Source organism: Prevotella falsenii DSM 22864 = JCM 15124, assembly GCF_000613945.1.
Lineage (GTDB): Bacteria > Bacteroidota > Bacteroidia > Bacteroidales > Bacteroidaceae > Prevotella > Prevotella falsenii.
Genome location: NZ_BAJY01000013.1, coordinates 1 through 57,671, shown reverse-complemented (window position 1 = coordinate 57,671; position 57,671 = coordinate 1). Strand labels below are relative to the sequence as shown.

Annotated in this window: 42 protein-coding genes, 3 tRNA genes and 8 pseudogenes (1 of these 53 running past the window's edge); 18 read left to right on the top strand and 35 right to left on the bottom strand. The window is 44.5% G+C overall.

The window, feature by feature from the left end; genetic code table 11:
• Nucleotides 1-376 (top strand): annotated as a pseudogene (locus JCM15124_RS17160) (translocation/assembly module TamB domain-containing protein) (it extends 4,081 nt beyond the left edge of the window).
• 520 nt (nt 377-896) lie between these two features.
• Here the strand turns inward: JCM15124_RS17160 and JCM15124_RS06575 are convergent.
• The 7 genes from JCM15124_RS06575 to JCM15124_RS06545 all read right to left on the bottom strand — a co-directional run bounded on the left by JCM15124_RS06575 (nt 897) and on the right by JCM15124_RS06545 (nt 4,457).
• Nucleotides 897-970, bottom strand: a tRNA-Asp gene (locus JCM15124_RS06575).
• A 28-nt stretch (nt 971-998) separates the two neighbouring features.
• Nucleotides 999-1,072 (bottom strand) — tRNA-Asp (locus tag JCM15124_RS06570).
• 85 nt (nt 1,073-1,157) lie between these two features.
• Nucleotides 1,158-1,667: a GNAT family N-acetyltransferase gene (locus JCM15124_RS06565; RefSeq protein WP_024998786.1), complete on the bottom strand. Its 510-nt coding sequence runs from the start codon at nt 1,665-1,667 to the stop codon at nt 1,158-1,160.
• The gene (locus tag JCM15124_RS06560; protein WP_024998785.1) at nt 1,667-2,863 is read right to left on the bottom strand and encodes a glycosyltransferase family 2 protein; all 1,197 of its coding nucleotides are present in this window, start codon (nt 2,861-2,863) and stop codon (nt 1,667-1,669) included. Before JCM15124_RS06560 ends, JCM15124_RS06565 begins: the two co-directional genes overlap by 1 nt.
• The gene (locus JCM15124_RS06555; RefSeq protein WP_024998784.1) at nt 2,860-3,321 is read right to left on the bottom strand and encodes a hypothetical protein; all 462 of its coding nucleotides are present in this window, start codon (nt 3,319-3,321) and stop codon (nt 2,860-2,862) included. Before JCM15124_RS06555 ends, JCM15124_RS06560 begins: the two co-directional genes overlap by 4 nt.
• A gap of 7 nt (nt 3,322-3,328) precedes the next feature.
• Nucleotides 3,329-3,937 carry a recombination mediator RecR gene (gene recR, locus JCM15124_RS06550; protein WP_024998783.1) on the bottom strand — a complete coding sequence of 203 codons (609 nt, stop codon included), beginning with the start codon at nt 3,935-3,937 and terminating at the stop codon, nt 3,329-3,331.
• 25 nt (nt 3,938-3,962) lie between these two features.
• Entirely contained in the window at nt 3,963-4,457 is a 495-nt protein-coding gene (locus tag JCM15124_RS06545; protein WP_024998782.1) for a hypothetical protein, read from the bottom strand.
• Nucleotides 4,458-4,605: 148 nt separating this feature from the next.
• Between JCM15124_RS06545 and JCM15124_RS06540 the strand changes: the two genes are divergently transcribed.
• Nucleotides 4,606-6,306, top strand: coding sequence for a glycoside hydrolase family 10-like protein (locus JCM15124_RS06540; RefSeq protein ID WP_024998781.1), 1,701 nt, complete (start codon nt 4,606-4,608; stop codon nt 6,304-6,306).
• Between the two features lie 99 nt (nt 6,307-6,405).
• On the opposite strand, the gene JCM15124_RS06535 is transcribed toward JCM15124_RS06540, so the two are convergent.
• Together JCM15124_RS06535 and rlmD are read right to left on the bottom strand one after the other, a co-directional pair.
• A complete protein-coding gene (locus JCM15124_RS06535; protein WP_024998780.1) occupies nt 6,406-6,903 on the bottom strand; it encodes an Lrp/AsnC family transcriptional regulator in 498 nt (165 codons plus the stop codon).
• 478 nt (nt 6,904-7,381) lie between these two features.
• Nucleotides 7,382-8,812, bottom strand: a complete 1,431-nt coding sequence (rlmD, locus tag JCM15124_RS06530; protein ID WP_024998779.1) for a 23S rRNA (uracil(1939)-C(5))-methyltransferase RlmD — start codon at nt 8,810-8,812, stop codon at nt 7,382-7,384.
• Between the two features lie 330 nt (nt 8,813-9,142).
• Between rlmD and JCM15124_RS13565 the strand changes: the two are divergent.
• A pseudogene (locus tag JCM15124_RS13565) lies at nt 9,143-10,257 on the top strand (porin).
• 427 nt (nt 10,258-10,684) lie between these two features.
• On the opposite strand, the gene JCM15124_RS06520 reads toward JCM15124_RS13565, so the two are convergent.
• Entirely contained in the window at nt 10,685-11,767 is a 1,083-nt protein-coding gene (locus tag JCM15124_RS06520; protein ID WP_024998778.1) for a hypothetical protein, read from the bottom strand.
• A gap of 283 nt (nt 11,768-12,050) precedes the next feature.
• Between JCM15124_RS06520 and JCM15124_RS06515 the strand changes: the two genes are divergently transcribed.
• The 5 genes and pseudogenes from JCM15124_RS06515 (at nt 12,051) to JCM15124_RS06495 (ending at nt 20,157) form a co-directional block, all read left to right on the top strand.
• On the top strand, nt 12,051-13,235 hold the full coding sequence (locus JCM15124_RS06515) for an ATP-binding protein (RefSeq protein ID WP_024998777.1): 1,185 nt from the start codon (nt 12,051-12,053) through the stop codon (nt 13,233-13,235).
• Between the two features lie 127 nt (nt 13,236-13,362).
• Nucleotides 13,363-16,928, top strand: a pseudogene (gene nifJ / locus JCM15124_RS13560) (pyruvate:ferredoxin (flavodoxin) oxidoreductase).
• A 711-nt stretch (nt 16,929-17,639) separates the two neighbouring features.
• On the top strand, nt 17,640-18,107 hold the full coding sequence (locus JCM15124_RS06505; protein WP_024998776.1) for a hypothetical protein: 468 nt from the start codon (nt 17,640-17,642) through the stop codon (nt 18,105-18,107).
• A 19-nt stretch (nt 18,108-18,126) separates the two neighbouring features.
• Entirely contained in the window at nt 18,127-19,002 is an 876-nt protein-coding gene (locus JCM15124_RS06500; protein ID WP_198019127.1) for a DUF4465 domain-containing protein, read from the top strand.
• A complete protein-coding gene (locus tag JCM15124_RS06495; protein WP_024998774.1) occupies nt 19,003-20,157 on the top strand; it encodes a hypothetical protein in 1,155 nt (384 codons plus the stop codon).
• A 544-nt stretch (nt 20,158-20,701) separates the two neighbouring features.
• Here the strand turns inward: JCM15124_RS06495 and JCM15124_RS06490 are convergent.
• On the bottom strand, nt 20,702-22,231 hold the full coding sequence (locus tag JCM15124_RS06490; RefSeq protein ID WP_024998773.1) for a hypothetical protein: 1,530 nt from the start codon (nt 22,229-22,231) through the stop codon (nt 20,702-20,704).
• Between the two features lie 33 nt (nt 22,232-22,264).
• Complete coding sequence (locus JCM15124_RS06485) at nt 22,265-22,483, bottom strand: hypothetical protein (protein ID WP_024998772.1); 219 nt, start codon at nt 22,481-22,483, stop codon at nt 22,265-22,267.
• Nucleotides 22,484-23,165: 682 nt separating this feature from the next.
• Between JCM15124_RS06485 and JCM15124_RS16940 the strand changes: the two genes are divergently transcribed.
• The 4 genes from JCM15124_RS16940 to JCM15124_RS06460 all read left to right on the top strand — a co-directional run bounded on the left by JCM15124_RS16940 (nt 23,166) and on the right by JCM15124_RS06460 (nt 27,789).
• Nucleotides 23,166-23,291 (top strand): hypothetical protein, encoded by a 126-nt coding sequence (locus JCM15124_RS16940; RefSeq protein ID WP_262499270.1) that lies wholly within the window; start codon nt 23,166-23,168, stop codon nt 23,289-23,291.
• Nucleotides 23,292-23,538: 247 nt separating this feature from the next.
• Nucleotides 23,539-26,328: a leucine-rich repeat domain-containing protein gene (locus JCM15124_RS13555; protein WP_232220105.1), complete on the top strand. Its 2,790-nt coding sequence runs from the start codon at nt 23,539-23,541 to the stop codon at nt 26,326-26,328.
• Nucleotides 26,313-26,636 carry a hypothetical protein gene (locus JCM15124_RS16520; RefSeq protein ID WP_232220104.1) on the top strand — a complete coding sequence of 108 codons (324 nt, stop codon included), beginning with the start codon at nt 26,313-26,315 and terminating at the stop codon, nt 26,634-26,636. Before JCM15124_RS13555 ends, JCM15124_RS16520 begins: the two co-directional genes overlap by 16 nt.
• 463 nt (nt 26,637-27,099) lie before the next feature.
• The gene (locus JCM15124_RS06460; RefSeq protein ID WP_024998771.1) at nt 27,100-27,789 is read left to right on the top strand and encodes a four helix bundle suffix domain-containing protein; all 690 of its coding nucleotides are present in this window, start codon (nt 27,100-27,102) and stop codon (nt 27,787-27,789) included.
• An 85-nt stretch (nt 27,790-27,874) separates the two neighbouring features.
• Here JCM15124_RS06460 and JCM15124_RS06455 read toward each other — a convergent pair whose 3' ends face one another.
• Entirely contained in the window at nt 27,875-28,834 is a 960-nt protein-coding gene (locus JCM15124_RS06455) for a bifunctional methionine sulfoxide reductase B/A protein (protein ID WP_232220110.1), read from the bottom strand.
• 428 nt (nt 28,835-29,262) lie between these two features.
• On the opposite strand from JCM15124_RS06455, the gene JCM15124_RS06450 reads away from it, so the two are divergent.
• On the top strand, nt 29,263-29,748 hold the full coding sequence (locus tag JCM15124_RS06450; protein WP_024998769.1) for a ferritin: 486 nt from the start codon (nt 29,263-29,265) through the stop codon (nt 29,746-29,748).
• A gap of 676 nt (nt 29,749-30,424) precedes the next feature.
• A complete protein-coding gene (locus JCM15124_RS06435) occupies nt 30,425-31,528 on the top strand; it encodes an Mrp/NBP35 family ATP-binding protein (RefSeq protein ID WP_024998767.1) in 1,104 nt (367 codons plus the stop codon).
• 147 nt (nt 31,529-31,675) lie between these two features.
• On the opposite strand, the gene JCM15124_RS06430 is transcribed toward JCM15124_RS06435, so the two are convergent.
• The 4 genes from JCM15124_RS06430 to JCM15124_RS06410 all read right to left on the bottom strand — a co-directional run bounded on the left by JCM15124_RS06430 (nt 31,676) and on the right by JCM15124_RS06410 (nt 34,573).
• Complete coding sequence (locus JCM15124_RS06430; RefSeq protein WP_024998766.1) at nt 31,676-32,161, bottom strand: hypothetical protein; 486 nt, start codon at nt 32,159-32,161, stop codon at nt 31,676-31,678.
• Nucleotides 32,142-32,366, bottom strand: a complete 225-nt coding sequence (locus tag JCM15124_RS06425; protein WP_024998765.1) for a type II toxin-antitoxin system antitoxin — start codon at nt 32,364-32,366, stop codon at nt 32,142-32,144. The genes JCM15124_RS06430 and JCM15124_RS06425 overlap by 20 nt, the downstream gene beginning before the upstream one ends.
• Before the next feature lie 173 nt (nt 32,367-32,539).
• A complete protein-coding gene (locus JCM15124_RS06420; RefSeq protein ID WP_024998764.1) occupies nt 32,540-33,505 on the bottom strand; it encodes an SPFH domain-containing protein in 966 nt (321 codons plus the stop codon).
• A gap of 552 nt (nt 33,506-34,057) precedes the next feature.
• Complete coding sequence (locus JCM15124_RS06410; RefSeq protein WP_024998763.1) at nt 34,058-34,573, bottom strand: HutD/Ves family protein; 516 nt, start codon at nt 34,571-34,573, stop codon at nt 34,058-34,060.
• A 207-nt stretch (nt 34,574-34,780) separates the two neighbouring features.
• On the opposite strand from JCM15124_RS06410, the gene JCM15124_RS06405 reads away from it, so the two are divergent.
• Entirely contained in the window at nt 34,781-35,146 is a 366-nt protein-coding gene (locus tag JCM15124_RS06405; protein ID WP_024998762.1) for a hypothetical protein, read from the top strand.
• A gap of 492 nt (nt 35,147-35,638) precedes the next feature.
• Here the strand turns inward: JCM15124_RS06405 and JCM15124_RS06400 are convergent.
• From JCM15124_RS06400 to dnaN, 7 genes and pseudogenes are all read right to left on the bottom strand, one after another.
• A tRNA-Arg gene (locus JCM15124_RS06400) sits at nt 35,639-35,713 on the bottom strand.
• 106 nt (nt 35,714-35,819) lie between these two features.
• A pseudogene (locus JCM15124_RS13550) lies at nt 35,820-37,486 on the bottom strand (tetratricopeptide repeat protein).
• A gap of 14 nt (nt 37,487-37,500) precedes the next feature.
• A pseudogene (gene recN, locus JCM15124_RS13545) lies at nt 37,501-39,170 on the bottom strand (DNA repair protein RecN).
• A gap of 11 nt (nt 39,171-39,181) precedes the next feature.
• On the bottom strand, nt 39,182-40,108 hold the full coding sequence (porD, locus tag JCM15124_RS06385) for a type IX secretion system protein PorD (protein ID WP_051527369.1): 927 nt from the start codon (nt 40,106-40,108) through the stop codon (nt 39,182-39,184).
• Nucleotides 40,044-41,245, bottom strand: a pseudogene (gene coaBC, locus JCM15124_RS13540) (bifunctional phosphopantothenoylcysteine decarboxylase/phosphopantothenate--cysteine ligase CoaBC). Before coaBC ends, porD begins: the two are co-directional and overlap by 65 nt.
• A 2-nt stretch (nt 41,246-41,247) precedes the next feature.
• Nucleotides 41,248-42,102: a 3'-5' exonuclease gene (locus JCM15124_RS06375; RefSeq protein ID WP_024998760.1), complete on the bottom strand. Its 855-nt coding sequence runs from the start codon at nt 42,100-42,102 to the stop codon at nt 41,248-41,250.
• A 74-nt stretch (nt 42,103-42,176) separates the two neighbouring features.
• Nucleotides 42,177-43,301 (bottom strand): DNA polymerase III subunit beta, encoded by a 1,125-nt coding sequence (gene dnaN / locus JCM15124_RS06370; protein WP_024998759.1) that lies wholly within the window; start codon nt 43,299-43,301, stop codon nt 42,177-42,179.
• Nucleotides 43,302-43,586: 285 nt separating this feature from the next.
• On the opposite strand from dnaN, the gene JCM15124_RS06365 reads away from it, so the two are divergent.
• Complete coding sequence (locus tag JCM15124_RS06365; protein ID WP_024998758.1) at nt 43,587-43,976, top strand: DUF3127 domain-containing protein; 390 nt, start codon at nt 43,587-43,589, stop codon at nt 43,974-43,976.
• A gap of 180 nt (nt 43,977-44,156) precedes the next feature.
• Here the strand turns inward: JCM15124_RS06365 and JCM15124_RS06360 are convergent, their stop codons facing one another.
• Together JCM15124_RS06360 and dcm are read right to left on the bottom strand one after the other, a co-directional pair.
• Nucleotides 44,157-45,182: an HNH endonuclease gene (locus JCM15124_RS06360; RefSeq protein WP_051527368.1), complete on the bottom strand. Its 1,026-nt coding sequence runs from the start codon at nt 45,180-45,182 to the stop codon at nt 44,157-44,159.
• Nucleotides 45,179-46,296, bottom strand: a pseudogene (gene dcm / locus JCM15124_RS13535) (DNA (cytosine-5-)-methyltransferase). Before dcm ends, JCM15124_RS06360 begins: the two are co-directional and overlap by 4 nt.
• Before the next feature lie 517 nt (nt 46,297-46,813).
• Here dcm and JCM15124_RS13530 point away from each other — a divergent pair.
• A pseudogene (locus JCM15124_RS13530) lies at nt 46,814-47,541 on the top strand (SDR family NAD(P)-dependent oxidoreductase).
• A 566-nt stretch (nt 47,542-48,107) separates the two neighbouring features.
• On the opposite strand, the gene JCM15124_RS16515 reads toward JCM15124_RS13530, so the two are convergent.
• The 5 genes from JCM15124_RS16515 to JCM15124_RS06330 all read right to left on the bottom strand — a co-directional run bounded on the left by JCM15124_RS16515 (nt 48,108) and on the right by JCM15124_RS06330 (nt 53,552).
• Nucleotides 48,108-48,257, bottom strand: coding sequence for a hypothetical protein (locus tag JCM15124_RS16515; protein ID WP_232220103.1), 150 nt, complete (start codon nt 48,255-48,257; stop codon nt 48,108-48,110).
• Nucleotides 48,257-50,023 (bottom strand): antiviral reverse transcriptase Drt3b, encoded by a 1,767-nt coding sequence (gene drt3b, locus JCM15124_RS13525; RefSeq protein WP_232220102.1) that lies wholly within the window; start codon nt 50,021-50,023, stop codon nt 48,257-48,259. The genes JCM15124_RS16515 and drt3b overlap by 1 nt, the downstream gene beginning before the upstream one ends.
• Nucleotides 50,020-51,240: an antiviral reverse transcriptase Drt3a gene (drt3a, locus tag JCM15124_RS06335; protein ID WP_024998756.1), complete on the bottom strand. Its 1,221-nt coding sequence runs from the start codon at nt 51,238-51,240 to the stop codon at nt 50,020-50,022. Before drt3a ends, drt3b begins: the two co-directional genes overlap by 4 nt.
• A gap of 654 nt (nt 51,241-51,894) precedes the next feature.
• Nucleotides 51,895-52,074, bottom strand: a complete 180-nt coding sequence (locus JCM15124_RS15880) for a hypothetical protein (RefSeq protein WP_156930683.1) — start codon at nt 52,072-52,074, stop codon at nt 51,895-51,897.
• Between the two features lie 275 nt (nt 52,075-52,349).
• A complete protein-coding gene (locus tag JCM15124_RS06330; protein WP_198019126.1) occupies nt 52,350-53,552 on the bottom strand; it encodes a T9SS type A sorting domain-containing protein in 1,203 nt (400 codons plus the stop codon).
• A gap of 78 nt (nt 53,553-53,630) precedes the next feature.
• Here JCM15124_RS06330 and JCM15124_RS15875 point away from each other — a divergent pair, with 78 nt between their 5' ends.
• On the top strand, nt 53,631-53,822 hold the full coding sequence (locus tag JCM15124_RS15875; RefSeq protein ID WP_156930681.1) for a hypothetical protein: 192 nt from the start codon (nt 53,631-53,633) through the stop codon (nt 53,820-53,822).
• A 103-nt stretch (nt 53,823-53,925) separates the two neighbouring features.
• Here JCM15124_RS15875 and JCM15124_RS06320 read toward each other — a convergent pair whose 3' ends face one another.
• From JCM15124_RS06320 to JCM15124_RS06305, 4 genes are all read right to left on the bottom strand, one after another.
• Complete coding sequence (locus tag JCM15124_RS06320; protein WP_024998754.1) at nt 53,926-54,261, bottom strand: DUF2149 domain-containing protein; 336 nt, start codon at nt 54,259-54,261, stop codon at nt 53,926-53,928.
• Nucleotides 54,242-54,859 carry a MotA/TolQ/ExbB proton channel family protein gene (locus JCM15124_RS06315; protein ID WP_024998753.1) on the bottom strand — a complete coding sequence of 206 codons (618 nt, stop codon included), beginning with the start codon at nt 54,857-54,859 and terminating at the stop codon, nt 54,242-54,244. Before JCM15124_RS06315 ends, JCM15124_RS06320 begins: the two co-directional genes overlap by 20 nt.
• 137 nt (nt 54,860-54,996) lie before the next feature.
• The gene (locus tag JCM15124_RS06310) at nt 54,997-55,695 is read right to left on the bottom strand and encodes a hypothetical protein (RefSeq protein WP_024998752.1); all 699 of its coding nucleotides are present in this window, start codon (nt 55,693-55,695) and stop codon (nt 54,997-54,999) included.
• A 6-nt stretch (nt 55,696-55,701) separates the two neighbouring features.
• Nucleotides 55,702-57,671 (bottom strand): cobaltochelatase subunit CobN (locus JCM15124_RS06305; protein ID WP_024998751.1); only part of this gene is annotated, 1,970 nt, incomplete at its 5' end.

Genomic DNA, 57,671 nt, shown 5'->3' with positions numbered 1-57,671 from the left:
CAACACCGTGCTCTCGAACGTTATAAACGACAATCATTGGAACTTTGGCGCAAACATTGCCACCGGCAACGATGGGTTCAGCAATGCCGAATACGAAGGCATACTTTCGGGAAGTCTGCTCAACAACCGCCTGCTCATCAACGGTGAGTTCGGCTATCGCGACAACGTGGCTACCAACACGTCGGCATTCATCGGCGATTTCGACATCAAATACCTGTTCGTGCCGAACGGCAATATGGCACTGAACTTCTACAATCGTGCCAACGACCGCTACTTTACGCGCAACTCTCTGAACACGCAGGGTATCGGTATCATTATGAAGAAAGACTTCACCAACTTCAAGGAATTGTTCAAACGGAAAAAGAAAAAGAAATAACTGCCGCATTCCACATACGGAAACAAAATTGCCGAAATCATGAACGGTTTCGGCAGAATATCGCCCTTATTTTGTAAAGATAATTCTGTTAAAAAGTGATATAATCGGTTTGGCGTTGCGAAACCGTAGGTTTTGCGTTGTAAAACCTACGGTTTAACCGTGCAAAACCTACGGTTTTGGAACGCGAAACAATAGGTTTTGTAATACACTGACAGTAAGCAAGTTAAGCAAGATATACTCTTTCGAAAAATATTTACAGTCTTTCGCCTTCTTTTCGCCCATGAAATATAAATAAGGAATAGCGGTTTTGTGTAGCCGAAACTTAAAAAGTTGCGTAATTAAATTGCAGTCGTCGTAGAGCCTTTGGGGATATTTTAGTGTATCTTTTCCCTACTGAGCCATATCTACAACGTACTTTAAAAAGAGGAAGTGGTATAAAACAAAAATATCATAACCCCAAGGAGTTATGATATTTAATATTTTCTTAAAATCTCTGACACTGTTTTCAGAGTATTTAAAGCGGTGCGTACGAGACTCGAACTCGTGACCTCCTGCGTGACAGGCAGGCATTCTAACCAACTGAACTAACGCACCGGATTGCGTTGTTTCAAAATAGTAGTTGCGGTGCGTACGAGACTCGAACTCGTGACCTCCTGCGTGACAGGCAGGCATTCTAACCAACTGAACTAACGCACCAAATTGCGTGTGCTAACTACCATTTCTGTTTAGCGAGTGCAAAGATAGCTATTTTATTTATTATAGCCAAACAGAATGACGGTTTTTATAAAAAAAATTGCATTATATAAGCATCGTGGAACTCGTTGGTTTCAAAAAACCAATCTTTCAGACAAGCTTTTCTCCGAAAGCCGGCTGCTTCCAAGCATTTTAAAGACGCTTCGTTGTTTACGTCTACGTAAGCATAAATTTGGCGAAGATGAAGGTATTTCCGTGCATGTTCTATTATCTTCTGAATTGCAGCATAGGCATAGCCCTTGCCTCTGAACTCCTCCAAGATGATTATTCCTAACTCCGCACGCTGATGACGAGGGTCGAAATTCACCAAATCAAGTATGCCTATGTTTGTCTTGGTAGCGGTTTCAATGATTAATCTGACTTGGTTGTCGGCAAAAATATCGTTCTTTGCATTGGCTATATAGTCGCGAAGCACGTAACGACTATATGGAACGTTGGTGGCACTGACATTCCATAACCTTTCATCGTTTTCTATTTTATAAAGCAAGTCTAAGTCTTCAGGCTCCATTGCACGAAGTTGCACTTCACTCATTTCCATTATTTCAGAATTTCTTTTTCGGTTATTATGCAGTCTGCCCGCCTGTTGTATGTTCCGATATGTACATTATCTTGAGGTTGGGCGGCAAATATAGAAAGTACGTCGCCATACGAATAGGCGTCCATATCATAAACCACATAGTTTAAAGTTTTTGCTTCTATCAGCTCTTGCTTATCGAGATGCCCGTTCGGCAACGTTTCTTTATTGCCTATTACATATTTTGCTGCCACTCCCCTGCTCTTTGCTATTTCCTCGCAACGCTTTATATTATCTTCGTTTCCTATAAAGATGTAATTCGATTCTATCGCATGCGAATGAGAAATAAACCCTAAAAGCTTTTTGGATTTTCTACATAACATTTGCAACAGCGAAGTGGTTGCTTTCAAATAGATGGCAATCTTGATGGGGATACTTAGCAAAAAGCTCATTCCGCTATAATGTTTACGGAAGAAAATGAGCATTGCTGCATAAAAGACATGGACATATCGGAAACTCGAACGCTGCGTGCTTTCGCCTTTATAATGTAATATTATAGAAGGGAAAAACCAGTTTTCAAATCCTCCTTTCAAAATTCTGTAACTTAAATCAATATCTTCTCCATACATAAAGAATGCTTCGTCGAGCAATCCGACCTTATCTAATGCAGCACGACGCAACAGGCAGAAGGCTCCGCTAATGACCTCCATCTTTCCTGATTTGTCCCAAGGCATATTGCTCATGTAGTAGTGTCCGAACTTCGGGTGGTTGGGAAAGCGGTCGCATAGTCCCATCATTTTATAGAAAGACACCATGGGCGAGGGGAAGCCTCTACGACTTTCTTTTGCTTTTGAGCCACTTGTTGTAAGCATCGTAACGCCTAATCCTGCCGCATTTTCATGGTTATCCATAAAGTTTAAGGCATCAACTATAATGTTTTCGCTAATGAAGGTATCGGGGTTGAGCAGTAAAACATACTCGCTGCTGCTTTGTTTTATGGCAAGATTGTTTGCTCGGGCAAATCCTAAATTGTGCAAAGAAGAGATGCAGGTTACCCATGGAAAACGCTGTTCGATATATTCCACGGAGCCATCTTTAGAGTGATTGTCTACAACAATAACTTCGGCATCGACGTCCTGAATAGCTCGCTCAACACTCAGCAAACACTGTTCAAGGTAGTATTTAACATTATAATTGACAATTATAATACTTAATTTCATAGCTTTACTTCATTATTTTGGTCTGTTTTGTCCTTCCCAAAGTTCCTTTCGCTTTCACATCTGCCTTTTGTCGGATAGATAAAGAAGAGACTAATCGTCAAGATTAATGCTAAATAAAAGAACCCAACCTCTTCACCATATATATAATAGAAGAACATATTCAGTATGATGGGAATGCAAAGAAGGCAAATTCGCACACAAGCCCATAAGCGAAAACCTTTATACGACTGCGGATTGGTAATGCTTTTGCTAACTCGCGGAAACTTAAATAAATAAAGTGCAAGCGGTATTAACAGCAGTGCCAAAGGCTGCATGATGAACTGCACATACATAAGACTACCATCGCCGGACATACTACCCGGCAAAACAACATTCAATTCATATACGGCAACAATGCCGATTAATATGAATAAGAAAAATCCCAATAATGTTAAAAGCCTTTTTCGTGTTTGTTCCATAGTGTCTTTAACCTTCTATCACGGTTCTGTTCAATATGCTTCGTCCCAATGTAACTTCATCGGTATATTCCAGTTCGTCGCCAACCGATATGCCACGGGCTATCACCGTCAGCTTTACATCGATACCCTTCAGCTTGCGCGATATATAAAAGTTTGTTGTATCGCCCTCCATTGTGCTGGCTAAAGCAAGAATAACCTCATTGATTTTACCCGTTTTCACTCGTTCTACAAGCGATTCTATTTCCAAATCGTTCGGTCCGATGCCATCTATCGGTGAGATTATTCCGCCCAACACATGGTATAAGCCATTATATTGCTGCGTATTCTCGATGGCAAGAACATCTTGCACATTCTCTACAACACACAACGTTGAACCGTCCCTGTGTGGGTTTGCACAAATGGAACACGTGTCGGTGTCGGAAATATTGTGGCAAATACGGCAGTATTTTATATCGTGCCGCATTGTAGAAACAGCCTCCGTGAAGCCATCTACATCATCTTCAGATTGGCGTAATAGATGCAAAACAAACCGCAGAGCAGTCTTTCGACCTACTCCCGGCAGCTTAGAAAATTCTCCAACAGCCTTTTCAAGCAGTTGAGAAGGAAATTGTTGCATACTGATTGAAACGGGTTATACTGGCTTAATCGTCGAAGAGATATATACCAAGACCAAGTTTGAAACCTATTGTAGAATACTTAGTATCCTTAAACGATTGGTCGTAATAAATTGCCGGTTCTATTGTTACGGAACGATTTATAAAGAAAGCATAGCCAACTTCAGCCCCCAACAACATATCGTTATAGCTATGATTGGCATGCAGGAACTTACAGCCGGCACCCAAGTACAAGCCATTCTGAGTAATATAATAGCGTGCACCGGCACCAATAACGATATGGTCTGCCACAGCCTCCGAGCCATTATGCTCGGCACTTACGCTTGCCAACAACATAATATCGTCCCATGGCAAATAACCAGCTTTTGCTTCAAGTCCGAAATTGAACTTATCGTGCCCATTATAGTGCAAATCAAGACCTGTCAGAGAAGCTCCGATGTAGCCTTTGCCCTCTTGAAACTGCGCATGAATACCCAATGACAATGTTAATCCTAATAAAAGGAGTGATAATTTCTTCATCATATAATACTGTTATTGTAAAATCTATTTATTGCTAAATTCCATTGACAAAGGTAGTAGAATTATTTGAATTACAAAAATTATTGCCTATCTTTGTGCCTGATTTGCAAATAAGTCCTTCACTTTTTGCTTGTAAATATGCTTAAAACGTATGAATAAAAAGATAATAACACTGATATTACTAAGCTGTTTCATAATAAATTGCTTTGCACAAACGAACGAAATATTTATAAATTGGGATACAAAACCTTTCAAAAAGCGTGAAACCCGTGCTGTTTGGCTGACGACTTTAAACAACCTTGATTGGCCAACGACATTTGCAAACTCGGCAGAAGGCATTGAAAGACAAAAGCAGGAACTCATTGATATTTTAGATAAATATGTTGCGGCAAACATCAATACCGTTCTGTTGCAAACGCGTGTGCGTGCAGCCACTATCTATCCGTCCGTCATAGAGCCTTGGGACAAATGCTTAACGGGCAGAGAAAACGGAAATCCGAACTACGACCCGTTGGCGTTTGCCGTTGAAGAATGTCATAAACGTGGGTTGGAAATACACGCATGGATTGCCGCAATGCCTGTCGGAGCTGCTAAATCGTTAGGTTGCAGACTGATGAAACAAAAAGGATTCAGCATCAGAAGTTTCGCAACAGGTGCTTACGTAAACCCTGAAGACCCTAAGATTGCAGGGTATTTGGGCGAAATCTGTGCAGAAATAACCCGAAACTACGATATTGACGGTATCAATTTAGATTATATAAGGTATCCTGACGGTTGGCCATACCCGACGTACAGGAACGGCGACACACCGGAAGCACGCCGGGAAAACATTACCAACATTGTCAGGGAAATACATTACAGGGTGAAGAAACTTAAGCCTTGGGTAAAGATTTCTTGTTCGCCTATTGGCAAATACGATGACTTAAACAGATATTCATCGAAAAACTATAATGCCAAAAATCGTGTTTCGCAAGATGCGCAACTATGGGTAAAGACGCGAATAATGGACCAGCTCTACCCGATGCAATATTGGCGGGGCGACAATTATTACCCTTTCAGTGCCGATTGGGTGGAAAATTCCAACGGACATGATATAATTTCAGGACTTGGAACATACTTTCTTGACCCGCGAGAGGGCAATTGGGGACTCGAAGAACTTACCCGCCAGATGCATGTCAGCCGATGGTTGGGAATGGGACATGCGCATTTCCGTTCTAAATTCTTGTTGGACAACCGACAAGGTGTATATAACTTCGAGAAACGTTTTAATGCTGTGCCGGCACTTACGCCTGCCCTGACATGGATAAGCAGCAGAAAACCGAAAGCCCCTACCTACGTTCAGGGCAACTCCGTAGTAACATTGATAGGTGCACAAGGCGCAAAAACGATACGTTGGAAAGGAAATTCACCTTATTATAATATATATATGAGCAGCAGCCACCCCGTAGACGTGAAAGACCCCCGCAATCTTGTTATGGCAAGATTTCAAGGAACGTCGTTCGTACATCAGGGGGCAAAACATCAACAACATTATGCCATTACGGCAATGGACAGGTACGGCAACGAAAGCGATGCGCTGCAAAGTGTATTCGAGAAAGAAGATTTTGAGAGCAGACTACTTACAAATGACGGTGAAACAATTGCCCTTCCGGAAGATTTGAACGCAATGGATATAGACTATTTCACCGTTGAAACGATGCAGGGCAATACGATTATGAAGATTTACTACGTTGCTTCGCATCACGACACCTTAAATATTTATAGTCTTAAAAATGGCACTTACCGACTTCGCGCCCATTCGGCGAAACGAAAAGTGAGCCATAAAGTCGGTTATTTCTTTATCAAACGATAAGATAAAAAACAGTTCAAGCACTTTCCACCAATGCAATAAAGGTTTGCAACAACCTTTTATTTACGGTAAAAAGTGCTTGAATTGTTATTTATAAGTGGTTTATTCTTCAACCGGTTCCGAATATTCTCCCACTGCAAAGTCGTTGATTGGGAGCGGGCGATCGATTACGGCGTTGTAAGAAATGATACTTACACTTCGAGCCAAACCCAATGCTTGGAGCTTGTCGTGGATAATGTTTAAAAGATGATGATTGTTTTGAGCATAGACTTTGATAAACAAATCGTACTCGCCCGTTGTGAAATGACATTCCACAACTTCCGGGATTTTCTTCAAAGCCTCTACCACTTCATCAAAATTCTCGGGGTTCTTTAAGTTCAATCCCATAAAAGCACAGGTTTCATAGCCTATCTTTTCAGGGTCGATAATAAATTGTGAACCTTTGAGAATACCCAAGTTTGTTAGTTTCTGAATTCTCTGGTGAATTGCCGCACCACTTACCTTACATTCGCGTGCTACTTCCAAAAATGGAATACGTGCATCTTCTGCAATAAGGCGAAGAATTTTTTTGTCTAATTGATCTAAACTTCTATGTGCCATTTATCTTAATAAAATTTGCGACAAAGGTACAATAAACTTCTCAACCTACCAATTATTTTTTCATAACAAGTTATAATTCGCAACTTTAAGGCTGAAAAATCGTGCCTTTTAGGTCTTGCTATGGAACGATTTAAAAATTAATGAAGACAATTTACTTGAGAGATGGGAACGGATAATAAGACCGTAAATATATTTCACAGAGGTATCTATCGTATAACCATCTCATCATCAGTGCATTATAAGACCTATTGTTTTGCATTCCGAAAGCGTAGTTTTTGCATGGTAAAAGCGGTTGTTTTGCATTGCAGAACCTACGCTTTCGCAACGCCAAAGCGCAGTTATTACTTTTTAACGGAGTTATTTTTACAATACCAAAGGTATTTCCAAGAATTTGCTTTCGGAAAGAATGGGAAAGCCAACAGCTTCTATCAACATCGACAGCCCCCACTCTCTCCTGTCTGTTATCGTTTTGCGCGCTTTACTTTACCCTCGCTTCCAACAATACAACGTTCTCTACATGGGGCGTATGTGGGAACATATCGACAGGCTGAACAGCCACAACCCGATAGTCTTTGTCTAAAAGTGCCAAGTCGCGGGCTTGTGTTGCGGGGTTGCAACTTACATAAACAATCCGTTGCGGGTGCGCGCCCAAAATCACATTCACCACATCGGCGTGCATACCGGCACGAGGTGGGTCGGTAATGATAACGTCGGGGCGTCCATGTTGCTTCACGAAGTCCTCGGTCAAGATGTCTTTCATATCGCCCGCATAGAACAATGTGTTTTCTATTTTGTTTATCTCCGAGTTTATTTTTGCATCTTCTATCGCTTCGGGCACATATTCTATACCGATTACTTTCTTCGCCCTTTTAGCCACAAAGTTCGCAATGGTTCCCGTACCGGTGTATAAGTCGTAAACCAATTCGCTGCCCGTAAGGTTGGCAAATTCGCGTGCCACACTATATAAATGGTAGGCTTGGTCGGTATTGGTTTGATAAAAGCTCTTTGCCCCCACCTTGAAACGAAGGTCTTCCATCAGTTCAAATATATGGTCGTTGCCTTTAAATACGGTCAATTCCAAATCGTTGAACGTGTCGTTGCCCTTTTGGTTGTCTACATATAATAATGAAGTGATTTCCTGAAACTCATCGGCTATGAACTGCATCAAGCCCATTGCGCGTTCTTCGTCGCCTGCTTCATCGTAATGAAATTGGACAAGCAGCATCCATTCGCCGGTATTCGAGTTTCGCACCATAATGTCGCGCAACAAGCCGTGCTGCTCTCTAATGTCGAAAAAGGTAAGGTTATGCTCCAAAGCATAATTGTAAATAGCATTTCTCACCTTATTACAATAGTCGTCCATCAGCACGCATTTCTCGATAGGATAAATCTTGTCGAATGCGCCCGTTATGTGGAAACCTATTGCACCCTGCGCCAAACCTACGCCTTCGGGCAATGCTTCTAACTCTTCCTTGGTGTACCAACGTTTGTTGGAACAAGCAAATTCCAACTTATTGCGATATTCTTCTGTTTTTTCGGAGCCTAAAATAGGCGAAATATCGGGTAGTTCAACCTTGCCTATTCGTGTCAGCTGGTCGATAACCTGCTGTTGTTTGGCAGCTAATTGTTCTTTATAAGGAAGGTTTTGCCACTTGCAACCTCCGCAAACGCCGAAGTGTTCGCATTTAGGGGCAATGCGAATAGGACTTGGTTGTATCATTCTCACCACCGTAGCTTCGCAATAGCTATTACGCTTCTTGCGCACCTGAAGGTCTACAACATCGCCCGGCACTACAAACGGAACGAACACAACCATATCGTTTACGTGTGCAACACACTTTCCTTCTGCTGCAACAGCTTCTATTTCAATGTTTTCTAATATAGGTAACGGTTTCCTTTTCCTGCTCATTTTCTTATATTTGCTGCAAAGTTAGTTATTTTTTTTGGTTTGCATGGCAGCCTTGCACTAAAACTGCTGATGCGGGTCTACTATTCCGAACAATGCTACTCGTGAACAAAAGCAGTCAAGGATGCTAATGAACGATTGGGGATTAAACCCCAATCGGTTCTTCCTTAAAGTACCTTATATAAACAATATACTTGCTTAATTCTTATATCGAACCGTACGTTCAATAAGATTTTACGATGAAAAATTTAAGAATTGTTTTTACTTTCTATCAAATTTTATTATCTTTGCTGCTCGAAACAATAAACTCAATATAGTAGTTAAAAGATATTTATGAAAAAGTTCTTCACATTGGCAGTAATGGCGTTAGCAATTTCTAATACATCTGCACAAACGGCAAAGTGGGTAAACAATGTAAGGCTATCGGGCTTTGGCATTGCACAGTATCAATTCACAGACCAAGACAACGCAAAGGCAAATTCGTTTAACTTGCGTTTAGGTCGTGTTTCGCTCGATGGTAAATTCTTTGATGATTGGGCTTGGAAAGCACAAATTCAGTTTAATGGCAATACGTCTGTTTTAGGTTCGTCGCCACGCGTGGTCGATTTGTTCACCGAATGGCAAAAATACACCTTCTTCCGTGTAAAGGTCGGGCAGTTCAAAAATCCGTTTACGTTTGAAAATCCAATACACCCCATCACGTTAGGATTTATGGGCAATTCGCAAGTAATTAGTAAATTAGCCGGTTTTTCCGACCGTGCAGGAGCGCACAGCTCTAACGGACGCGACATAGGAGTACAAATTCAGGGCGACTTCCTTAAAAATGCTTCCGGCAGAAACTTGCTGCACTATCAGGTTGGTGTGTTTAACGGACAAGGCATTAACGTGAAAGATGTGGACGAACAAAAGAATATTATCGGCGGTGTCTGGGTTATGCCGGTGGCAGGTATGCGCATTGGTTGGTTCGGTTGGACAGGTTCGTATGCCCGTAAAGGCACATGGTCGATGAAAACGGTGTAACACAAAATGGAGTTCGCAAGTTGCAGCAACGTCGCTATGCCATTTCTGCAGAATACGTGGCAAACGGTTGGACTTTCCGTTCGGAGTACGCGCACTCTACAGGCGAGGCTTTTGCAAAATCGCTTGTAAACACAAATGATGCGGCTGCGAAAGACTGTACGCTCAGCAGCAATGGTAACAAAGCGCAAGGTGTTTATGCGCTCGTTATGGCACCTATCATTAAGAAAAAGCTCTATGCGAAAGCACGTTACGATATGTACCAACCTTCAAAGGGCGCAGAGAAGCAACGCACTTTGTACGAAATAGGTTTTAACTACGAAATAAATTATAACGTGCGACTTTCAAGCGAATATGCCCACGTTCACGACCGTAGTTTGGCGAAACCGGACTATTCGTTGGTAGACGTACAATTGAGCTTTAAGTTTTAAAAACATTCGCAAGAAGACAACGTACACGAAGAAAACATTGCCTTCAGATGTTTTCTTCGTGTAGTATATTTTATCTGAAAACAGCAAGAAAACACACTCTTCGAGGAACGGGAAAAGAGCGAAAAGAAGGCAATAAATGTGTAAATATTTTTCGCAAGCGTAGCTATCGCGCAACTATCTCGCTATCAGCGCATTGCAAAACCTATTGTTTCGCGTTCCAAAACCGTAGGTTTTGCACGGTTAAACCGTAGGTTTTGCATCGTAAAACCTACGGTTTCGCAACACCAAACCGATTATATCACTTTTTAACAGAATTATCTTTACAATATTAAACCTAAAAACGTTCACCGCTTCATCAGCGGATTTGCCAAAAACCATCTGCGATACTTGTCTGCTTAACCTGCTTTCTGATGCCGAACTCACGCTATTACACGCCGTCGTTTATTTCTAACATGTGGTGTAAACCGTCAAACGTAATCTGCATAATCTTATTTTGTGTCTGTATTTCATCGTAAAGCGATAAAGCCACATGCCCCATTGTACGACGCAGATTTACCTCTACAAGGGGGTGAATGGAATAAGACGAAGTTGCAGAATAAGACGAACGTTTGCTTTCAACTATCATCATATCAACACCTAACGGTCCTTCGTATTTGCCTTTAATATTCTGTTCCAATAGGTTTGTCAGGTTTTCTTTTATCGTATCCAACACTTCTATATCAATGTATTGCCCCAATAGCTCTCGTTTTCTACCCTCATCGGCAATCATACTTCCGGTATAAGCACCATGCAAAGACAAGAAAACCGACAGACCGCAATACTTCACGCCGGCTTTTTCCGCATGGAACTCCATCGCAAAGTCTTTCACCTTATTATAATAAGGTTCTAAAATAATGCCTTGTTGTTGCGCAATAACATTCTTTGCCCAATTCAGATGGACAGTGGAAATTTCTTCATCGGTAAACCGAAGTCCTCTTCCACTGCCGCTCCAAGGTGCCTTGACGACAGCCTTCCCTATATTTTTTGCCTTCGCACGCAAATCGTCAAGATTGTCAAAATAATACGATTTGCCTACGATAGCGTCCATAGGTAGCAATGCTTTCAACGTAGAGAGCAAGCCAACAGCAAACTGTCTATTGCTTAAACGGGCTATTCTATCCAACTGTTCGGCAGAAGGCAACAGTTGTTGCGATATTCCCACCTGCCGTAATTGCGCTTTAATCGTGCAGTTCCAGCCCCACGGCGAAACGGTTTCTATCTTGTCGGAAATACTTTCTAAAGTGTCAGCATCAACAAAACACACTTCTTTCTTTTTCAATCGAAGTTTTTCAACCGAAGCACACGCCTTCGTAACATCATTTACCAATATGGCATCACCTTGCTTTGCCCATATATAGGGCAAGAAAGCCAAGTCGTTGCGTATTTGCAAAGCCGCTCGCGACGGAGTGTAGTTAGGACTATTCTGTGCTAACGACATATCGTGTTCAGGGTTAAATATATGAAGTGTCATTCTGTTTTTTAGCTATATCTTATGCAAAGATATTGCCAGCGAGAGCAAAGAAAGTTTACTTTCAATTTGCCGAGTGCAGCTATATCTTATGCAAAGGTACTGCAAATATGTAAGAAGACAAAATATAAATAATAGTAAAAAACACGTTTTTGCAATCTATAGTTTGCAAATTCGAGAAATAAATGTTATCTTTGCACGTGAGAAATATTGTTAGGCGCATACATTAAAAAAGTGTGTTTTGCCATTAGCATTCTCTTAAATATGAAATAATTTAGCAAATAAGATGGACGCATTTTTCCGTACTCACGCCTACTTAGTGGAGCATAACCATGCACCGGTGCGCCGTATGCTTATGGACGAGATAGATTGGAACGACCGAATGATAGGCATTAAGGGTACACGCGGTGTAGGAAAAACAACCTTCCTTCTTCAATATGCGAAAGAGAAATTTGGTGCTAACGACCGCCAATGCCTTTATATAAATATGAATAATTTCTATTTTCAGGAAAGAGGAATTGCCGATTTTGCCGGAGATTTTTATAGAGGTGGCGGAAAAGTTCTACTCATCGACCAAGTTTTCAAGCAACCCAACTGGAGCAACGACTTGCGTAAATGCTACGATAACTATCCCGAATTGAAGATAGTCTTTACCGGGTCGAGCGTCATGCGGCTGAAAGAGGAGAACCCGGAGCTAAACGGTATTGTCAAGAGCTATAATCTAAGAGGGTTTTCGTTTAGGGAATTTCTGAATTATATGTCGGGACATAACTTCCCAACCTACTCGCTTGATGATATTATAAAGAACCACGAACAGATTGCAATGCAGATTTTGCCAAAGGTCAGTCCGCTAAAATATTTTCAAGATTATATTCATCATGGTTACTATCCCTTCTTTTTGGAAAACAGGAATTATTCCGAAAACTTGCTGAAGACAATGAATATGATGACCGAGGTGGATATTTTGCTTATCAAGCAAATAGAACTGAAGTATCTGACGAAGATTAAGACACTTTTCTACCTGCTCGCTTTAGAAGGTCCGAAGTCGCCTAATATAAGTAATTTGGCAAAAGAGATAAATACAAGCCGTGCAACTGTGATGAACTATATTAAGTATTTATCCGATTCACGCTTGATAAACATTATCTATCCGGTAGGGCAAGAGTTTCCTAAAAAACCGGCAAAGGTGATAATGAACAACTCTAACCTTATCTACGCAATATATCCGATACACGTAGAGCAGCAAGATGTAATGGAAACATTCTTTGTCAATGCCTTGTTGTCCGGACATTTAGTAAACGAAGGGAATAAGCAAGGAATTTATATAATAGACGAAAATAAGAGATTCAGGATTTGCGATGCGGAGAATACAAAGATGCGTTTAAACAACGAAACCATTTACGCTCGCTACAATACAGAAGTAGGAAAAGACAACAAAATTCCACTTTGGCTGTTTGGATTTCTATATTGATACTGAGACTAAGGCGCAAACACAAAATAAAACTGCAAGTATAAATACAAAAAGAGGAATTTAATAATAAACAGGCCTATACAAAACAGACCAAAAACATTATAGAAACATTTAATAAATAAAGACAATGGCGAAAGAAAAAAAGTATATTACCTGTGATGGTAATGAAGCCGCAGCTCATGTGAGCTACATGTTTTCAGAGGTAGCAGCTATCTACCTATCACTCCGTCTTCTCCAATGGCGGAGCATGTCGATACGTGGTCGGCAAAAGGACGTAAGAATCTTTTCGGTCAAACCGTAACTGTTCAGGAAATGCAATCGGAAGGTGGCGCAGCAGGTGCTATGCACGGCTCACTCCAAGCCGGTGCTCTTACAACAACATTCACCGCTTCACAGGGTTTGTTGTTGATGATTCCGAACATGTATAAGATTGCCGGTGAAATGCTTCCTTGCGTGTTCGACGTTTCAGCTCGTACGATTGCCACACACTCATTGTGTATCTTCGGCGACCATTCGGACGTTATGGCTTGTCGTCAGACAGGTTTCGCAATGTTCTGCTCGGGTTCGGTGCAGGAAGTAATGGACCTTACGGCAGTTCCACATCTTGCTTCGTTGAAGACAAGCATACCATTTGTAAACTTCTTCGATGGTTTCCGCACATCTCACGAATATCAGAAGATTGAGATGATTGAACAAGACGAAGTTGCTAAATTGCTCGACCCGGAAGATGTGAAACGTTTCCGCGACCGTGCACTCTCTCCCGAACGTCCCGTTACTCGTGGTACTGCTGAAAATCCGGAAACATTCTTCACGCACCGCGAAGCCTGCAACCAATATTACGAAAACATTCCGGAGATAGTTGAAGACTACTTGGTTAAGATAAAGGATATTACCGGTCGCGAATACCACCTCTTCTCTTACTACGGCGCAGAAGACGCAGAAAACATTATAATCCTTATGGGTTCTGCCACCGAAGCTGCTCGCGAAGCCATCGACTACCAAATGAAGCAAGGCAAGAAGATTGGTATGATTTCCGTGCACCTCTATCGTCCGTTCTCTGTTAAGCACTTGTTGGCATCTGTTCCAAAGACTGTGAAGCGCATTGCAGTGCTCGACAGAACAAAAGAACCCGGTGCAGAAGGCGAGCCGTTGTACCTTGATGTTAAGAGCGCATTCTACGATGTGGAAGACAAACCTTTGATTGTTGGCGGCCGTTACGGTCTCGGCTCATCTGATACCACACCTGCTCACATCATTTCCGTATTCAACAATCTCGAACTTGCCGAACCTAAGAACCATTTCACAGTAGGTATCGTAGACGATGTTACATTCACTTCTCTCCCATTGATTGATGAAATTCCGATGGGCGGCGAAGGTACGTTCGAGGCTAAATTCTACGGTTTGGGAGCTGACGGTACAGTTGGTGCAAACAAAAACTCTGTCAAGATTATCGGCGACAATACCAATAAACACTGTCAGGCATACTTCTCGTACGACTCTAAGAAGTCCGGAGGCTTCACTTGTTCCCATCTTCGTTTCGGAGATAGCGAAATTCGTTCTACTTATCAAGTGAATACGCCTAACTTCGTGGCTTGCCACGTTCAGGCATACTTGCGTATGTACGACGTAATTCGCGGCTTGCAGAAGAACGGAACTTTCCTTTTGAACACCATTTTCGAAGGCGAAGAACTTGCAAACTTCATTCCGAACAAGATTAAGCGTTATTTCGCTCAAAACAATATCACTGTTTACTATATCAATGCAACAAAGATTGCACAGGAAATTGGTCTTGGCAACCGTACCAACACTATTCTTCAGAGTGCATTCTTCCGCATTACGGAAGTAATTCCTGTTGATTTGGCTGTTGAGCAGATGAAGGAATTCATCGTTAAATCTTACGGCAACAAGGGTCAGGACGTGGTTGATAAGAACTATGCAGCCGTAGACCGTGGCGGCGAATACAAGATATTGCCGGTAGACCCTGCTTGGGCGAACCTTGCAGACGATGAAGAAGATGCAAACGACGATGCTCCTGCATACATCAAAGAAATAGTTCGTCCTATCAACGGTCAGGTTGGCGACTTGCTGAAAGTTTCCGATTTCATCAAGTACGATATGGTAGACGGTACCATGAAGAACGGTTCTTCTGCGTTTGAAAAGCGCGGTGTTGAGGCTTTCCACCCGGAATGGACTTCCGAAAACTGTATTCAGTGTAACAAGTGTGCTTACGTTTGTCCGCACGCTTGTATCCGTCCGTTCGTTCTCGACGAAGAAGAGGTGAAAGGATTTGAAGATAAGACGTTGGAAATGAAGGTTCCAAAGCCTATGGCAGGTATGAACTTCCGTATCCAGGTCAGCATTCTCGACTGTGTAGGTTGCGGCAACTGTGCCGACGTTTGTCCGGGCAACAAGCAGGGCAAGGCACTTGCAATGGTTCCATTCGTGCGCGAACAGAAGCAAATCGACAACTGGGACTACCTTATCAAGAATGTCAAGACAAAGCAACACTTGGTAGACATCAAGAGCAACGTCAAGAACTCACAGTTTGCGCAACCGTTGTTCGAGTTCTCAGGAGCTTGTGCCGGTTGTGGTGAAACGCCTTACGTAAAGTTGATTTCTCAATTGTATGGCGACCGCGAAATGATTTCCAACGCTACGGGCTGTTCTTCTATCTATTCGGCTTCTATCCCTTCAACTCCTTATACAACCAACGAACAGGGACAAGGTCCTGCTTTCGACAACTCATTGTTCGAGGACTTCTGCGAATTTGGTTTGGGTATGGCACTTGGAAACAAGAAGATGCGCGAACGCATTACCAAGCTCTTGAACGACGCCATGGGCGAAGAACATGTTTCTGCAGAGTTCAAAGCTGCCGCCCAAGCGTGGATTGACACCAAGGACGATGCCGATGCTTCAAAGGAAACGAGTGCTACGTTGAAACCAATGATAGCTGCCGGCGCAGAAGCAGGCTGCCCTATCTGCAAGGAATTGCAGACATTAGACCACTATTTGGTGAAACGTTCACAGTGGATTATCGGTGGTGATGGTGCTTCTTACGACATCGGTTACGGCGGTCTCGACCATGTTATCGCTTCCGGAGAAGATGTAAATATCCTCGTACTCGATACGGAGGTTTACTCTAACACAGGCGGTCAGAGCTCTAAGTCTACCCCACTCGGTGCCATCGCACAGTTTGCTGCACAGGGTAAGCGTATCCGCAAGAAGGACCTCGGCTTGATGGCAACCACCTACGGCTATGTATATGTTGCCCAAATCGCCATGGGTGCCGACCAAGCACAGACGCTCAAGGCTATCCGCGAGGCTGAAGCATATCCCGGTCCGTCGCTCATCATCGCCTACGCTCCATGTATCAACCACGGTTTGAAGGTCAAGGGCGGTATGGGTAAGAGCCAAGCAGAAGAAGGCCGCGCCGTAGAAAGCGGTTACTGGCACTTGTGGCGTTACAACCCACAGCTGGCAGAAGAGGGCAAGAACCCATTCTCGCTCGACTCTAAGGCTCCGGACTGGAGCAAGTTCCAAGACTTCCTGATGGGCGAAGTTCGCTATCTCTCTGTCAAGAAGGCTTATCCGAACGAAGCGCAAGAACTCTTCGACGCTGCTGAACAAATGGCGAAACTCCGTTACCAAAGCTATGTTCGCAAGAGCAAGGAGGACTGGAGCGACAACAATTAACGAAGATAGAACACTGATATAGTATTTGAGGGCGTGTCAAAAATTCATTTGGCACGTCCTCTTTTTATTGCAATAGTTCGTAAGTTTTGAAGTATGCTATATCCACGATTGGGGTTTAATATTGTAAAGATAATTCTGTTAAAAAGTGATATAATCGGTTTGGCGTTGCGAAACCGTAGGTTTTGCGATGTAAAACCTACGCTTTTACCGTGCAAAACCTACGGTTTAAGAACGCCAAACAATAGGTTTTGCAATGCACTGATAGCGAGGTAGTTGCGCAATAGTTATGCTTGCGAAAAATATTTACGTTTTTATTGCGTTTTTCTGCCGGGAAAAACGAGGAATGTAAGCGTAGTTGCATAGGAAACTAAAAACAATATACAGCATCTTTGGCAATATGCAATACGCAGCGATTACGCCCAACAAGGCACAACGAAACTGTAAAAACACCTGTGCACAGCGTACTTTTTCTGTGCTATACTTTATACCTATATTCTCTCATCGAGAAGTCATAATGAAAATTTCTCGCCCAAAACGATATAAAAATGCAATGGTTTTTTGCATATATTTAGTAATTTTCGTAACTTTGCAGTAATTCCAAACAGCAAAAACAATCTAATTATGGAGTTCTTACGACTGAGGAGTTAGGCTCTGACCTCAGCCATAAGATATTACTAACTGAGTCTATCAAACATCAAAAACTATTGTATTATGAAGAAACTACTATTTTTAGCTGCATTCGTTTGCTGCACCTTGTCGGGCAATGCCCAAACAGAAGTATGGTATCTGGCTACAGATAATGGCACAGAAGTACTTGTCAGTAATGTCGATTTCCTTATTGCTGCCGACAACGACACCGATTTCGGCATCGTTCTAAAGGAGGGGGAAGCCGTTTACGGCGTAAAAACTGCCACCGTGAAGTACGGAACGCCCACTACCGGCATTAATACAACCGTAGCGCAAAAGGCAGCTATGTTCATCGCAAAATCAACCATCACACTGACGAAAGTCAGCGACATGCAGGTTCCTGTCGCTGTATATACGGTTGATGGCATCTGCCTCGACACCCCCATTCAGCGCGAAGCCGACCGCATCGTCGTACAGATTGGACAGCTGAAAAAAGGTGCTTACATCTTGAAAGTGGGCAAACAAACCCTTAAGTTTGTGAAAGACAAATAAAGATAGAGGAGGCATGGATATGAAAAAAGTTTTATTTTCATTGGCAGTTATATGCTCTATGACTGCTTCGGCAGACAATACTTTGGTCATCGTCAAGGCTGATGGGACTACAATTGTGTGCTCCGAAAACCTCAAATTCGAGCAAACGGGAAACACGCTCACCTTTGCCGGAAATGCAATCGTAGAGGGCGACATGATTAAACGTAACATTGTCAAGAACACAACCGTTGGTTTTGAAGACTGTACCTTCGCCCAAGGAAAGCACAACAACATTGTTTCGGGTAAAGTAACAACCTATACAGAGGCCGGAATCGACTTTAAAAATCAGGAAAAGTACACCTACTTCAGCGGCGTGGTTGTTTCTGACGCTTCCGAAGTTTCAAAATGGGAATCCGAACACCCCGGAGTGGCATCGGGAAACAAAGTCATCACGACGGACGAATCAAAGCCTGCCGGTGCAGAAGGAACGTCCAAATATGCCATTATGCGTTACGACGACTACCTGACCGGAAAGTCGAATGGTGAAAAACCGGAGTTTGCATTCAACGACGGAACCGAACATGCAATGGTTTCGATGATGGTAAACAACACTGCCGAAATATGGCAGAAATGCAAGATTGGCTATTACAGCAAGCCCGCTTTCAAAGAAGGCGACTTCTACGAGGCAGTATTCACGGGTTACGATGCTGCCGGCAAGGAAACAGGAAAGGTAGTTGTGCCAATGGCAGACTATCGCGACGGAAAGACTTATATATGTGGCGAATGGACACAAGTAGACCTCTCGCCGTTGGGAAAGGTCAATAAGGTGTCGCTGTCGCATCAGGCATCTGACTCTTTCGACAATCTCACTTCATCATCATTCGCAGTTTGTATTGACAACTTGATATTTAAATAAATGAAAAAGATTAGTATCATTATTGCAGCATGTATGGTAAGTCTCTGCATACATGCGCAATTCGACATCATACGCACCAATGGGCAGACCGAAAAAGCCAAGGGCAATATTTCATTCGGCAACAATGGAGACGCGTGGAAGCTCAACGGCGTGGACCTTTCAAAGATAAAGGAAATCAAACGCTATGCGCGCGGCGAGAACGAACCCATAGAACTCCATACCAGCCTGCAAGGAATATACTTCGGAGACTTCTGGAAAGAAGGCTATGGCGACTATTATTTCGCGCTGACGAACGACCGTTTGGGACAAATACCGCAGACAAACGATGTCGTGCCAATGGATCCCGGAGGCTATCTTCTTTTCGTAGATATATGGGCACCGCTCTCCGACAACAGCAAAAATGCCATATTGCCCGAAGGAAAGTACAAGGGACGTTCGGGACGGGCTAACGGTTGCTTCACCACAGAGTATTCGCTGGCTATCCTGAACAAGGAGAAAACCGAACAAGGCAGCCGTTTTGCCAACATATTGTTTACGGGAGGAGAGATGGAAGTGAAGCATACCGCCGATGGATACGACTTCACGGCTACGGTTCAAACTAAGGACGGAAAGACGTTAAAGTTCCATTACACAGGGCAAATCGTCTTTGAAGACCACAGCGGAGATAAGCCCAACGACGACAAGAACGTTATCAATACCGACGTGAACCTGCAGCCCGTATTGGCGCAATACATGCTCTACCCTCGCTCAACCACCGACAACTACGTGCTTCGCCTGTTCGACGTGTCAAGCATAACCGAAGACGGAGTACACCCGGCAGTACCGGGCATGAAGCTCAATATGGACATCTACACGGCAAAGGGTGCAGGAATAGAAGGAACTTACCGCGTGGGTACAAAGAAAGGCAACTACGCCATCGAAGAAGTTCCGGGTGTATTCTTCCCGGGCGGTAAATATGCCGGCATCACATTAGGCTCGTTCTGCGAAAGAGTAAATGCCGATATGAGTGTAGCATACTGTTCCGTTGTCGATGGAACACTGACGATTAAGAAAACCGAAGACGGCAAATACCACGTCAAAGCAGACTTAATATCCGATAAAGGCAAGAAAGTTACCTGCGATTGGATAGGAGAAATCAAAGCATTCGGCGAATAACAGCCAACAATAAAGGTGTGCCACACAAGTCCGGCACACCTTTTTTAGACGGTATCCATAATAAAATGAACGAACGAGGCTGATAAAAAGAAGTTCATAGCCGGGTGTCTGAACATAAGAAAATAGGCCGGAAATGCCGGCATACCAAATGTCTATTACGCCGAGTTTGTCGCATTTTCGGAGCATCAATACTTAGAATGAATTGCGAAAGCGGCTGTTTTGCATGGTAAAGGCGTAGGTTTTGCATCGCAAAACAGCCGTTTCCGCAATGCCAAAACGCAGTTCTCACATTTTAACAGAATAATCTTTAGAAGGTTAAACGAAAAAATCTCTCTCTTTATTTCATTAGTGGGCTTGCTTAAAACATCTGCGAATATTACCTGTTTAACCCGCTTTTTTATGCCGAACTCACGTTAATTTACTTGTACAGAAGGTTGATGGATACCTCCCAAAAAACGATAACAGGTGTGCAACTCTGTTGGAAAATTCTACCAAGCTGCACACCTGTTGTTCTGTTTGATGTTGCAAAAATGCTACAAAAGATTTATTCAGAGGTCCACAATCGGAAGCCGTCCGTCCTCTCTCTTAAATTGCTGGCAACTACATTACCTTGGTCGAAATAGAGATTATAAGCTTTTCCACTTGTATAAGAAATAGCCGTGCTTGTCCAATAGAATCCCTGTGAACCGAATTTATTGAGCTTTCCGTCAGCATAGTACCCCAAAGCAGGCAGGAAGAAATAGTTGTTACGATTCTCCGGTGTGCCTGACTTAACATTTGGGTTATTGGGTGGAGTTTCGTATATCGATGTGGTAACGTAGTCTTTACCATTGTAAGCTTTCTTCTTCAGTTCTTCTGCGTTATCTTTCTTATTCTCCTTGGCAATAACACTTGCTTTCTTGAACCACATACCGCCAGTGTACAAGTGCTTCCATATCGTCCACAGGGTCTTATTGTCCCAATGTGGGTCGCCTTTCATACAGTACCACGTACACTCGTTATAGTTTGGACAGTTCTTAGCGGAGTTGCTTGCAGGTGTTGGGTGTTTAGCTGTATTGAACCAACGGGCATCAGTGGTTTCCTTAGGATAGTTGCTGCCCGTCTCTTCATTTATAGGCGTAGGCTGGTTGGCTTTGTATCCATACCAGTATTCTTTCTGCGCATCCCACATATAGTAATCATCGGTATAGGCTCTGATTTTCAGCTCAGAATTAATGTCGTGGTAGCCATTTGCAGTATAATTGAATGAGCTGAATGTCTTTTTAATAACGCCATTGACAGTTGTTTTAGTGTCCTTTAAGTAGTATTCTACGGTGAGTTTGTGAGTTCCCGGTGCTATAACCATAAACAATCTTCCCGCAGAGCAGCCGTTTCCCTTCTTCTCCATTTTGAAACCATTGGTTCCTTGTGGTGTTAAGGTGATAGTCTTGTATTCACCCGTACCGGTGAGCTTGCCATCAGTGCCGAGTGTATAGCCGGTACCGGCAATATTGTTGTCAGATGTTACCACTATTTTTTCAATGTAGGTGCTTGCAAGTTCGCTGCTGTAGGTAGGCTCAAAGCAGAGGTATGCGGCTGCGTGGTCAAGCTTAAACTTGTATTGACCGCTTTCCAAAGTTGCTGTAGCGGTGCCGCAGTCGCCCGAAACGCCGAAATGCTTGGTGCTGTTAGGCTCGCTTTGAGTCTGTTCTTTACTGATGGTTACTTGGTTGTTAGTGCCGTTCTGCCCGGGATAATAAACCATATACCGCTCTTTGCTGTACTTGCCGGGCATCATAAACTCGAAGTAAGACACATTGTTGCCCGTTACAGCATTGCTACTCTTTTGGAATTGATTGTTATCGTCCTGCACAAAGATGTGGTCATTTGCCTCCCAGTAGAAGTCTCCGCTGTCGTAATTCAGCGATGTACGTGTACCTTCATTTCCGGCAACAAAGGTGACTTGTGTCGTTTCTGTTGTGTTGTCGTCGTTTTGCGTTGTGCCTTTTTTTGTTGGCAAATCGTCGTTAGAACAACCGGTGGCAACTGCCAAAAAGGCTGCAACAACGCAGCATGATGATAATTTGAAATTCATTATAATAGAATTTTATAGTTCTTAATATTAATTTTACAAAGAATTAATGGCGTTTTGTTCGAAGTATCCTTCTTTAGCGTCATTACTTTCTTCGGTAGGTCCCGTCTTGTGTTCTCCTTTATTGTGTTGCCCCGGGAAAGTCTCTGACTTTTCCCCTGACCCCGTTAGTAACAGTCCGTTCTCCATAAGAACCTGCATAACTTCAATTTCCGGTTTGATATAAACCGTCTTGTTGATTTGATTTTTGCTCATCGTTATCTAATTTATTATACTTAAATATTGTTCCGTATTGCTCTTTGTTTGTGGCAGAAGCATTTCTTTTTAAAGCCGGTGCGACTTGTATTCTTTATCGAAATTTATTTAAATTCTTAAAATACGAAAGCAAAAGTATACATTATAAAATAGTTTGATGAAATAGTTTGTGTTAATTTATTATAATTAGTATGTATAAATGCTCTAAATCAAGTCATGAATGATAGTATTCTCGAATATATGTGAATATGCAATAGTTGTATAATTGGAATTTTAGCATGGTTAAAGGTCTGGCAGAAATTGTCCAAAATACTTTGAAGCATCAATACCCTTGGAAAGTCGGAAATTCGATTTACTTCTGTAAAAAATATTCCAAAGAAAAGCGATAATTTCGTTCTGACACCGAACTTGCAGTGGGTTTACACCGAAGCATTAGCAGCTTCATCTAGAAATTCTAGATTTCCTAGAATTCCTAGGAGTTCTAGAAAAGAACTTACCAATCCCCTTGATTTTGTAAAAATAACCTCCTTGAAGAACGACTATTTTGCTTTCGCAGTGCGAAAGCGGTTGTTTTGCACCGCAAAACAGCCGCTTTTACCCCACAAAACCTACGCTTTCGCAACGCCAAACAACAGCTTTTGGAATACGCTGATAATTAAATAGTTAGACGATAGCTGTGCTAATGAAAAATGTTTACGGCTCTATCGCCTTTTTTCCGTTTGTAAAACGGTTGTCTGTACAGCATGGCAAGGTTGGCAAAGTGCCGCCTATAAAGGGCAAAGAAGATGTGGGGGCGCAGCAAAAATAAAGAAACTATAATATTTCTTTACTGTTTTCTTTGTTATTACAATTATTTACGCTAAGTTTGCAGATACCTAAGTGCAGACTCAATAAAACGTTTCAGAAAACTCTTACCTATTTATATATAGATAGCATCAAAAGGAAATATTAACCGCACAGATTGCCTGATGCAGCAAGATGCCTTTCGAGAAGACGATTTACAAGTTCTGCAACAGACTATAAATATAAACATTAATTCTTAAACCATCAAAACAATGAGGAAAATCTATTTACTGTTGTTTGCCCTACTGCAATTCTGCTGTATGGCAAATGCACAAGAAATTGAAGGCACGGTGCTGAAATCGTGGCCCGGAGCAAGCGGGGCGATTGAAATTCCTGCCCACGTTACCGAGATTGCGGCTAACTGTTTCTACGAACCTGCCGAAGAAGACCCCGACGAATGGGGCACTACTTCGGAAGAAAAGAGCAACACCGACATTACAAGCGTTAAGCTGAACAACGTCAAGAAGATTGGTAAGAACGCCTTCAGAGGTTGTTCCAACATCGAAACAATCGATGCCCCGAAGGTGGAAATCATAGAAGAAGGTGCATTCTACGGACTCGACAAGCTCACAACGCTTCGTCTTCCGATGATTAAGGAACTGGGTATGAACGCCTTCGAGGGCTGTAACCGGATTACGGAAATTACGTTGGGCAACGGTCTTACAAAGGTTTTTGGCAACACTTTCAAGGACTGCAAGGCGGTGGAAAACATCACCGTGGCAGCCGGCAGCACCTATAAGACGGTGCGGAACGCACTCATCAGTCCGGCGAAAACCTTGGTTTATCTTGCCGGACAGGCAAAGGAAATAAAGCTATCGGCTGACGAATGCACTGCCATCGGCGACGAAGCGATGTACGGCAACGCCAATCTTACCAAAGTAGACCTGCCCGGTGTGAAGACCATCGGTAAGAACAGCTTTACCTATTGTAGCGCATTGGCGGAACTATTGGTGCCCAATCTCGTGAGCGTAGCTACCAACAGCTACGTTGCATGGAGCGGTGTAGGCTCTTTGGCAGTGGTAGACATTCACTTGAGCAAGGACTTTGTATCGTTCGGAGCAACCGAATTTGCCGACAAAACCTCTACCACCATCTACGTTGCCGACGAAAACGTGAAGGCAAAACTGGAAAAGAAGTTCAACAAATGTAAGATTGTAATCGGCGAACCGCAAGCTGCCGAGAAGTTCAAGGTGAACTATGCCATCACCAACATTGAGGTGAACGGAAAGAAAATCGGCGAAATAGAAGCATGGACAAACAGCGCACGCAACTTTGAAAGCGGTGCAGAAATTGCTGCCGGCAACGCTGTTTCGGTTTCGGTAACCCCTTACGGTGGCTACAAAATCGATAAATGGGAAATTAACGGCAAGCCTGCTGCGGCTGAAAACATCAGACCTTCGTCGTCTATCAATGGTGAAATATGGTCTATCGACCACATTTCTGAAACGCTGAACGTGCTTGTTACCTTGAAAGCAGAGGAAGAAGGAGACATCATTTTCTTCAAAAGCAAAGAGCCAACTTTCGGCGATGTAACCTGCACGGTGGTAGAAACGGGTAAGCAAATAAAGACTGCCGAGAAGGTGAAGAAGGGCACAAAGCTGCGCTTCGAGGCGTTTCCGAAAGAAGGCTACCACGTTACGCAATGGTATAAGCTCGGCAAAGAGGTTGTTACCGATGAAAACGGAAACAAGCAAACAGTGGAAACCTATCAGCCAATCCCCGGTTACGACAATGCCACCATATACGAATGCAACGCCGTAGATGCTTTGGACATTCTCGTAGACTTCGACCGTGCAGCCGGTAAGCACATTGTTAAGTTCCGCTCGCTGAACACCAACACCGGCGAACTTACGGCTGCGGTAGGCGGCAAGGACATTACGACAGGCACAGTGGTAGATCACGGTGCAACGGTTGTGTTCACGGCACACCCCAAAGAGGGCTATGTGGTAGACACTTGGCTGCTCAACGAAAACGAACTGAAGAACGAAAAGGGACTTACCTATACCATTACCGACCTGAAAGAAGACGTTACGGTATGGCTCGTGTGCAGCACCAAGTCGGAAGAACCTGAAAGCAAACCCGAAATAAATGGCGGTCATCTTATCTCTTGGAAGCCAAAAGGCAAGGCTGTAACGCCCGACGGAGTGGAATACATCGACAACAACGCCCTGCAGGCATCGACAGAACTCGAGTCGTTCCATATCACAAAGAGCGTCAAAAGCATAGGCGAATTGGTGTTCTTGTTCTGCACACAGCTTACTGAAATTACGGTAGACCCCGAGAACGAATACTTCACTGCCGTAGATGGCGTGCTTTACAGCAAAGACAAAACGCGCCTCATGGCTTATCCTCCGGGACGTACGGACGACACCTACGAAGTTATTCAGAGCGCAACAAGCATCAAACCCGGTGCATTTGCACTGGTTCCATCGCTTCTGGGTGTAACCGTGGCAAAGGGCAACACGGCTTTGAGAGCCAACAAGGGTGCACTCTATACAAGGAATATGTTGGAATTGCTCTACTATCCGACCATTCCGCAGACCGGTCCGGGCACGGATAAGATTACGCTGAACGAAGGTCTGGAGAAGATTGCACGCTACGGCTTGGCATACAACCACACCGTAACCGAGATTACATTGCCGGCTACGCTGAAGACCATCGAAGCAAACGGACTGTCGAACAACCCTAATCTGAACAACATTAAGTGGGAAGAGGGCGTAGAACCCGAACTCGAAGAAATCGGCGACTCGGCTTTCTACCACGACGGACAGCTTGCTGCCCTCCGTCATATTCCTTCGTTGAAGAAGATTGGTGCAGGTGCTTTCATCAAAGACGCCGCCTTGCTGGAAGTTCATATACCTGCCGGTTGCACCATTGGCGACAAGGCGTTCTTCGAATGCTTGGCTATTCAGCAAATCTACGCTTACGACATGGTACCTCCGGTGGTTGCCGACGATGCTTCAACTCTATCTACTATCTCGACGAAGTGGTGGTACACGTAGACAAGAATGCGGTAGAGGCATACAAAAAAGCCGACGGCTGGCGTCATTTCAAGCACTATCAGACCGACATTGTTACTGCCATCGGCACCGCAACGGCAAACGCCGACAGTGCTGTCCGTGTGATTGCGCAAAGCAACGGCTACACCGTTGAAGGTTTGAAAGCCGGACAACGCTACACGCTCTGCACAGTTTCAGGCATGCAGGTAGCCGCAGGCGTGGCTGACGGCAGTAGTTTGTTTATCCCGGTTCAGCGCAACGGAATTTATATTCTCAACATTGTGGGCGTTAAAACCTGCAAGTTGTTTTAACCCTAATCGTTCATTAGCGTCCTAATGAACCGATAGGGGGTTAAGATAAAATAGGCGGCGGCAGAAGCCCGGCGGGCATCGAGCCGCCCCTACAATAAGCAACGCAGTTGTCGGAATTTCGCTTTATTTCTGTAAAGATTATTCCGTTAAAAAACGACAAATACGGTTTGACATTGCGAAAGCGGCTGTTTTACGATGCAAAACAGCCGCTTTTACCGTGCAAAACCTACGCTTTTGCAACGCCAAAACGTAGGTTTTATAATGCGCTGACAGCAAGTAAGTTAAGCGATGGTTACGCTTCTGAAAAATATTTACACCGTTTCCCCTCTTTTTCCTGTCTGTTGAGGGGGCATTGCAGGCTGTTTTACCAAAACTTGTCGCTTATGTTTTTGCCATGTAACTTTAATGGCTATCTTTGCAAAAGCAGGCTGAATGGACGACAAAGCCATACGTTGCAATTACTATGAACAAACAACAAGAAGAGAAACAGGGGGCACAGAAAGGCGTTTTGCGGCAAGGTGTGCCCTACAACAAACTATTTTTCTACCAAAAGGCAGACGCCATATACCGGCTGACGTACGTCTTTTGTCAGCGTTTTCTGCCCAAATACGGCGACCGCACAGTAGACCAAATGGTGCAGGCGGCACGTTCGGGCAAGCAAAACATTGTAGAGGGGATAGAAGACGGCAGCACTTCGACAGAGATGGAGCTTAAACTTCTCAACGTGGCTCGCAGTTCGCTGCAGGAGTTGCGCGAAGATTATGACGACTATCTGCACACGCGTTGCCTGACACGATGGACGCGGGAGCATTCGCGCTACAACGCTATGCTCGGTTTCTGTAAGCGGCACAACAAGGCGGTAGATTATCTTTTGTACGCCGGCAAGTGGACAGACGAGGAGTTTTGCAATACAATGCTTACGCTCTGCCATATAACAGACAAGATGATGTGCAGTTATCTTACTCGTTTGGAAAAGCAGTTTGTTGAGCAGGGAGGCATAAAAGAGCGTATGTACGCTGCGCGCACGGGTTATCGGAAAGCGCAAGAGGAGTTGCTGAAAAGGCTGCAAGCCGAGAACATGCAGCTGAAAGCAGAGGTAGAAAGGCTGCAAGCGGAGTTGGAAGGGCTGCAAGCAGCGTTGGCAAAGCGGTAGGAAGAACGCTTTTAAGGGGGTGTTATGTTTTTAGAAATCCTAGGAATCCTAGGTACTCTAGGGCTTCTAGGATTTCTAAAAATCTCTACCGTTGCTTTGCCTTCCTTGCATATTCAAAGAGCGAAGAGGGCAGATGGCAATACCCCGTCGGATTTTTGTCGAGATAATCCTGATGGTATTCCTCGGCAGGATAGAAGTTCTTGAGCGGAAGAAGTTCTACTTCGAGTGGCACAGAGTGCTTGCGCGCTTCGGCGTCGAACACCTTTTTAATAATAGCACGGTCGGCAGCGTCCGTGTAATATACCCCTGTGCGATATTGCGAACCGCGGTCGTTGCCTTGCCGGTTGTGGCTTGTCGGGTCGATAGACACAAAGTAGAGCTTCATAAGGAAGTCCAACGACACCACGTCGGGGTCGTATTTAATGTGCACGGCTTCGGCAAAGCCTGTGGCATCGGTGCATACTTCCTCGTAGGTAGGACGCTTCGTGTTGCCGTTGGCATAGCCCACCTCGGTCGATAGCACGCCTTTCACCTGCTTTATGTAGTGTTCCGTGCCCCAGAAACAACCGCCGGCTACATATATTTCCTTCTCTCTGCGCACCAATTTGGTGTACTCTCCGTAGCCTTCCTTTTCCATTTCTTCGAGCGGAACAAAGCGCAACGACGCACTGTTTATGCAGTAGCGCAGTCCGCCCCTGTCGGTAGGACCGTCGTTGAACACATGTCCGAGGTGGGCATTGCCCGTCCGGCTCTTCACTTCGGTGCGTTGCATGCCGTGCGAATTGTCGGCTCGTTCCACCACAAGCTGCTTGTCGATGGGCTTGGAAAAGGCAGGCCAGCCGCACCCGGAGTCGTATTTGTCGGTGGAAGAGAAGAGCGGTTCGCCCGTGGTAATGTCTACATAGATGCCCGGACGAAACTCTTTGTCGTACCGGTTGGTAAACGGTCGCTCCGTAGCCGCTTGCTGTGTAACGGCATATTGCTCTGCTGTGAGCTGCCGGCGCAGCGTTGCGTCGTCGGGTCGTGTGAATTTTTTTGTTGTCATTTTGCTTTTATTAATGATTGAGTCGCCGCTTCCTTGGGCGGCAAGTTTTGTGTTATTGCTGCACGATGCACTTACGGCAGTGCATAGCAAAGCCCATAAGGGCAACAGCAGTCGGAATGTTTTTACTTTCTGTCGGTACGCCATTAACGAACTGACGAATGGCGAAAACGTTGAGGTCGTGGTAAGATGTCTCTTCAGCATAATCATATTAGTTTTATTATTTCAGTCTGCTAAATTAGCGAAAAACATTCGTTCCGCCGCTACTCCTTTGTTTTATTTAACCAAAAGAATTGTAACGGAAACGCCACGATGCCGAAAAGATAACGAAATATCTTATCTAATATTTGGCTCATTCACAATAAATTGCTACATTTGCAATATAAAAAATCCGGCAATAACGTTGGAAATAATAAACAAGATTTGTAATTATGGATATAAACAAAACAATGCAAGACGCATTCAACAAACAGATTGAAGCAGAATTTTGGTCGTCTAACCTCTATTTAGCCATGGCTTTCTGGTTTCGCAAAGAGGGGTGGAACGGCTTTGCAAGCTGGTTGTTCAAGCAGGCGGACGAAGAAAAAGAACACGCGCTCGATATGGCAGACTATCTGATAACGCGCGGTGGAGTGCCTGAAATGAGTGCTATTCCTGCTGTAAAGAACGATTGGAACGACCCTAAAGAGGTGTTCGAAGCTGTTCTGAAGCACGAGCAGCACGTTACCGACCTTATCAACAAGCTGGCAGATGTTGCCGATGCAGAGAAAGACCGTGCATCGCAGAACTTCATAGACAAATATATCGACGAACAAGTAGAGGAAGAAAAGAACGTGAGAGACATTCTTTTGCTCTTCAAACAAATGCCGCAACATGCAGTGGCACACATCGACCGCAAGGTGGGTGAACGTGAATAAACAATGTATTCATAAGTATTTATTTGATTTTCGGGGACAGTCCGCGAGGGCTGTCCTCTTTTTTTGAACAATAGAAACTTAACGGAAACAACCTGCTTTATGAACGAAAAGAACGCCTTCTTGTTGATAAGGAATTTTGTGAAGTGCATGGAAACAGCTTGCTTTATAAACGAAAAGGACGCCATAAAGCCGTAAACATTTTTCGCAAGTGCAGCTATCGTGTAACAGTTTCATTATCAACGCATTCCGAAACCTGTTGTTTGGCGTTCCGAAAGCGTAGGTTTTGCAAGCCAAAAGCGGCTGTTTTGCGGTGCAAAACAGCCGCTTTCGCAATGCGAAAGCGAAATAGTTGTTTTTCGAGGAGGTTATTTTTACAAAATCAAGGGGATTGTTAAGTTCTTTTCTAGAACTCCTAGGAAATCTAGGAACTCTAGAATTTCTAGATGAAACTGCTGCGGCTTCGGTGTAACCCCACTACTGCTTCGGCGTAAAGCCGCTTTCCCCTCGGTGCCGGCAGCATAATGCCTCCCTCCCCTAACGCCCAAATGCCTTGGCTCGCAGGTGTCAGGGGCAGGCTAAAAAGCAGGTTCCCGAAAATATCGGCTACCTTATTCTTTTGCAACTTCGAGTTTTTTCAGTAACTTTGCAAGCACTATACAATATAAACAAGATGAATATGGCATTATATCCAAAACTCATTACCGACGCATTGGAGCAGGTAATGTACCCCGGAACAAAGAAAAACCTCATAGAAAGCGAAATGCTTGCCGACGACATACGCATTGATGGAAACAAAGTGAGCTTTACTTTGGAGTTCCCTCGCGAAACCGACCCCTTCATGAAGTCTACCATCAAGGCTGCCGAAGCGCAGATACACTACTCGGTGGGCAAAGATGTGGAGGTGGAAATAAAGACCGAATTCAAGTCGGCACCGCGCCCCGAAGTGGGCAAAATGCTGCCGCAGGTGAAGAACGTCATTGCCGTCAGTTCGGGAAAAGGCGGCGTAGGCAAGAGCACCGTATCTGCCAACCTCGCCATTGCCTTGGCACGCTTGGGCTATAAGGTGGGTTTGTTGGACACGGACGTGTTCGGTCCCAGCATGCCGAAGATGTTCGGTGTAGAGCAGGAACGCCCTTACGCTGTGGAAAAAGACGGCAGGCAGCTCATCGAACCCGTAGAAAAGTATGGCGTGAAACTGCTTTCTGTTGGCTTTTTCGTCAATCCGGACACTGCTACGCTGTGGCGTGGCAGTATGGCTTGCAATGCTTTGAAACAGCTTATCGCCGATGCCGACTGGGGCGAGCTGGACTATTTCATTCTCGACACGCCGCCGGGGACGAGCGATATTCACCTCACCCTTCTCCAAACCTTGGCTATCACGGGCGCAGTCATCGTTTCCACACCGCAAAACGTGGCACTTGCCGATGCACGCAAGGGCATAGACATGTACCGTAACGAAAAGGTGAACGTGCCAATTCTCGGTTTGGTGGAAAACATGGCGTGGTTTACGCCTGCCGAACTGCCCAACAACAAGTACTACATCTTCGGCAAAGACGGCGCAAAGAACCTCGCAAAAGAAATGAACTGTCCGCTCTTGGCACAAATTCCGTTGGTGCAGAGCATCTGCGAGAACGGCGACAAGGGCGAGCCATCGGCAGTAAACATCGACAGCATTACCGGTCAGGCATTCATAAACCTTGCCCAAGCCGTGGTAACGGTGGTGAACCGACGCAACAAGGAACAAGCACCGACAAAGATAGTGAAGGTGTCGCAGCAGTAATAAAGATAATGAAACCATAACGAAAAATGGGAAGCCGCATTGGGCTTCCCATTCTTTTTTCTGCTTGTAAAGGCGTTGTTTCTCGTCTTTTTCGCATCTTGCGTTGTATAGTATTGAACATAAGACGGATAAACGGAGTATGGTGAGTTATACCTTTGCGTTTTTCTGCTGTCGTTCCAACTTCTCTGCTTCGCGCACCTTCTTTAGCTTTCTGTTCGCAGCGACATGAGTTGCAAATATGATGGTGAGGGGTGTACCGCCACTGATTATATCGGGCAGCTTGTCCTTGATGTCTACTAAACCGTCGATGACAATAATCAAGCCGAGCACGGCAATCTCTATGGCGAAGATGCGGTAGAACTTGCTTGCCACAACGGCTTGACGTACAGTCTTTATTTCAAAGTCGTTGCGTATCCAACGTTGCGTGGGGCGATAGGAAGCATAGTGGAATAGCAAAACGACAAGACAGAAAACAGTCTGCACTATCAGTATGCTGGTTTTGGCTTCGTGTCTTGCAACAGCCACAATGCCTATTGTCCACATAACGAGAAGGATAGTTGCCGACACGGCTTCGTAGATAGTAGACTGCTGCGTACGGCGTAGTCGGAGTTTTTCAATCGGTGTTGTTGCCATCTGTATTGTTCCTTTTTGTTGTAGTTTCACCCTTCGTTTGCTGTTTCGGAAGGCGGCGCGCCTTGCGCAGTGCTTCGGTTATAATCCACTGCAACTGTCCGTTGGTAGACCGAAACTCATCGGCTGCCCACTTCTCTATGGCACTCATCGTGTCGGCATCGACCCGAAGAATGAAACTTTTGGTGTTACTTTCTTTCTTTGCCATGTACTTTTTCGCTTACGGCTACAAAAGCCATTGGTTCTTTTTCCGTTCGTAAACAAGGCGTTTTCTCGTCGTAGCAATGTTCAAACCGGTTGGGTATTGCCCGTTTTACCTGCCGAAAACGCTCCGTATGCCGAACGTATCGTCGGGGCAGAGTTGCCCCAACGAGTTTGTCTTTACATATTCAGCGTGCCCGAATTTACAACCGGCTGGGTTGCACTTTCGCTGCACAACACCACCATAAGGTTGCTCACCATGGCAGCTTTCTTGTCTTCGTCAAGGTCTACAATGCTTTCCTTGTCGAGCTTTTTCAGTGCCATGTCTACCATTGACACCGCTCCTTCAACGATTTTCTCGCGTGCAGAGATGATGGCACTTGCCTGTTGGCGACGCAACATTACGGCTGCAATCTCAGGAGCGTAGGCAAGATAGTTGATGCGAGCTTCTATTATCTCGATGCCCGCCATCTCTAAACGCTCGTCGAGCGTCTGTTCCAACAGCTTGTTTATTTCTTCGCTGTTGTCGCGAAGGGTCTGTGCCTCGTGGTCGTCGTCGAGGTTGTCGTAGGCGTACTGACCCGCCACGTGGCGCAAGGCAGCATCGCCCTGTATGCGCACGAAGCGTTCGAACGCCATCATAATGTTGCCCACGGCAGCCGTTTCGCCCACTTCCTCAGACGAAGTAGCCATTGTTTCAGAGTCAATCTCGAAGATAGCTTTGTACGTATCTTTGAGTCGCCACACCAACATCATGCCAATCATGACGGGGTTGCCCGTCTTGTCGTTCACTTTGATGGGCGCAGCGTCGATGTTGCGTGCGCGGAACGACAGCTTTTTGGTGTTGATGAAAGGGTTCACCCAGTGGAAACCCACTTCGGTGAAAGTTCCTTTGTATTGTCCGAAGAACATCATAACGCGCGCCTCGTTGGGTTCTATCTTTACGAAACCGCAGAAACACATAATGAAAACGAGCAGCAGCACCGCAGCAAGGGCAAGCAACAGTCCGCCGTTTTGTTCGTCGCCAAGCAATATAAACCCATAAACCGCACTTACAACGCCGCCCACCAAAGCTGCAAGCGTAAGCACAAGCATAAGGAAACCGTTCAGTACACTTCCTTTAAAGGCAAATTCTTTCTTTTCCATAATCCTATTGTTTTTGTTTGTTATTTAAAAAGTAATATCATTTTGATAGCACAAAGATATGGTTTTAATTTTGAATTTGCACAATGTTTCCGTAACAATTAAGATACATTAACGTTGTGTTGGAGCATGGGTGGAAGGTGTTTTACAGTGCAAAAGACTATTTGGCGTGAGTTTGATATAAGACAATACCAAATTCATTTAAGCATTGCCATGGCGAGAAAACGCACTTTCGAGAAACGAGAAAAGAACGAAAATAAGGCAATAAAAACGTAAAAATTTTTCGCAAGCATAGCCTTTGCATAACTTTCTCTGCATCAGCACATTACAATACCTATTGTTTTGCGTTCCAAAACCGTAGGTTTTGCACGGTAAAAGCGTAGGTTTTACAACGCAAAACCTACGCTTTCGCAACGCCAAACCGATTATATCACTTTTTAACAGAATTATCTTTACAATATTAAACCGAAAAACGCTCGTTGTTTCATTGGCGAACTTGCTTAAAAACGTCTGCGAGGTAGCCTGCTTCACCAGCTTTCTTATGCAGACTTCACGCTATTTGGAGAACTTCACTACGGCAGCTTTTCCTTTCAAACGGAACGGTGTTTCGAGGGTGGCAGTGTTGTATTTGCCGATGCGTTCGCCGTCGATGAAGATGTCTTCGAGTGCAAACACCACCGTTTTCCGACCGTCGTTGAAGCATTCGTCCTGCACGATGCCCACTTCAACGTCAATGCCGTGCCGCACGATAATGTTGAAGTCGATAGCTCCCTTTGTGTTTTCGGAACTTACAGCCTCATCGCCTTCAAACCTGTATAACTCGTTGTGCGATAGCGGTATGCGTCGTCCGTCTTTCAGCAACGTTATTTCGCCCTCCAAAGGGAGAATGTATCGGGTGAAGCCCGTGAAGTCGGAGAAGTCGCTTTCCGTCAGGTCGATGATGGCAGACGATATGCGCAGGTCGAAACGGCGTGCCGATAAGTCGCCGTCAGCAGGACTGATGAATATCTGTCGTGTGGTTCCGCCCTTCCACATCGTGGTTTTGTACTGTTCTTGAGTTGTTATTTCCATGTTTTCCGAAGCATTTTTATTTATTCATCGTAGTTGTTTTAACACTGCAAATATATAAATTTAATTCCGAAAACCCCTCGTTTTCGTGCGGATAATTGCTGCGTGGGGGAAGGTGAAACTGCATTGGATATTTGGTGTTATGAACGAAAAGCAGTATATTTGCAGTAGAAATGCAAATGCCAATAAGCATTATTTAAACAGCAACTGATGGGAAGAAATAAGTTTTCGGAAAGCGAAATAAAGAAAATAGCAAAACTCTTACGACTTAAAAATGCGGGCAACCGCCACCAACAGAAACTCGTGCGCCACGAATTGCGTGTGGATTACGAGTTCAACATCTCCGATTTCAACCGGCCCGGCAAAGCCTTTGGCGAGGAAGAACTGCATGATGCGATACGTCGTGGGGCTATCGCTATTCTCGACGAACAGACTATTGCCGACATGAAGGCAAAGCGAGCACGCGACAAGGCGCGCGATGCGGCACGCCGAGAGGCAGAAGCCATTGCCAACGGAGAGGTTACGGATTGGAAAGAAGCCATGAAAGAGTGGGAAGCACAGACGGAAAAGCCATAATCCCCCACCCTTTCTCCGCAGCATGTAAGTGCGCCACGCACAGCGCAGCAACATCATCGGCACCGTGTGTATGTATGCAGCACACAACGTAAACATGAACAAAAAGAGCGTAATAAAACGTAAATATTTTTCGCAAGTATAACTATCGCCTAACCATCTATCCGTCAGTGCATTACAATACCTATTGTTTGGCGTTCTTAAACCGTAGGTTTTGCACGGTAAAAGCGTAGGTTTTGCATCGCAAAACCTACGCTTTCGCAACGCCAAAGCGATTATATCACTTTTTAACAGAATTATCTTTACAAAGTCGAGCCGAAAATCTCTCCCGGTTTCATCAAAGAATTTGCTTAAAAGCATCTGCGAAATAGCTTGTTTCACCTGCTTTCTTATGCCGAACTAACGTTCCTACTGCGCCGGAATAGTGGCAATGTGGCAATATATAAACGAAAAAACGAGGAAGTCCGGCGAACTTCCTCGTTTTTCGTTTATTCGTGATTCCGTTGGGATTCGAACCCAAGACCCACAGCTTAGAAGGCTGTTGCTCTAATCCAGCTGAGCTACGGAACCGCTGAATTTGGGTGCAAAATTACTGCTTTTATTCGTTCTGACCAAATTATCCGTTAAGTTTTTTCTCCGAATTAACTCAAGTCGGGGTGTATTGTCGGTTGGTTTCTTACTTGAATTGGTTCAGGAAAGTGTCGGCTTGGGTGTTGCCCAAACTCTTTGCTTTCTCTATGTTGGCAATGCTTCTTGCTTTTGGTTGTTCCGACACAAGGCTATTCCGAGTATCAGGTAGGCTTCGGCATAGTCCGCCTTCAGTGCTACGGCTTGTTGTGCGGCTACGATGGCTTCTTCAAATTTGTTGAGTCGGAGCAACAAGCTGCCTGCTTCGGCACAGTAGATGGGTTCTGCCGGATCGAGCCGGGCGGCTATTAAGATGTCTTGCAAGGCTTGTTGCCACAGCTTTCCTTTTACTTCGCACTGTTCGCGCATGTAGTAGAAGTCGGCTCCCAAGATGCCTGCATAAAGATATTCGTAGGTGTAGAAGTCTTTTATTGCTTCGCGATATTTGCCCATTTTGTCTGATTGCTGTCCACGCGCAAGGAAGAATGGGGCTGCGGTTTGCGTGTAAGGCGTGTCGCAAAGTTCGATGCTTTGGTTCAAGAGCGATAGTATTTCTTCGTCGTTTCCGTTGAGATTTTCCTGACATTGTGCCATTTCCAAATAGAGTTCGGGGTTCTTTATTTGGGTTTTTGTGAGTGCCTCGAAGTCTTGATATGCCTTTTTGTAGTCGCCTTTTGCGTATGTAATTTGTGCTTGAAGGTGCTTGTAAACGGGCAACGGGTTTAGTTTGTGGGCTTTCTCAGCTTCGCTCATGGCTTTGTCTAACGTCCACCCTTGCGCCTTTGCCTTTTCTGTGAGTGCTGCGGTTACGGCTCCCTGATACATAAGGCGGGCATAGTTGTAGTGGGCTTCGTCCTTTGCTTTCGCCTTCGCAATGGCTTGGAGCAGCACCTTTTCTGCCTCGCCGATGTCGCCTTTACCGAACAAGTTGGTTGCCAAGGCGATGTAGCCGTTGTTCAGTGCCGGGAACTTTTGCAGGAAATCGTTTATGGTGGCTGTTCTTATTTCATCAATCTTTGAAGACGACAGCATGAGTGCGAGAACGGCTTCGTCGGCCTCTTCGGGCAGTCCTATTCTGATGCCGCATTGCAACAGGGTCGGGTCGTTCTGCGAAAGTCCCATCAATACGAAGTCGTTGGCATAGCGTGCATCGGTTGCGCTCTGCGATGTGCCCGAATTGTTGTATATTCCTACGAGCTGTCCCTTGTCGTTTACGAGGGGCGCACCGTTGTTTTTCTCGGGTGCTGAGGTGGCGAGCACGCAGTAGTTGTATTTTTCCATGAACTTTTCCACCTTGCTTACGTTGGCTTTTATCGGGTCGCCCGACTTGGCAGGCATTACCACCCACGCGCCGGCATTGTCGGCAACCGAAGGCGCGAATGGGAGTGCAGCGGTCTTTGCACTTACCTTGAACTTTGCCACGTCGTATATCTCGTTGGCACCGAGCATTGTTTCCACATTGTATTTCTGACCGTTATTGTCGATGACTACGGCTCTGGCTGCTCCTGCGAATGGCTTCCACGTGCTGATGCCGATGCCGTCGGTTGAGACGAAAACACCGTTTGTGGTAGACAGGATAGAGCCTTTCGGGTCGAATGTGGTAAGCGTGAAAGTGGCGTTGGCAGCCTTTTTCACTGCCGCAGACTGTGCTTTCGCCGTTGTAGCGATGCCGATATAGAGGGCGAGAAGGAGGAAAAATATCTTTGTTCTTTTCATAATTCTATGGTCGTTTACGAGGGTTGGTTGCTGTTTAACAGTTCGCGGGCATTCTGCAAGGCAGCTTCGGAGATGTCTGAACCGGAGAGCATTTGCGCTATTTCGACAACTCTTTCGTCGGCTGTCAGTTCTCTTAGTCGGCTGGTGGTGCCTATCGGAGTGTCGTGTTTCTCCACTTTATAATGCGTTGTGCCCAATGCTGCAATCTGCGGAAGGTGTGTAATGGAGATTACCTGCTTGTTGTTGCTGCCCATTTGCTGCATTACGAAAGCCATTTGCCGGGCTATCTTGCCGCTTACGCCTGTGTCTATTTCGTCGAAAATGATGGTTGGCAGCTTTACGGCACCGCTTATCATAGCCTTGAGCGAGAGCATGACGCGGGCTATTTCGCCCCCCGAAGCCACTTGTGCAATGGGTTGCAGCGGACTGTTGCGGTTGGCAGAGAAAAGGAATTGCACTTTATCGGCACCGTCGGCAGCCGGTGGTTTAGGCTCGAACCGAATGTCGAACTGCACGTTGGGTATGCCCATGGGCACGAGTTTCTCTTTCATTTCCTTCTGAATGGCTTTTGCAGCTTTCTCTCTGCTTTTGGTCAGCAGGGCTGCCTGCCGGGTACAGTCGGCTTGTTTCGCAGTAAGTTCCTGCTCGGCTTCCTTCAGCAGTTCGTCGCTGTTGTCTATTCCGTCTAACTTCTGCTTCAGTTCGGCTTGTATTGCGAGCAAATCGGAGATGGTTTCCACGTGGAATTTCTTTTCGAGATGGTATATTTTGTCGAGCTGTTCGTTGATATAATCCAACCTGTTGGGGTCGAAATCAATGTCGCCGGTCGCCCTGCTTATCTCCTCGGCAATGTCCTTCACCTCTATATAAGCGGTGTCGAGACGGTTGCAAAGTTCTTCGGCTTTAGGGAAAACGTGGGCAATGTTCGTTATGGCTTCGGCGGCAGACTTCAGCTGTTTCACTGCTCCGGACTCGTCGTCGTTCAGTGCATTGTCGGCATTGTATAGCGATGCTTGATGTCTTCTGCGTGCGAAAGGGTCTTGCTTTCGGCTTCGAGTTCCTCTTGCTGCCCCTCTTGCAGGTTCGCACCTGACAGTTCTTCGTGCTGAAAGCGCATAAACTCTTCGTTTTCGGCGTTCTCTTTCAGTTGCTTTTTTATTTGTTCCAACCTTTTTTCAGCATCTTTATACGCCTTGAAGGTGCTTTTGTAGGTTGCCATTTCCTTGTCGTTGGCAGCCAATATGTCGATAACGTTAAGTTGGAAGTCTTCTTTTTGCAAAAGCAAATTCTGGTGTTGCGAATGAATATCCACCAACTGGTCGCCCACTTCGCGCATCAAATTCAGGGCAACGGGCGTGTCGTTGATAAATGCACGCGACTTTCCGTTGCTGCCCACTTCGCGTCGCAGAATGGTTTCATCGGCATCGAAGTCGATGTTGTTGTCGGTAAAGAACGTGTCGAACGCACCTTTTGGCAGACTGAACGTTGCTTCGATGACGCATTTTTTCTCGCCTTGCTTTATCTGTTTGCTGTCGGCTCTGTTGCCTAAAAGCAAGCCGATAGCTCCGAGAATAATGCTTTTTCCTGCACCTGTTTCGCCGCTGATAACGGAGAAACCGTTGCGAAAGTCGATGTCTAATTGGTCGATGAGCGTGAAGTTCTTTATATAAAGATGCTTGAGCATAGTTGTTTGTATTATTGTTTAATCTTGTCCCACGATGCGTTCTGGCTTGCATTGATGCCGAAAAGAATTTCGTAGACAGCCTCTTTCTCCTTTTGCGTGCCCTTTTTATGGTATATATTGGCAAGTTCGTCTTTCTTGTAGTCTGTCCAAATCTGTGGTAACATGCTCATGGGTTTATCTTCGTGCGCCTTTTTCAGACCGGTTTCCAAAGCTGTTGTTATGTTTGTTCTGCCTCGTTCAGGACTGTTTGCCATTTCGTCCAAGCCTGTTCGGTAGTAGTCGTATTGCAGTTGGCGGAAGGGTTTCATACCTCCGTCGAGGTAATCGTTGATGATGGCGAAGCGGTTCTTCGAGTTTTCGAATGCTTTCCAACCGGTGAAGCTAAGGTTCTGCGCATTGTTGGTAAGGTTCATGCAGCGTTGCAGAATGTCTTCGCCGCCCATAGGTGAGAACGAATCGAGGTCTAAGCCGATGATGAGATAAGCGTAGTAGCCGAAAAGAGCCGTGAGCTGGTTGTCGATGTTTTCTTCGTTGAACTCTATTTGGTCGAACTGCGCAAACTCGAAGTTGAAGTCGGCGTCCTTAATGTTGAACAATGTAGAGGTGTATGCCGAGTTGTAGACAGGTCGGTTCGCCTGTATGAGTGCCGTACAGGTAAAAGCATTGCTGCTTTGGTCGTATTTTGTAACGGTGATGTTGAAGTTGCAAACAATGCGTTCGTTCTTCTGGAACTTCAGGTTTGTCCATTGTCGTTCGTTCACAAACTGTTCGAGGGTTTGCTGCAAGTTCTCGAACACCGACTTGTCCGTACCCTGTATCTGGTTGTGGTTGATGGTTATCTTTGCTTGCAACTCCTGCGCTGTGGCGTGGTTGTTAAAGAATAGAAACCAGCTCGTCAATAATGTCGCGAGCCACCAAGTGTTTACGCTTCTTTTCATATTCTTTCTTTCCTCCTTTTGAAATAATCGTTATTTGGTTGTCGTCCGACCGGAAAGTTGTACCGGCGTTGCGTGTGGAATTCAGCACGATGAAATCGGCATTCTTTTTCACCAACTTTGCCGAAGCGTTTGTTTCTTCGTTGTTTGTTTCCAATGCGAAAGCGACGATGCGTTGTCGGCTTTTCTTCCGTTGTCCCAAAGCGGCTGCAATGTCGTGGGTGGGTTGCAGGTCGATGTGCAGTTTGTCCTTTCCACGTTTAATCTTTGTTTCCGAGAAGTTCAGCGGTTTGAAATCAGCCACGGCGGCGCACAGTATGGCAGCATCGGCAACAGGAAAGGCTTGCTGACAGGCTTCGTACATCTGCTCGCAGCTTTCTACATCTATGCGGTTGATGCCCTCCGAGCACGCTATATGTACAGGTCCGGCGACGAGTGTAACGTTGGCACCTCGCTTGAAACACTCTTCGGCAAGGGCAAAGCCCATCTTTCCCGACGAGTAGTTGCCTATAAAACGTACGGGGTCTATCTTTTCGTATGTAGGTCCGGCAGTTATCAGCACATTCTTTCCCTTTAAATCCTGCGTGATAGCAGCATTGTTGTCGAAATATTGGTCTAAAAAAGCCACGATGACTTCGGGTTCTTCCATGCGTCCCTTGCCTTCCAATCCGCTTGCCAAGAAGCCACTGCCGGCTTCTATAATGTGGTTTCCCCTGCGTTTCAGCATGTCGATGTTTGCTTGTGTAGCGGTATGCTTGTACATGTCAAGGTCCATTGCGGAGCTACGAACACGGGAGCTTTCATGGAAAGGTAGGTCGTAACGAGCATGTTGTCGGCTATGCCGTGGCATATTTTGCCCAATGTCGAGGCTGTGCAGGGTGCAATGAGCATGGCATCGGCCCACAAACCGAGGTCTACGTGCGAGTGCCACGTGCCGTCGCGTTGAGAAAAGAAATCGCTGATGACCGGTTTCTGTGTCAGTGCCGACAGTGTGATAGGGGTGATGAACTCTTTTCCACCGGGCGTTATGACTACCTGAACCTCTGCCCCCTGCCTTACGAGTTGGCGAATGATAAGACAACTTTTATATGCGGCAATGGAACCCGTGATGCCGAGAACGATTTTCTTTCCTTTGAGCATGACTATCGATTGTTAAATTCGCGAAGACGAATGCGTGTGAGCACTTGTTTGGTGTTGTAGGTGAAGTCGCTCGACAATATCCAGCTATAGAAACCGGGGTCTCTGCGTAGCACTTCAGCCACGTCCCACCCACGATATTTGCCAAAGTTGAACACCTCGTGGCGGCGCGGCTGTCCGTGTTCGTCGAGCAAGGTTTTGCCGTCTTTGTCGGTAACATCTTTCCAAACGATGCGTCCGGCAAAGTCTACGTTGTCGTTCATACGCGAGAACTCTGCCAGTTCGGCTATGTCGTTCTTCAGTATGCGGTCCGGTTCGTCTTGGTTTTCAGCAGAGTACATCTTAATCTGTCCTTGCAAAACGCGCCACGTTGCCTCCGTGTCTTCGTTGGCTTTATGGGCTGTGAAGTCGTCTTCCATCTTTCTGCCACAATAAAATTCGTAAGCAGCGGCAAGGTTTCGGCGTTCCATTTTGTGATAAATATTTTGTGCATCGATGAGTCGGCACTTTGAGAAATCGAAGTCTACGCCTGCCCGGAGGAATTCTTCTGCCAACAACGGAATATCGAAACGATTGGAGTTGAAGCCGGCAAAATCGCAGCCCGTGAACTTATCAGCCAGTTCGGCTGCCTTTTCTTTGAACGTTGGTGCGGCGGCCACATCGTCGTTGGTGATGCCTGTAAGTTCTTCTACCTCTTGCGGAATTTCTTTCTCAGGGTTGATGTAAAGGTTTTCTCTTTCTTCTTTCCCATCAGGGAATACCTTTATATACGATAATTGTATGATACGGTCTTTTACAAGGTCGAGCCCCGTTGTTTCCAAGTCGAAAACAATTAACGGCTTCTTTAAGTTTAATAACATTCTGCTATTATTATAATGTATATGTGGGCAGACTTCTTAAAAAAATCTGCCCACGACTCTTGTTTCTTTCTTAATTAATCGTTGAGCAATACCGGCATCACCAGCATGAGCACATTTTCGCCTTCAGGTTGTTCCACCGGAACAATGAGTCCGGCGCGCGATGGGTCTGCCAACTGTATGTTTACCTCTTCGCTTTGCAGGTTGCCTAGTATTTCCAAGATACTGCTACCCTTGAAGCCGATGCTCATAGGGTTGCCTTCGTAGGTACAGGTCATGCTCTCCTTTGCGCTTGTTGAGAAGTCGATGTCTTCTGCACTAAGGTCTAACTGTCCGTTTGCTATGTGGAAGCGAATGAGCTGTGAAGAATCGCTTGCGAATGGCAACACGCGACGGATAGCACCAATGAGCGACTTTCGGTCGATGGTGATTTGATAAGGATTGTTTTCCGGAATTACGCTGTTGTAGTTCGGATATTTCCCATCGATAAGTCGGCAAACCAAATTGCCCTCGCTAAACGAGAATTCGGCTGCGCGCGAATCGAAGCGCACTACAACGTCGCTGCCTTCTTTTGCTATAAAACCTTTCAGCAATGCTGCCGGCTTTTTGGGCAAGATAAAAGCTGCAGGCACGTCGTTCTTTACAGAGAACACTCTGTTGCGCACCAACTTGTGTCCGTCGGTGGCAACAACAGCCAAGCTGTCGGCCGTGAGGTCGAAGTACACACCGTTCATCACGGGGTGAAGCTCGTCTTGCGCAGTAGCGAAAAGCGAACGTGTAATGTTATCTACCAGCACTTCCGCACTCAGCGTGATGTTTGTTGCATCGGCAGAAACAGGCTGTGGGATAGGAAACTCGTCGGCATCTAAGATGGGGAAATTGTAAGAACCATTCTGATAGCTTATATAAATAGTGTGTTCGCCCATATTCACATCTACGGTGAGTGGTTGTTCGGGAAGTTCCTTCACCGCATCGAGGATATTGTGGTTATTTACTGCAAACTTGCCCTGACCTTCGAGTGAATCAAGATTTATCGACATGCGGACAACGTTCTCGCTATCTGAAGCAGTGATTGTGAGCTGACCGTTCTGCGCATCGAATACGAAACAGTTTAATATTGGCAAAGAATTTTTGCTGTTGATAACACGCGAAAGCGACAGCAATCTACTGCTCAAGGCAGTGCTTGAAATAGTAAATCTCATTAGTTCCTATATATTTTTAGTTATAACTCATTTTCTGCAAGAAGTTCCGATAAGCACACAGGCTTAAAAGCGAAATATTCTTCTTCAACGTACAAAAATACGAAAAAGCCATGTGAAAAACAAAATTTACAGGTAAAAGTTTTTGTTTTTAGAACTATTTTAGTAATTTCGCCAAAGTTATGCCGGCGAGTGGTACGCGTGTTTGCACCCGAACACCCCCACCACAGCTTACTTATGCAAAGTATTTAAAGAAACAAATTTATTAATAACACCGCAAAATATAATATGGAATTACAAGGAAGAGTCATTGCAGTATTAGAGCCACGCGAGGGAACATCGGCACGTGGTCCGTGGAAATCACAAGAGTATGTTATCGAGACGCACGACCAATATCCAAGAAAAATGGTCTTCAATATCTTCGGTGCCGACCGTATCGACCAGTTTGCCATCAAGGCAGGCGAGGAAATCATCGTAAGTTTCGACATCGATGCACACGAATATAACGGCAGATGGTTCAACAACATTCGTGCATGGAACATTCAGAGAGTCGATGCCGCAGCTGCACAGGCTGCCGGCGTGCCGCCCGCTGCTGCCCCACAAGCACCGGCAGGAGGAAGTCAGGAACCATTCCCACCCGCTGCATCAGACAGCGCAGCCGACGACCTACCGTTCTAAAGTTCGGTAAAGGCAGCGTCGGGCGTGCCTTACAATAAACTAAAAGAGGGGCTAAAACCGCATTTCGCCGGTTTTAGCCCCTCTTTGTTTTCCTTAAAAGTTGTTTTGTCGAGTAGAACTTAAATATTTTCTCTTCTTCATAGCCTTTGATATAATAGAATAGTAATATCGTTCAATTGGTTATCCCTTAAATACAAATTGTCTGTGAAATTCAAGATATTTTATTCTTTTCTCATCCATAGGAAGCATTTGAATAAATTTATCGTCTTCCAATCCCAGCAACTTACATGTACGATTAGATAGGAAATTAGAGATATGAACATGTCTATCCTCTGTGAATGTAATAAAGCCTTGATCAAACAGTCGGTCGTATGTAGGTGTAAGCATATAACCGTTGTATGGGTCTATACGTTCTTTTTCATTAGATACAGCCCAAGGCTTTATATGACTGGCTATGAGTAGACGATCGTCGGCAACCATAGTAAATGGGCAATATGAGCATTGTTCTAATAATTTCTCACGATATTTTTGCTGTCCTTCTCTTCCTTTCTTTATTGAATTAACCTCTTCTTCTATTTTCTTTTCAGTTTTATCAACCTCTTGTAGTTGCTGTTTTCCTTTTCCGTATGCAAATATCGTGGGCAATGACTTCATTTGCTTGATGGCATCAAAATCTACGAATAATTTCCAGTAGTAAAGTTCGTTGCCGGCCGTGTCTGTAAGTTTCTTAACGAGTATATAACTGACCAATGGTAATGATAGTTCTCTAATAAGTTGATAACCTGCATCAGATGAATTAACGTATCCTCTTGGCCCTTTTATTTGTTTCTGATCGGAAATCTCAAAAGTGATAATCTCATTTTGTAAATGAACTATTTTGTTCATTCTTTCAGTCCATAAGGTCGATAAATTCTCCATTCCCCGATAATTCTGTGAAGGATTCAGATACTCAATTTTGAGTGTATTGAGATAATTGATAAGGTCTTGCTTTAACATAAAGCAAGTAACGCGAAATCCTTCTTGCCCATAGAATTCTCGCATGGTATCTTTTGAGGAAATATATAGCTTTGCCTCCCCATGGCTTTCTTTTCTTTTATCTGTTGTTGTTTGTATCTTATTGTTTCTAACTACAAAGCTATCGGGAATAGCCAAAATTTTGGGAAACACGTCTATCAAATTAAATTTTTCGTTTCCTAATAGTATCATAATTCGCCGTATTTTGTTATATCCATTTGTTTGAGTAGAGCTATTAACACGTCTACCACTATCGAATTTCCTGCCTGTTGATAAACTGAAGTGTCTGAGACTACAATATTGAAAGAATCCTTAAATCCCATAAGACGGAGGCATTCCCTTGGCGTTAATTTCCTAATTCGTCCTTTGTGTGTAACGTAGTTATCAACACCTGCACGGTGCATTTTATGCATCGAATGTAAAAGGGGACGTGCAATATCAAGGTCGGTTTCTATCCTTGTACTAAAATTTTTCGTTCCCGGGCAAAGTACATAATTACGTAGTTTTTCTGATAAGTAATACTTCTCCTCTACTTCTTTCACGTTAAATATGAATTCATCAAAGTCTTCTTCGGGAACCTCATCAATAGCCATGGGGTGATAAATAAAGTCTCCATGCCAGTTAAATTGTTGATTACGTTTTTGGCATAAAGCTATATCACCATTGATTTGTGTATAGCACTTAATCCTATTCTTATGGCTGGTAACGAACTTAATACCTTTTTCCTTGAGGAAATATCTCGTATCAACATAATCTTCCAAGAAATCATACATTATATATTCCAATTTAATGGGAGCCGGAAAAGAAAACTTCGTTGGCGTATGAAAACCGATACAGAATATTCTTTCTCGGTGTTGAGGGATTCCATAATCCTTACTGTTGAGGATTCGGTAATTTACTTGATAGCCCAATTCGGAGAAAATAGAATGCATAACCATCCATGTTCTGCCTTTATCATGATTGATCAAGCCTTTAACATTTCGAAAATGAAGACTTTGGGTTGGGTTTCTTTAATGACACGTGCAAACTCATAGAAGAGAGTTCCTCGTGCATCTTCAAAACCTAAACGTTTACCGACCATTGAAAATGCCTGACATGGTGCGCCACCGACAAGCAAATCAACTTGTCCTTTATACTTTCGTGCATCAAAAGTTCTTGCATCATCAAACCAGTTTTCCTCCTTTATATCGTAATTAGCAAAGTAGCTTTGTTTACATTTAGTATCTATATCGCCGGCAAAGACTATACGATGATTTAACTTTAATCTTTGCAGAGCGTGTTCAATAGCACCTATGCCACTAAACATGGTACCAAGTCTTATTGTTCTTTGAGGGTGAGAGAAATCTAAATCTTTCCAAGATTTTTTTCTTGAAATTGGTGTTGCTTGCGATTCAGGAATAAGTATTAAGTCTTCGGCTTTTTCTTTAACCAAAGACTTTATATATGATATTCGTTTACTATCTTCTCTTATATATTGTTCTGCTGTTGCCATAATTGGAAGCAAAGATAGCAATTTTTTAGAGAAATAATGTGCTTTTTGTGTGGTTATTTTCTATATTGAAATGCTCACTCCGAACGTTTTTATAAAGATAACGTCGCTGAAAGAAAGTGATAACTACGCTTTTACCCTGCAAAATCCATATTCTTGTTGAACCCAATGGGCAGTGCCCAACCGATTTGAACCTTGCCATGGCGAGAAAACGCACTTTTCGGGCAACGAAAGATGGACGTTTTTTGGTGGTTTGATACTTTTTTCTTATCTTTGTAAAAGAACAACTTACACACTGAAGCTAACAGACAGGTAACAAATCAATTTTTGAACTATGAAAAGAGCAATTGTAATAGGTGCCAGCAGCGGCATCGGGCATGAGGTGGCAAGGCTCCTCATCATGCAAGGGTGGACAGTTGGCGTGGCAGCACGCCGCAAGGAAAAGTTGGAAGACTTGAAAATCTGTGCTCCGGAACGCGTCTTCACAGCGCAGATTGATGTAACCGACGAGAAGGCGGACGAGGCTCTTTACCGGCTCATAGAGCAGATGGGAGGACTGAACCTTTATTTCCATTCAGCGGGCATCGGGTGGAAAAATCCGACTTTAGACCCTGAAAAAGAAATGAAAACAATGCAGACCAATGGTCTCGGTTTTGTGCGTATGGTGGGCGAAGCTATCGTTATTTCGCCACACACGGCGGCGGACACATTGTCTGCATCACTTCCGTGGCAGGCACAAAAGGCTTGGGAGCCATTCCTGCCTACAGTGCCACGAAGGCTATGCAGAACACCTACCTGCAAGCCTTGGAACAGTTGGCAGCCAACAACCGTTATGACATTCGTTTCACGGATATTCGTCCCGGTTTCGTAGACACTCCGCTGTTGTCAGAATCTTCTCACTTCCCTATGCTGATGAAGACCGAGAATGTGGCAAAAAGCATTATGAAAGCCATAGAAAGAAAACGCCACGTCTGCGTAATCGATGGTCGTTGGCGAATTTTTACAGCCCTGTGGCGACGTATTCCGAACCGGATTTGGAGACGAATGAAGCTGAACAACTAACCGGATACCTTGCATACAGGTGCATAGAAAGCCGATGCGCCCCTCAAACGCTTTATCGGACGGCAACAATAAGAATAAGGAGCAAGCGATATTTTCGGCGGAATTGATTTCCTTTTCCTTGCTCAAGGCTGTTTCCGAAAACATTTCCGGCACTGCAAAAGCATAGGATTTACAATGTACTTCGGAGGTAGGGGGTGCGATTTACCACCTTCCTGACACCGAAGAAACAGCAACATGAATATAAGAACGAAATGAATTTCGCCCCCGCAATCCGTCCACATTTAATAAAATGAAGACTTAAATTCTAGTTTGTATTAGTAGAAATGACAATGCAAATGTTATAAAAGGGAATCTGCTACGCCTTTGGGGGTCATTAGTGTGTGAGGATTACTCCTCTCGTTCTTTCTTCATTGCAAATGCATTCAATAGTTAACATTATCGCACGCATGCGATATAACGTTACTAGCAAATCCAATAGAACGTATATTCACATCGGTTCCTTAATTTGATCAAAGTTAGTTACCGCAGAACTGTCTCTTCGGGCGTTCGCTGATTCCCTTAATTTATTACTCGTATGGCGAATGATACTCCTTTTTGGATAACAACTCTGAAAGGTCTTGTGTTTTATCCCAGTTGAAGAACCATCGCTTTGTTTTATTGTATATTTCCAATTTAGTATATGCTTCATCTTCTTTTTTATAGCCATAGGCGTTCATTAGTATATCTTTTTTTTCATCCTTCTGACGAATGGGCATACTAAAATATCAAAAAAGAGCATGGCATTGTCAGCATACCACATTGCATTTTCTTTTTTTAGTCGACGTTTAACTTCTTCTAAAATCTTTATTCGAATATCCTCATATTCTGCATCTTGACCAATTATATATAGAAGTATACAAATTTGGAAGTAGTTTTTATGTTCGTATTCTATAGAATCACCATCAGAAATATTGAAAAGACTAATCAATTGTGCACGTGGTATTGGAGTTTTCATTAAATGGCTAAGACAAATCATAAGGTTAAGTGCTTCAAGATTGGTTTCTCCTGCTTTTCTGTTAACTTCATAAATATCTAAACAGCGTTTTACTTCACGGTAGATACGAATTTCCATTTCAGGTAGTATTGTTTTGTCTGTACATTTCTCAGCCCATTTGTAAAGATAATCTAAAATACGACCAATCTTTATTGATGCAGAGGCACTCATATCCAACGAAAACACATAAAAGGAAACCTCAACATACATTAGTAGTAGTCCAGCGGTTGCATTGGCGGCACTCTCTTTTTTGAACTCTCTTTCAAGTTGTGATTTTATTAGAACGAGGAAATATCTATTCAATGTGCCATACTTCTGACTATATCTGTATGTTATCGAACGGAAATTGTTCACAATGGAAGAGAAATACTTCATTTCGTTCTTTATAGCATATTTGTATTTACTATCATCTTTTGCTAATAGACGTTCAGAAATGTCTGATATCAGACTACTAATTTCTCTTTTTGCAACAGATACATTCGAGACAAAAGGCCGTTCTAAAAATTCAAGTTTACTCTCGTTGATATAAAGTTTGTAGGTCTCAAGCTCTTCCTTGTAGACTTCAAGTATTGATAGAAGGCAGTCTTTGCTATTTGCATAAATATAATAATCATCTACATATCTCCTGACTTCATAATCACGACCCAGTTTTAAAGAGTATGGCTCTTGCTTAAGTCGATTAAGTACATTGATATCTATACGTTGTAAGATGATTTCTGAGAATATACGTGAAATTTCCGGACCTACGATAATTCCATTCGTTTCATTATAGTTGGTATGTTGCATGAGCGTGTCAAACTCCTTTTCGAATGTTGGTTTACCTATTAGGCTTTTAGCTTGTTCTTTACCTTTGATAGCCCATGCAATTGTATGAGTGTATATATGATAGAAACAACTGGCAATATCCATTTTCATCAGATGGGTATATTTCTGTTCGAGACGTAGATAATCACCACTGGTAAAGAATTTATACATCATATCATACCGCTTATAACTAAAGTATGAGCGGTAACGTTTTTCTATTTCACCATCTTGTATTTCAATATTGTTCTGTTGACTTTTGGTTTCCACCTCTTCTGTATCTTCTGCTTTGAAAATGCATTTGGCACGGTCTGCAATGTAGCGAATAGAGAATGGGCTATTACTACAAAGCGAAAGTATATAGTAATCATATTTAGTGTAAAAGTCAACACACGATAATTGAGTAAAAGGGTGCATTAAACTGAGCTTGCGACTCTTATCTCCACCGTATTTACGTACGGAATAATCAAATGGAATTGTCCATTTCTTTAGTTTCCCCTTGAAAGTTTCATAGAATATCTGTTTTAACTCTTCATTCTGCATATTCAAATAGAAACCTTCATTATCGAGTATCAAAGGAAGTTCATACGGTAAGACCTCTGTCAGAAGAACTCTATATTTGTTGTTAAGATTTATATCTTTACTCATCGCCAGCAATTATTTATATCTGCAAGCATTGCAGAGGTAAAAAAATGATTCACATGCTTTTCAAAGCCAAAGAAGAAAGAATACTTGGATAAATCCTTTCGTTGGTCGGGGGACATCTTTACAGCTAACCTTGTACCCAAACGTCCTCTCTTGCAATGCAACAGTCTTTGGTAATATTTATCAAGATTGTATAATGGCGTCTTGTCGGTTATCATATTATAATTGAAATAGATTCCAACCTTAATAGGGAGCAAGGTAGACGGATTATAAAGAGTGAAATTGCCTGTAAGGAACTTGATTCTATTCTTAAGTTTACTAAAGTCTCCATCTTTAGCAAAACGAACAAAACTCTTTGTAATACGAGTTTTTATTGTATTTATTTTTTTGTCTGCTATTGTAATTTCCAAGTTACAGTCCTCTTGGGGGATAAACTTATAACCAAGATAGGTAAGTTCTTTATGTTTTAGTTTGCTGGTATCTATAGGTTTAACCGGTATATGAGCATTCCATTTGTGTGATTTAGAATCATTAAGTTGCAGGTTTATATTAGACAAAATCTTAGGAATCTCTTCCCATACCTCCTCTTGATATCTTTTACTACTACAAAACACAATGATGTCATCTACAAATCGTGCATAATAGTAGACGCCATTCATTCTGCGAATTTCTAAGTCAAAATACTTCATATAAAGTTCTGACATTACGGAACTTATACTTAAACCACGAGGTAACCCTTTGTTAGAGCTTATTACTGGATTTGAAAAAAGCTTTATAAGTAAGTTTATCGATTGACGACTTAATCTGCCTTTTGCTTGGAAATTCTCTATTATCTGATTACGATTAATGGTTTCATAGAAATGTCGTATATCAATACGAATAATCCATTTGGGGGTTTCCTCTTTCAACAACGAAACTATCTGTTTCACAATTTGATCACGATTGGATTGCTCAACTCTATATATGCGCTTGATATTGTTATATAACTTACGCAGAATTAAATCCTGACAAAGGTATTCCATAGAATCTCTTGGTTGATCGTTGAGGTATAAATCTCCTAAAGTCTTAATTTTAAAATCATACCGACCTCCATCTATGGTATTGCCAACACATAATTCCAATTTCTGAATAAAGTCTTCTTTACTCAGTCCGTAATTCCTACGCTCACTTTGGGTAACGCAAGAATATAAATTATATGGTGAGAACGATTGTGAATACATATATTCTTTATTTAGGCGGTTATGAACTTCTACTGAGTGTTAGTATTATACACATTAGAATATCGACCAACCCCATTAGGTATACTATTACTATTGACACTAAGAAATAAAGATTCTTCCAAGCCATTGGTAAAAGTAATTATGCTTTTAAGCCAACTTCTCGGCTTCTTCTTTTCAAGTATTATCTTAGAGTTGTATGCAGTACATTCTGCTATTACGGTCTTTAGTTTCACTTATTGTCAAAAGTATTATATAGTAATTATAAATTGTTCTGCAAAGATAACTATAAAAATTAATATATCAAAAATATGGAAGAGTTTTTGAAACTATATATTCCAAAAGAGATTTTTAAAGTGAATGTGCATCTTAAAATGTAAGCTCCTCGCTTTCTCTGTATAATTGCAAGTTTGTTCGGCAGCCATTTTCAGGATACCGGTAGTAACTTATAATGCCTCGTTTGGTTTATCAGATTTTGTAAAGATAATTCTGTTAAAAAGTGATATAATCGGTTTGGCGTTGCGAAAGCGTAGGTTTTGCAATGCAAAACCTACGCTTTTACCGTGCAAAACCTACGGTTTAAGAACGCCAAACAATAGGTATTGTAACGCACTGATGGGCAGAGAGTTAAGCGACAGCTATGTTTGCGAAAAATAATTACAGATTTATGGCTTGTTTTCTGCCCGTAAAACGAGATTGCGAACCTGCCAGCGGAATGCCCCACGGTGTGGTTGTCTTGGACTTTGGGCACGGATATAGGGGCAGGACTACATCGCCCCAATCGGTGTAAGGTGTGGTTGCTTTGGACTTCGGGCACGAATATAGGGAGAAAAACAAAGCCTATCGTTTCGCCTTTCCGAATGGATACTTGGATTTCTGATATGATTATAGAGGGGAAAAACAACCGCAAGCCGTGCTGTTTGTAAAGGTGGGACTTGGGGTTTGGGCATAAATAAAGGGGGCAAAAACAAGTTTGCCCCCTACGTTTGTAGTGTCGGATTGTTCTTTTCTCGTTCCTCGAAAAGTGCGTTTTCTCGCCGTGGCAATGCTCAAATAGATTTGGTAGTGCTCATCTGGCTGAACGAAAACGTTTGTTTACCCCACTCCAACGGTTATTTTACGATGATTTTTCTGCTTTCTTTGCCGAGTTTTACAACATACACGCCTGCCTTGAGGTGCTTTACATTGTAAACGTTGTCGGCGTCGGTGATATAGGCAGACAGGTGGCTGATGCCCTGTGCGTCGTAAACACGCACCACTTCGCCGATGGCTGCTTTACCTACGTTGATGTAGAGTACACCGTTCTCTATGCTGAGGCGGTTGATTTGCTTTGCCGTACCTGCGAAAGCGGGGTTGATGCCCGTAGCTTCGGTAGGCACATAGTTTGTCGTCATGTGCGTGTCCATGTTGCTCTCTTCGCTCTTTACGGCGTGTTTTGAACCGTAGTTGGCCGGCAGAGCCGAGAAGATGGCGTCGTTGCGCGAACCCAAGAGGAAGAAGTTGGCTGTGGTAAGGCGTGGGACGAAGGTTTCGGAAGCGAGCTTGGTTTTGTCGTATTCGTAGGTGAAAACGAAACCGGTAGTGCTTTCTGTCCTTACGATGTCGCCGTCGTCGTCGTACTCGTACGAACGTTCGTAGACTACGTCGCCCTGCGATACCGGTCCGGGAATGTACTTAACCGATGTGTTGCGACCGTCTTCGTCGTAATAAAACTCTTCTTTGTAGATGTTAGCACCATCTTGCGAGCGGTCGTAACTTGCGAGCTGTCCCTTTTCGTTGTAGGTTAATTGGCAGATGTGGGGTGTTTCTTCCCATACGCCGCCATCGACAAGATAATAGAAAACCTCGCCGCGCTCGATGCGTCTGTTGCCATCGTAGGTCAGCTTTATACGGAACATGTCGGTGAGTTCCACACCGGGATAGTCCATATCTTGCAGCAATGCGCAGACAATCTCGGTGATGTAGCCCTGTTGGTCGCGCGTGTAGGTATCGCGCTTGATGAGTTTCAGCGGTTCTTCTGCCGAGTTGCCGCGTCTGTACTCTTCCTGTTTGAGCAGGTAACCATTCGCATCGTACGTGTAATGCTTCTCGTACATCATGTTTCCTTCGGTATCGGAAACAACTTCTTTCTCTATGCGATTGTCGGGAGTGTAGAGATACTTGAAGACTTGCAAGTCGAAGTCCATCGTGTTAATGCGATGTTTGTACACTGCCGGATTGGCATAGAACGGATTGGGTGCTGCGCTTTGCGCTTTTGCTTCCCATACACTTGCACACAGTACGTGTGCGATCATTAATAGTAAGATTCTTTTCATAATAAAGTGAAACTTAGTTTTTAAAAAATAAATATATATAGATTGATTGTTTAACCCCAATCGGTTATTAGGACGCATTTGCTTGGATTTGTTATTCCGTCATGCTTCCTTACCGGTTTCAGCCGCTTGCCGGCATCTGCGCAACCATTCCATCTCGCCGTAGCCCGCTACGCCTTCGATGAAATGTTGGCACATCTGCTCGACAATCGAACAAAACCGGTCAATGACGCTAATGAACCGATTTGGGGTTTATGGTTTCGATGTCTGTAGATTGACGAGCGCACAGAGGGGGCAGGCAACAAAGGTTTTGCACCTTCATTGCGAGCGTTTTCTTTGGTTGTGCCGGTAAGGCTAACCTATTGCAAGTTCTATTTTATTCGTCGGGGATATAGATGATTTCGCCGTTTTCCAACTGATAAGCCGTGCCCACACGCTTGCCCTTGTTGCCCGACTTGGCGTCTTGGTTCTTCGACGGCGTATAGCGGTCTATCTGTTTGCCCTTCTTCGAGATGATTTCCATGTTTTGCTTTCCCGGATTTTTCACCACGGTGAAATCTTCGGTGCTGAACATTTCGGTCATCTTATAGTGGGTTACGAGTGCCACCATCAGTGCCACGGCAAACACCATTGCCGCATCGAAGAGGTTTCCGACTACGCTCATCGGGTCGTCGTCCTCGTCGTGGCTGAGCCTAATCTGTCGTCTTCTCATGGTTGCTGTTATGGTTTTCGTTCAACATATCGGCAATGTAGTTGAGTGCACCCATATCGCGGCGATACCAACGCTGCCGAACCGACTTCACGACGAAGCCGATGCCGCCGGCAAACAAGCCGATAACGGTGGTGGCAAACGCCACTTGCATGTTGTAAGCCATCGATGCGATGTCGCCCGAAGACAAGCCGACGAGTGCCGGACCCATCGGAATGAGGGTTCCCATCAAGCCCAACATGGGTCCCATCTTCGTAAACATCTTCGGTGTTTCGAGTTCGCGCTCCACCATATACTCGTATTCGTCGAGCAGATAGTTCACCTTTGCAGCACTGTCGCGGTGCTCCAGCATCTTTGCAATGCAAGCAGCCACAGGCAGTTTGCCCTTTGGCAGGCGTTCGGAAAGCGAAGAAAGGTTGTCGGCTGTTAGGTTTTTCACTTCCCGGTGCAGCATTGTGCCGCTCTGTCGCATCGTGAGATACTGGCTGAAAAAGCCGCCCAAGAGCAGCAACGAACGCAGAAAGAAGAAGATGAGAATAAGAATTACGGGCACGAGAAGTCCCGATGAAATCCAATAAAGTATGTCTGTTATGTAATTCATAAATTGTTTTTAGTTTATACTGATGTTTATTTCGTTTGATACCGAAGTGCTTTTAACCCCAATCGGTCATTAGGACGCATTTGCATAAACCGGTCAAGGACTTAATGACCGATTTGGATTTAACCGATGCCGAGCCATCAATCCATTCGCTTGATTTGCCTTTTCGTGTGCCGGCGTTGCCACACCATGCCCACGATACCTAAGACGGCAACAAGCACGACCGTGCCTGCAAGGGCTTCAAGGTTGGTGCTGTCGGTTCCCACCACTGTCGTTTTGCCGTTCACCGTTGCCACAATGCCCATCAGCGCAATAAGCAAATTGCAGAGAAAGAGCAGCTCCAAGCGGAGGAAAGTTTCGGGCAGCAGGCGTTTTATGATGTATGTGAAGAGCGGAATGGCTATGCAGAAGACACCGCCGAGCGTCCAAGCGATGAGCGAAAAGTCTTCGCCGGGAAAAGCAAAGATAGTTTCGACAAGTATGCCGAACATCATCGGAACAATCATAATGCCGGGGAAGAAACGCAGGAAAGCAAACAGCAGGCGCACTTTGCGGCGAATGCGCCCCGACACTTCCACATCGGCGGCCAACAAACAAAATGCTGTTGCCATAAGCACGTCTATGTTGAGCAGGACGGAAATGTCGCGCACCAAGTCGGTATCGGCAAGCCAGCCGGCTATCTGCGTAGACGACTGCAAGATGGCACCGCGCCACGCCAACCCCATGAATACCATTGCTGCCACAGCCGTAATGCCTATTTGCAGGGCGTGGGCGAAAGTCTGTTTCAGCAAAAAGCTGAAACAGACGAGTATAAAGAGAATGACAACTACGGTTTCCATCGTGCTTTATTCTGCATTGGTGTTGCGACGCTTGCGCACAACAAATATCAACAGTACCACGAGGAGCAATACTGCACCGCCCACGAGTACGCCTTTCTCGAGCAATGGCGTGTGTTGCTCTACCTTTTGCGACATATCTTCGCGTTTCATCACCGTACCTTTGTCGGCGTTGGCAACGGCATTGCGCATTCGGTCTATCTGTTGTTGATACTCCTTGCCTTGATTTGGCTCTACCTTAGAGGCGATGAAGTTGCGCAACTTCGCATTGTCGGTAACGAAAGCAGAACCTGACGGCTTGTATTTCTTCACCAATTCCACGTGCAACTTGGCTATGTCTGCCACCTGTTGCGGCGTTGCCTTCCACATTCCCTTGCGCACTGTTTCGAGCATAACGGCAGTAATCTGTTGCAGGGCTGCCGGATTTTTTTGCTCGAAGAAGGCTTGCGTGCCGAGATTGTACTTGTCTTTCACATACACCTGATAGATGTCGTCCCACAGTTCTTTATCTATGGCTTTCGGTTTCATCACGTTCCAGCCGTAAGTGTTCTCCACTACCTCGGCAAAACCGCCTGCCGCACTTGCTCCGCCCTTCATTTTCTCCTTTATATATACAGGGTTCAGAATGGTGGTACGGCTTTCTACGCCTATCGCTTCTTTCACTTCCTGCATACGCACGTTGTGGCGGTTGCGATAATCGCTTAAGTATGCGTCGGGGTCTTTACCCGTTACGTGGCGCACGGCGAGGTTCAATCCGCCCATGAACTCGTAGACGTGGTCGAGACTCAACGCTCCCCAAGTGTTGCTCTGGCGCGGCTGCACCACAACATCGGTACGGGTGAGGGCAGCTTCGAAAGCATATTTGTTGTATTGCTCCCAATCTTTCTCGCTGCCATAGAACGTTCCCATGTTGTTGATATAGGTGTTTGCAATCTCCTCACGCTTTTCCCAGCGGTCGCCGCTCATCACCATTGCTTGTATGCCCGTGCCGTAATTGCCGTTCATACCGCCGAAGATGCGTTGCGAAGCCAATTTGCGTGCCTCCTTGGGCGACACTCCCTTCTCGGTAAGGTGGCGTTCTGCCGCTTTCATACCGATTGAAACTTCGTTCTCGAACGCATCGTCCTTGGCATTGGCAGCCATTTCCACTGCCTTGTTGATGAGGAAAAGGCGCGATGCAGCAAGGTCGCGGAGCTGTCCGGAAGTCTGTACAACCACGTCGATGCGCTTTCTGCCCAATTCCTTTGAGGGGATTAGGCGCAGGTCGCTCACACGCCCGAACGAGTCGCGTATAGGTTCTACACCCAGCATATAAAGCACTTGTGCTATCGTAGCACCTTCCGTCTCTATGAACTCGCCACTCCAGAGCGTGTAACTAACCTTGTGCGGGAGTTCGCCGTTGTGGCGTCGCTTATAAATCTCTATCGTATTTTCAGCCAATTGCTTGCCTTTTTCCCATGCAGCTTCGCTCGGTGTAGACTCAGCATTGATGCCGAAGAGGTTTCTACCCGTAGGCAACGTGTTCGGATTGACTATCGGGTCGCCGCCCGGAGAGGGGGCTGTGTAGCCTCCGTTCATTGCGTTTATCATACTTTCGAGTTCCATTTGCGGACTCGCCAAGAGATATTGCTTGTACTTACCGATGCTTTTAAGGGTTCGTTCAAGTTCTCTTACGGCAAAGGCGAAGGCTTTTTCTTCTTTGCTATACGACTTTTTCTTATCTTTCATCATAGCTACCATTGCCGCCATACCCTTCGGAGGCATACCCGACATGGACTTTCCTTTCATCGATTTGCCCATTGCAGGCATTTTGCCACCGTGCCCCATAGACGGAGCATCGCCATGTTTGCCGTGCATAGACTTGCCCATCGGCATGCTTTTGCCCATTGCAGGCATCTTGCCACCGTGTCCCATAGGAGCGGAACTGTCGCCTTTGCCGTGCATCGGCATACCCTTTGGCATGCTTTTACCCATTGCAG

Excerpts from the sequence above, each read along its gene's own strand:
- JCM15124_RS06360 (WP_051527368.1), bottom strand. The coding sequence starts at position 45,182 with ATGATACTATTAGGAAACGAAAAATTTAATTTGATAGACGTGTTTCCC.
- JCM15124_RS06435 (WP_024998767.1), top strand. The coding sequence starts at position 30,425 with ATGGCATTATATCCAAAACTCATTACCGACGCATTGGAGCAGGTAATG.
- JCM15124_RS06430 (WP_024998766.1), bottom strand. The coding sequence starts at position 32,161 with ATGGCAACAACACCGATTGAAAAACTCCGACTACGCCGTACGCAGCAG.
- JCM15124_RS16940 (WP_262499270.1), top strand. The coding sequence starts at position 23,166 with ATGAAAAATGTTTACGGCTCTATCGCCTTTTTTCCGTTTGTAAAACGG.
- JCM15124_RS16515 (WP_232220103.1), bottom strand. The coding sequence starts at position 48,257 with ATGAACGCCTATGGCTATAAAAAAGAAGATGAAGCATATACTAAATTG.
- JCM15124_RS06425 (WP_024998765.1), bottom strand. The coding sequence starts at position 32,366 with ATGGCAAAGAAAGAAAGTAACACCAAAAGTTTCATTCTTCGGGTCGAT.
- JCM15124_RS13555 (WP_232220105.1), top strand. The coding sequence starts at position 23,539 with ATGAGGAAAATCTATTTACTGTTGTTTGCCCTACTGCAATTCTGCTGT.
- dnaN (WP_024998759.1), bottom strand. The coding sequence starts at position 43,301 with ATGAGATTTACTATTTCAAGCACTGCCTTGAGCAGTAGATTGCTGTCG.
- JCM15124_RS06315 (WP_024998753.1), bottom strand. The coding sequence starts at position 54,859 with ATGAATTACATAACAGACATACTTTATTGGATTTCATCGGGACTTCTC.
- JCM15124_RS06310 (WP_024998752.1), bottom strand. The coding sequence starts at position 55,695 with ATGGAAACCGTAGTTGTCATTCTCTTTATACTCGTCTGTTTCAGCTTT.
- JCM15124_RS06320 (WP_024998754.1), bottom strand. The coding sequence starts at position 54,261 with ATGAGAAGACGACAGATTAGGCTCAGCCACGACGAGGACGACGACCCG.
- JCM15124_RS06410 (WP_024998763.1), bottom strand. The coding sequence starts at position 34,573 with ATGGAAATAACAACTCAAGAACAGTACAAAACCACGATGTGGAAGGGC.
- JCM15124_RS06500 (WP_198019127.1), top strand. The coding sequence starts at position 18,127 with ATGAAAAAAGTTTTATTTTCATTGGCAGTTATATGCTCTATGACTGCT.
- JCM15124_RS06330 (WP_198019126.1), bottom strand. The coding sequence starts at position 53,552 with ATGAAAAGAATCTTACTATTAATGATCGCACACGTACTGTGTGCAAGT.
- JCM15124_RS06420 (WP_024998764.1), bottom strand. The coding sequence starts at position 33,505 with ATGGAAAAGAAAGAATTTGCCTTTAAAGGAAGTGTACTGAACGGTTTC.
- JCM15124_RS06515 (WP_024998777.1), top strand. The coding sequence starts at position 12,051 with ATGGACGCATTTTTCCGTACTCACGCCTACTTAGTGGAGCATAACCAT.
- JCM15124_RS06555 (WP_024998784.1), bottom strand. The coding sequence starts at position 3,321 with ATGGAACAAACACGAAAAAGGCTTTTAACATTATTGGGATTTTTCTTA.
- JCM15124_RS06405 (WP_024998762.1), top strand. The coding sequence starts at position 34,781 with ATGGGAAGAAATAAGTTTTCGGAAAGCGAAATAAAGAAAATAGCAAAA.
- JCM15124_RS06460 (WP_024998771.1), top strand. The coding sequence starts at position 27,100 with ATGAACAAACAACAAGAAGAGAAACAGGGGGCACAGAAAGGCGTTTTG.
- JCM15124_RS06560 (WP_024998785.1), bottom strand. The coding sequence starts at position 2,863 with ATGAAATTAAGTATTATAATTGTCAATTATAATGTTAAATACTACCTT.
- rlmD (WP_024998779.1), bottom strand. The coding sequence starts at position 8,812 with ATGAGCAGGAAAAGGAAACCGTTACCTATATTAGAAAACATTGAAATA.
- drt3b (WP_232220102.1), bottom strand. The coding sequence starts at position 50,023 with ATGAGTAAAGATATAAATCTTAACAACAAATATAGAGTTCTTCTGACA.
- JCM15124_RS06490 (WP_024998773.1), bottom strand. The coding sequence starts at position 22,231 with ATGAATTTCAAATTATCATCATGCTGCGTTGTTGCAGCCTTTTTGGCA.
- JCM15124_RS06545 (WP_024998782.1), bottom strand. The coding sequence starts at position 4,457 with ATGATGAAGAAATTATCACTCCTTTTATTAGGATTAACATTGTCATTG.
- JCM15124_RS06375 (WP_024998760.1), bottom strand. The coding sequence starts at position 42,102 with ATGTTATTAAACTTAAAGAAGCCGTTAATTGTTTTCGACTTGGAAACA.
- JCM15124_RS06365 (WP_024998758.1), top strand. The coding sequence starts at position 43,587 with ATGGAATTACAAGGAAGAGTCATTGCAGTATTAGAGCCACGCGAGGGA.
- JCM15124_RS06485 (WP_024998772.1), bottom strand. The coding sequence starts at position 22,483 with ATGAGCAAAAATCAAATCAACAAGACGGTTTATATCAAACCGGAAATT.
- JCM15124_RS06450 (WP_024998769.1), top strand. The coding sequence starts at position 29,263 with ATGGATATAAACAAAACAATGCAAGACGCATTCAACAAACAGATTGAA.
- recR (WP_024998783.1), bottom strand. The coding sequence starts at position 3,937 with ATGCAACAATTTCCTTCTCAACTGCTTGAAAAGGCTGTTGGAGAATTT.
- JCM15124_RS06540 (WP_024998781.1), top strand. The coding sequence starts at position 4,606 with ATGAATAAAAAGATAATAACACTGATATTACTAAGCTGTTTCATAATA.
- JCM15124_RS06535 (WP_024998780.1), bottom strand. The coding sequence starts at position 6,903 with ATGGCACATAGAAGTTTAGATCAATTAGACAAAAAAATTCTTCGCCTT.
- drt3a (WP_024998756.1), bottom strand. The coding sequence starts at position 51,240 with ATGTATTCACAATCGTTCTCACCATATAATTTATATTCTTGCGTTACC.
- porD (WP_051527369.1), bottom strand. The coding sequence starts at position 40,108 with ATGAAAAGAAGCGTAAACACTTGGTGGCTCGCGACATTATTGACGAGC.
- JCM15124_RS06520 (WP_024998778.1), bottom strand. The coding sequence starts at position 11,767 with ATGACACTTCATATATTTAACCCTGAACACGATATGTCGTTAGCACAG.
- JCM15124_RS06565 (WP_024998786.1), bottom strand. The coding sequence starts at position 1,667 with ATGGAAATGAGTGAAGTGCAACTTCGTGCAATGGAGCCTGAAGACTTA.
- JCM15124_RS06505 (WP_024998776.1), top strand. The coding sequence starts at position 17,640 with ATGAAGAAACTACTATTTTTAGCTGCATTCGTTTGCTGCACCTTGTCG.
- JCM15124_RS06495 (WP_024998774.1), top strand. The coding sequence starts at position 19,003 with ATGAAAAAGATTAGTATCATTATTGCAGCATGTATGGTAAGTCTCTGC.
- JCM15124_RS06455 (WP_232220110.1), bottom strand. The coding sequence starts at position 28,834 with ATGACAACAAAAAAATTCACACGACCCGACGACGCAACGCTGCGCCGG.